At 69.0% G+C, this 56256-nt stretch carries 51 protein-coding genes (2 of these 51 running past the window's edge); 24 read left to right on the top strand and 27 right to left on the bottom strand.

The window, feature by feature from the left end:
• Positions 1-619, bottom strand: partial view of an ATP-binding protein gene (locus tag JJL56_RS11785; protein ID WP_247890530.1) — the 5' end (the start) only. 1040 nt of this gene lie to the left of the window's left edge; 619 of the gene's 1659 nt are visible here — the first part of the coding sequence; it begins with the start codon at positions 617-619; the stop codon falls past the left edge of the window.
• Between the two features lie 147 nt (positions 620-766).
• Positions 767-2026, bottom strand: coding sequence for a Glu/Leu/Phe/Val family dehydrogenase (locus JJL56_RS11780; RefSeq protein ID WP_200485220.1), 1260 nt, complete (start codon positions 2024-2026; stop codon positions 767-769).
• A gap of 295 nt (positions 2027-2321) precedes the next feature.
• Between JJL56_RS11780 and JJL56_RS11775 the strand changes: the two genes are divergently transcribed.
• Positions 2322-2714 carry a GreA/GreB family elongation factor gene (locus tag JJL56_RS11775; RefSeq protein WP_200485219.1) on the top strand — a complete coding sequence of 131 codons (393 nt, stop codon included), beginning with the start codon at positions 2322-2324 and terminating at the stop codon, positions 2712-2714.
• 174 nt (positions 2715-2888) lie between these two features.
• Entirely contained in the window at positions 2889-4064 is a 1176-nt protein-coding gene (locus JJL56_RS33915; protein WP_345772566.1) for a DUF2325 domain-containing protein, read from the top strand.
• A 102-nt stretch (positions 4065-4166) separates the two neighbouring features.
• Here JJL56_RS33915 and JJL56_RS11765 read toward each other — a convergent pair whose 3' ends face one another.
• Positions 4167-4793: a hypothetical protein gene (locus tag JJL56_RS11765; protein ID WP_145624461.1), complete on the bottom strand. Its 627-nt coding sequence runs from the start codon at positions 4791-4793 to the stop codon at positions 4167-4169.
• 149 nt (positions 4794-4942) lie between these two features.
• Positions 4943-6964, bottom strand: coding sequence for a methyl-accepting chemotaxis protein (locus tag JJL56_RS11760; protein WP_200485218.1), 2022 nt, complete (start codon positions 6962-6964; stop codon positions 4943-4945).
• 325 nt (positions 6965-7289) lie between these two features.
• Between JJL56_RS11760 and JJL56_RS11755 the strand changes: the two genes are divergently transcribed.
• Positions 7290-8375 carry a hypothetical protein gene (locus JJL56_RS11755; protein ID WP_247891037.1) on the top strand — a complete coding sequence of 362 codons (1086 nt, stop codon included), beginning with the start codon at positions 7290-7292 and terminating at the stop codon, positions 8373-8375.
• A 13-nt stretch (positions 8376-8388) separates the two neighbouring features.
• Here JJL56_RS11755 and JJL56_RS11750 read toward each other — a convergent pair whose 3' ends face one another.
• A complete protein-coding gene (locus JJL56_RS11750) occupies positions 8389-8790 on the bottom strand; it encodes a DUF1398 domain-containing protein (protein WP_200485217.1) in 402 nt (133 codons plus the stop codon).
• Positions 8791-9180: 390 nt separating this feature from the next.
• Here JJL56_RS11750 and JJL56_RS11745 point away from each other — a divergent pair, with 390 nt between their 5' ends.
• The 4 genes from JJL56_RS11745 to JJL56_RS11730 are packed head-to-tail and all read left to right on the top strand — an operon-like array spanning position 9181 to position 14280.
• On the top strand, positions 9181-9954 hold the full coding sequence (locus JJL56_RS11745) for a transporter substrate-binding domain-containing protein (protein ID WP_200485216.1): 774 nt from the start codon (positions 9181-9183) through the stop codon (positions 9952-9954).
• A 19-nt stretch (positions 9955-9973) separates the two neighbouring features.
• Positions 9974-10783, top strand: a complete 810-nt coding sequence (locus JJL56_RS11740; protein WP_200485215.1) for a substrate-binding periplasmic protein — start codon at positions 9974-9976, stop codon at positions 10781-10783.
• 13 nt (positions 10784-10796) lie between these two features.
• A complete protein-coding gene (locus JJL56_RS11735) occupies positions 10797-13829 on the top strand; it encodes a response regulator (RefSeq protein ID WP_200485214.1) in 3033 nt (1010 codons plus the stop codon).
• Between the two features lie 43 nt (positions 13830-13872).
• Positions 13873-14280, top strand: a complete 408-nt coding sequence (locus JJL56_RS11730) for a response regulator (RefSeq protein WP_145624473.1) — start codon at positions 13873-13875, stop codon at positions 14278-14280.
• A gap of 40 nt (positions 14281-14320) precedes the next feature.
• Here the strand turns inward: JJL56_RS11730 and JJL56_RS11725 are convergent, their stop codons facing one another.
• Complete coding sequence (locus JJL56_RS11725; protein WP_200485213.1) at positions 14321-15550, bottom strand: sensor histidine kinase; 1230 nt, start codon at positions 15548-15550, stop codon at positions 14321-14323.
• A gap of 423 nt (positions 15551-15973) precedes the next feature.
• On the opposite strand from JJL56_RS11725, the gene JJL56_RS11720 reads away from it, so the two are divergent.
• Both JJL56_RS11720 and JJL56_RS11715 read left to right on the top strand, forming a co-directional pair.
• The gene (locus tag JJL56_RS11720; protein ID WP_247890532.1) at positions 15974-16231 is read left to right on the top strand and encodes a hypothetical protein; all 258 of its coding nucleotides are present in this window, start codon (positions 15974-15976) and stop codon (positions 16229-16231) included.
• Entirely contained in the window at positions 16228-16665 is a 438-nt protein-coding gene (locus JJL56_RS11715; RefSeq protein WP_145624477.1) for a hypothetical protein, read from the top strand. The genes JJL56_RS11720 and JJL56_RS11715 overlap by 4 nt, the downstream gene beginning before the upstream one ends.
• A 46-nt stretch (positions 16666-16711) precedes the next feature.
• On the opposite strand, the gene JJL56_RS11710 is transcribed toward JJL56_RS11715, so the two are convergent.
• From JJL56_RS11710 to JJL56_RS11675, 8 genes are all read right to left on the bottom strand, one after another.
• Positions 16712-17488, bottom strand: coding sequence for an SDR family NAD(P)-dependent oxidoreductase (locus JJL56_RS11710; RefSeq protein WP_200485212.1), 777 nt, complete (start codon positions 17486-17488; stop codon positions 16712-16714).
• 38 nt (positions 17489-17526) lie between these two features.
• Entirely contained in the window at positions 17527-18441 is a 915-nt protein-coding gene (locus JJL56_RS11705; RefSeq protein ID WP_200485211.1) for an SMP-30/gluconolactonase/LRE family protein, read from the bottom strand.
• Positions 18438-19982: a tripartite tricarboxylate transporter permease gene (locus JJL56_RS11700; protein WP_145624484.1), complete on the bottom strand. Its 1545-nt coding sequence runs from the start codon at positions 19980-19982 to the stop codon at positions 18438-18440. Before JJL56_RS11700 ends, JJL56_RS11705 begins: the two co-directional genes overlap by 4 nt.
• 48 nt (positions 19983-20030) lie before the next feature.
• On the bottom strand, positions 20031-20543 hold the full coding sequence (locus JJL56_RS11695; RefSeq protein ID WP_145624486.1) for a tripartite tricarboxylate transporter TctB family protein: 513 nt from the start codon (positions 20541-20543) through the stop codon (positions 20031-20033).
• A gap of 81 nt (positions 20544-20624) precedes the next feature.
• The gene (locus JJL56_RS11690) at positions 20625-21590 is read right to left on the bottom strand and encodes a Bug family tripartite tricarboxylate transporter substrate binding protein (RefSeq protein WP_145624488.1); all 966 of its coding nucleotides are present in this window, start codon (positions 21588-21590) and stop codon (positions 20625-20627) included.
• Positions 21591-21693: 103 nt separating this feature from the next.
• Positions 21694-22344 carry a 2-dehydro-3-deoxy-6-phosphogalactonate aldolase gene (locus tag JJL56_RS11685; protein ID WP_200485210.1) on the bottom strand — a complete coding sequence of 217 codons (651 nt, stop codon included), beginning with the start codon at positions 22342-22344 and terminating at the stop codon, positions 21694-21696.
• 5 nt (positions 22345-22349) lie between these two features.
• Entirely contained in the window at positions 22350-23342 is a 993-nt protein-coding gene (locus JJL56_RS11680) for a 2-dehydro-3-deoxygalactonokinase (RefSeq protein WP_200485209.1), read from the bottom strand.
• Positions 23306-24145 (bottom strand): IclR family transcriptional regulator, encoded by an 840-nt coding sequence (locus JJL56_RS11675; protein WP_145624495.1) that lies wholly within the window; start codon positions 24143-24145, stop codon positions 23306-23308. Before JJL56_RS11675 ends, JJL56_RS11680 begins: the two co-directional genes overlap by 37 nt.
• A gap of 280 nt (positions 24146-24425) precedes the next feature.
• Here JJL56_RS11675 and clpB point away from each other — a divergent pair, with 280 nt between their 5' ends.
• The gene (clpB, locus tag JJL56_RS11670) at positions 24426-27092 is read left to right on the top strand and encodes an ATP-dependent chaperone ClpB (RefSeq protein WP_200485208.1); all 2667 of its coding nucleotides are present in this window, start codon (positions 24426-24428) and stop codon (positions 27090-27092) included.
• Between the two features lie 51 nt (positions 27093-27143).
• Here the strand turns inward: clpB and JJL56_RS11665 are convergent, their stop codons facing one another.
• The 7 genes from JJL56_RS11665 to JJL56_RS11635 form a co-directional block, all read right to left on the bottom strand.
• The gene (locus JJL56_RS11665; RefSeq protein ID WP_200485207.1) at positions 27144-28556 is read right to left on the bottom strand and encodes an amidase family protein; all 1413 of its coding nucleotides are present in this window, start codon (positions 28554-28556) and stop codon (positions 27144-27146) included.
• 46 nt (positions 28557-28602) lie between these two features.
• Positions 28603-30039 (bottom strand): dihydropyrimidinase, encoded by a 1437-nt coding sequence (gene hydA / locus JJL56_RS11660; protein ID WP_145624500.1) that lies wholly within the window; start codon positions 30037-30039, stop codon positions 28603-28605.
• A 122-nt stretch (positions 30040-30161) separates the two neighbouring features.
• On the bottom strand, positions 30162-30893 hold the full coding sequence (locus tag JJL56_RS11655; RefSeq protein WP_200485206.1) for a maleate cis-trans isomerase family protein: 732 nt from the start codon (positions 30891-30893) through the stop codon (positions 30162-30164).
• A gap of 17 nt (positions 30894-30910) precedes the next feature.
• Positions 30911-32242 carry an amidohydrolase family protein gene (locus JJL56_RS11650; protein WP_200485205.1) on the bottom strand — a complete coding sequence of 444 codons (1332 nt, stop codon included), beginning with the start codon at positions 32240-32242 and terminating at the stop codon, positions 30911-30913.
• Positions 32239-33021, bottom strand: a complete 783-nt coding sequence (locus tag JJL56_RS11645) for an ABC transporter ATP-binding protein (RefSeq protein ID WP_145624506.1) — start codon at positions 33019-33021, stop codon at positions 32239-32241. Before JJL56_RS11645 ends, JJL56_RS11650 begins: the two co-directional genes overlap by 4 nt.
• A 3-nt stretch (positions 33022-33024) precedes the next feature.
• On the bottom strand, positions 33025-33831 hold the full coding sequence (locus JJL56_RS11640; protein WP_014241809.1) for an ABC transporter permease: 807 nt from the start codon (positions 33829-33831) through the stop codon (positions 33025-33027).
• A 95-nt stretch (positions 33832-33926) separates the two neighbouring features.
• The gene (locus JJL56_RS11635) at positions 33927-34940 is read right to left on the bottom strand and encodes an ABC transporter substrate-binding protein (protein WP_200485204.1); all 1014 of its coding nucleotides are present in this window, start codon (positions 34938-34940) and stop codon (positions 33927-33929) included.
• Positions 34941-35182: 242 nt separating this feature from the next.
• Between JJL56_RS11635 and JJL56_RS11630 the strand changes: the two genes are divergently transcribed.
• From JJL56_RS11630 to JJL56_RS11600, 7 genes are all read left to right on the top strand, one after another.
• Positions 35183-35899, top strand: coding sequence for a GntR family transcriptional regulator (locus JJL56_RS11630; RefSeq protein ID WP_145624510.1), 717 nt, complete (start codon positions 35183-35185; stop codon positions 35897-35899).
• A 580-nt stretch (positions 35900-36479) separates the two neighbouring features.
• The gene (locus JJL56_RS11625; RefSeq protein WP_170295972.1) at positions 36480-36647 is read left to right on the top strand and encodes a hypothetical protein; all 168 of its coding nucleotides are present in this window, start codon (positions 36480-36482) and stop codon (positions 36645-36647) included.
• A 151-nt stretch (positions 36648-36798) separates the two neighbouring features.
• Positions 36799-37533, top strand: coding sequence for a proteasome-type protease (locus tag JJL56_RS11620; protein ID WP_145624512.1), 735 nt, complete (start codon positions 36799-36801; stop codon positions 37531-37533).
• A gap of 286 nt (positions 37534-37819) precedes the next feature.
• A complete protein-coding gene (locus JJL56_RS11615; protein WP_145624515.1) occupies positions 37820-38974 on the top strand; it encodes an ABC transporter ATP-binding protein in 1155 nt (384 codons plus the stop codon).
• A 42-nt stretch (positions 38975-39016) separates the two neighbouring features.
• Positions 39017-40063 (top strand): ABC transporter substrate-binding protein, encoded by a 1047-nt coding sequence (locus tag JJL56_RS11610; RefSeq protein ID WP_035679667.1) that lies wholly within the window; start codon positions 39017-39019, stop codon positions 40061-40063.
• A 202-nt stretch (positions 40064-40265) separates the two neighbouring features.
• Complete coding sequence (locus JJL56_RS11605) at positions 40266-41165, top strand: ABC transporter permease (RefSeq protein ID WP_200485203.1); 900 nt, start codon at positions 40266-40268, stop codon at positions 41163-41165.
• On the top strand, positions 41158-41973 hold the full coding sequence (locus JJL56_RS11600; protein WP_247891036.1) for an ABC transporter permease: 816 nt from the start codon (positions 41158-41160) through the stop codon (positions 41971-41973). The genes JJL56_RS11605 and JJL56_RS11600 overlap by 8 nt, the downstream gene beginning before the upstream one ends.
• A gap of 1 nt (position 41974) precedes the next feature.
• On the opposite strand, the gene JJL56_RS11595 is transcribed toward JJL56_RS11600, so the two are convergent.
• A complete protein-coding gene (locus JJL56_RS11595) occupies positions 41975-42331 on the bottom strand; it encodes a hydroxyisourate hydrolase (RefSeq protein WP_145624522.1) in 357 nt (118 codons plus the stop codon).
• Positions 42332-42361: 30 nt separating this feature from the next.
• Between JJL56_RS11595 and JJL56_RS11590 the strand changes: the two genes are divergently transcribed.
• Positions 42362-43594: an MFS transporter gene (locus JJL56_RS11590; RefSeq protein WP_145624525.1), complete on the top strand. Its 1233-nt coding sequence runs from the start codon at positions 42362-42364 to the stop codon at positions 43592-43594.
• Positions 43582-45081: an amidase gene (locus JJL56_RS11585; protein ID WP_247891035.1), complete on the top strand. Its 1500-nt coding sequence runs from the start codon at positions 43582-43584 to the stop codon at positions 45079-45081. Before JJL56_RS11590 ends, JJL56_RS11585 begins: the two co-directional genes overlap by 13 nt.
• An 89-nt stretch (positions 45082-45170) precedes the next feature.
• On the opposite strand, the gene JJL56_RS11580 is transcribed toward JJL56_RS11585, so the two are convergent.
• Complete coding sequence (locus JJL56_RS11580; protein WP_200485202.1) at positions 45171-45308, bottom strand: hypothetical protein; 138 nt, start codon at positions 45306-45308, stop codon at positions 45171-45173.
• A gap of 102 nt (positions 45309-45410) precedes the next feature.
• Between JJL56_RS11580 and JJL56_RS11575 the strand changes: the two genes are divergently transcribed.
• The 3 genes from JJL56_RS11575 (at position 45411) to JJL56_RS11565 (ending at position 49794) form a co-directional block, all read left to right on the top strand.
• Positions 45411-48311: a PAS domain-containing protein gene (locus tag JJL56_RS11575; RefSeq protein WP_200485201.1), complete on the top strand. Its 2901-nt coding sequence runs from the start codon at positions 45411-45413 to the stop codon at positions 48309-48311.
• Between the two features lie 172 nt (positions 48312-48483).
• Positions 48484-48672 carry a hypothetical protein gene (locus JJL56_RS11570; RefSeq protein ID WP_145624532.1) on the top strand — a complete coding sequence of 63 codons (189 nt, stop codon included), beginning with the start codon at positions 48484-48486 and terminating at the stop codon, positions 48670-48672.
• Between the two features lie 156 nt (positions 48673-48828).
• Positions 48829-49794: a hypothetical protein gene (locus tag JJL56_RS11565; RefSeq protein WP_145624534.1), complete on the top strand. Its 966-nt coding sequence runs from the start codon at positions 48829-48831 to the stop codon at positions 49792-49794.
• Positions 49795-49818: 24 nt separating this feature from the next.
• On the opposite strand, the gene JJL56_RS11560 is transcribed toward JJL56_RS11565, so the two are convergent.
• On the bottom strand, positions 49819-50433 hold the full coding sequence (locus JJL56_RS11560) for a class I SAM-dependent methyltransferase (RefSeq protein ID WP_200485200.1): 615 nt from the start codon (positions 50431-50433) through the stop codon (positions 49819-49821).
• 147 nt (positions 50434-50580) lie between these two features.
• Between JJL56_RS11560 and JJL56_RS11555 the strand changes: the two genes are divergently transcribed.
• Positions 50581-50910 carry a hypothetical protein gene (locus tag JJL56_RS11555; RefSeq protein ID WP_183178910.1) on the top strand — a complete coding sequence of 110 codons (330 nt, stop codon included), beginning with the start codon at positions 50581-50583 and terminating at the stop codon, positions 50908-50910.
• Positions 50911-50923: 13 nt separating this feature from the next.
• Here JJL56_RS11555 and JJL56_RS11550 read toward each other — a convergent pair whose 3' ends face one another.
• Together JJL56_RS11550 and JJL56_RS11545 are read right to left on the bottom strand one after the other, a co-directional pair.
• Positions 50924-51253, bottom strand: coding sequence for a hypothetical protein (locus JJL56_RS11550; RefSeq protein ID WP_145624538.1), 330 nt, complete (start codon positions 51251-51253; stop codon positions 50924-50926).
• 125 nt (positions 51254-51378) lie between these two features.
• The gene (locus tag JJL56_RS11545) at positions 51379-52989 is read right to left on the bottom strand and encodes a ribonuclease J (protein WP_247890516.1); all 1611 of its coding nucleotides are present in this window, start codon (positions 52987-52989) and stop codon (positions 51379-51381) included.
• Positions 52990-53545: 556 nt separating this feature from the next.
• On the opposite strand from JJL56_RS11545, the gene JJL56_RS11540 reads away from it, so the two are divergent.
• Positions 53546-54790: a BON domain-containing protein gene (locus JJL56_RS11540; protein ID WP_200485199.1), complete on the top strand. Its 1245-nt coding sequence runs from the start codon at positions 53546-53548 to the stop codon at positions 54788-54790.
• Positions 54791-54848: 58 nt separating this feature from the next.
• On the opposite strand, the gene JJL56_RS11535 is transcribed toward JJL56_RS11540, so the two are convergent.
• A protein-coding gene (locus JJL56_RS11535) for a glycoside hydrolase family 15 protein (RefSeq protein WP_145624543.1) crosses the window boundary here: on the bottom strand, positions 54849-56256 show its 3' portion. 389 nt of this gene lie beyond the right edge of the window; 1408 of the gene's 1797 nt are visible here — the last part of the coding sequence; its start codon lies off the right edge, out of view — the gene reads right to left on this strand; its stop codon occupies positions 54849-54851.

Raw genomic sequence — 56256 nt, 5'->3', positions numbered from 1 at the left:
TCTGGGCGGCGGTGGGGGTCTTCGGCACGCTCCAGGCGGGCGTCTTGTCCGGCCGGTGCAGAAGGAGGACGAAGGGCGTGACCACGGCGATTCCGATGGCGTCTCCCAGCCAGTATTGGAACGCCAGCGTCGGCAGGTCGGCCGCGGGCAAGGCCCCGTCCAGGACGAACACGCCGACGAAGACGGGCGCTACGACGGCGGCGCTCAGGAAGGTGACGCCGACCAGCCAGCCGACATCGCGCACCCGGTTCAACGCCAGACCGATCGCCACCCGGTGGCGCAGCACATGGGCGGCGACCCCGTACCCGGCGACGATGGCGAGGTTCGAGAGCAGCAGCGAGGAGACCGAGGCCGGATGCCCCCGCACCACCAGATCGGCCAGGATCAGCGTGGCGTAGACCATCGGCAGGCCGCGCGCGCCGGTCCACAGCAGAAGGGCCATGTAGAGCCCCGCCGGCGGGTTCCACGGCGTGATGTTGAGGCTCGGGCGCGGGTGGATGAAGGTCAGCCAGTCGATGGGCAGATAGGCCGCCAGGAAGGCGAGCGACAGCAGAACCATGTCCCGGCCGGTCAGGATGGTCGGCGCTCCCGTCGCACGGCTGGCGGGCGGAAAAGGCATCTCAAGGCGTTCTTTCGGCTGCACGGGCGGAACGGCACGGGTGGACGAGGCAGGGACTATACGTCCACCCGGCGCGTTCGCCTATGCGATGGGCGCCTATGCGATGGGCGGGAGCCCGGCGGACTCCCGTCCCCGCGACGCAAGGGATCAGCCGACGAAGAACGGCTGCGTTCCATGCGCGGCGATGGCCTTCGACAGCCGTTCCAGCGCGTGCGCATAGGCCGCCGTGCGCATCGGGATGTCCTTGGCCGTGCCCATGTCCCAGACCCGGCGACCCTCGGTCTCCATGATCACGCGAAGGCGCTCGTGAATCTCGTCGAGGCCCCAATAGTAGCCCTGGCGGTTCTGCACCCACTCGAAGTAGGACACCGTCACGCCGCCGGCGTTCGCCAGGATGTCGGGCAGGACGATGACGCCGGCCTCGTTCAGGATGCGGTCGGCGTCCGGCGTGATCGGGCCGTTGGCGAGTTCCAGGACGACCCGTGCCTTGATGAGCCCGGCGTTGCCCTTGTGGATCTGATCCTCCAGCGCCGCGGGGACCAGGATCTCGCACGCGGTGCCCAGCAGCTCGTCGCCGGTCACCGCGCGGGCGCCGTTTTCGGTGTAGGCGGTCACCGAGCCGCCCCGCTCCTTGGCGGCCTGCACGGCCTGCGGGTCCAGCCCGTCCGCGCAGACGATGGCGCCGCGGGAATCGGACAGGCCGACGATGCGGTAGCCGTCCGCGTGCAGCAGGCGGGCGATGTGGAAGCCGGCGTTGCCGTAGCCCTGGATCACCACCCGGCGGGCCGATCCGGACAGGCGCAGATCCTCTTCCAGATGCTTGATCAGGTAGTAGCCGCCGCGCGCGGTCGCGTCGTCGCGCCCGAGCGAACCGCCGAGCGGCAGCGGCTTGCCGGTGATGACCGCCGGGCTCGGCTGGCGGACGATGGAGCTGTACTCGTCAGCCATCCACCCCATGATCATGGAGTTGGTGTAGACGTCCGGCGCCGGGATGTCGCGGTCGGGTCCGATCATGCCGGCGAAGGCCTGGACATAGGCCCGCGACAGACGCTCCAGCTCCGACTTGGACAGGCTGTGCGGATCGACCTTCACCGCGCCCTTGCCGCCGCCGTAGGGCAGGTTCATCACCGCGCACTTGAAGGTCATCCAGAAGGCCAGCGTGGTCACCTCCTCCACGTTGGAACTCGGGTGGAAGCGGATGCCGCCCTTGGTCGGGCCGCGGGTGTCGTCGTAGCGGCACCGCCACGCCGGGAAGGAGCGCCGCGATCCGTCGTCCATGCGCACGGACAGGCGGACGCTCAGGGTCTCCTTGGCGTATTTCAGTTTCTCAAGAACCTCGGAATCCACCTCAACGTGCTTGGCGGCTTCATCCAGGCGGCTCAGCGCCCCCGAAAGCAGATCGTCCATTCCTTTTCCCCATGGTTTCGGTCAGGCGCACCGAAGGTTGGCCGCATCTCCCTCCTGGAAGGTTCTGCTCACTTCCCCTAAGGCATATGACGGCCTTTTCTACTGGGGAATAACCCGGATCAAAATATCCGTATTACTACGGAAATCTCATAACATACTGCAAAACAACAATAAATTTTTTACAGACCGAACTGCGGCTTGCGCTCCGTAATCATACGGATGGCCGCGGACAATGCCCGTGGGCGAGAGTTCATCCGGGATTGAACACAGTCGCCGCGCAGTCGAGGACGCACCGATGACCGAGGGAACCGACCGGCCGCTGATCTGGATCGGACGCATGGATTACGGCCGCCTGCTGCGGGCCATGGACCGGCTGGCCGTGCAGGCCCCGGAGGTCTCGGCGTTCCTGTCGCGGGAGTTGGAGCGTGCGATCGTCCGCCCGGAAAGCGACCTCCCCCGAACGATCGTGCGCATGGGCAGCCGGGTGCTGTTCCGCCGCGACGACGGCATGCCGCCCGAATGGGGTGAACTGGTCTACCCGGACCAATCGCCCAAGGACGACCAGATCACCGTCGCCTCGCCGCTCGGGGTGGCCTTGCTCGGCCTCCGGGAAGGGGCTCACATGCCGTACAGCGACGCGGACGGCGTCACGCGGCGGCTGATGATCGAGCGCATTCTCCCGGTCTGAGCCGCCTCCCCGAGAGCGGACCCGCTTCGCTCTCCATTTGCAAATGCGAATGAATCGCATTATTGTTGGGGCATGTTCCGCTCCACGGCCCCGCTTGGCTCCGGACGGAACCGGAGACCCAACAGCCGAAACCAATCGGGGGCGGAGACGATGTGTGAGCGTTGTCGGAAGACCGTGCCATCTTGCGTGCTGGGACAGGCCAAGCGCCGGAAGCTGTGGACGATTCCCACGGAGTATCATTGCTCGATCGTGGGCACCTGCCTGTCGTCGGAGGACGTGGCGTGGCTGTGCCGGCGGTTGAAGCTGGTGCCCACGACGGACGCCCGCCCCTACGACATCCACCGCTATTTCGTGGAAAAGGCCGCGGAGGACGGGCCGGAAGCCCGGCTGATGCACAAGCGCCTGGATGAGACCTTCGCCGTCGCGGTGAAACGCTTCGCCCGCGAGACGACCGAAGAGGGCTGGATGGCGCTGTGGACCGCCGCGGTGGCTTCGGGCGACGTGGCCGCCGCCTACTGGGGCGTGCTGAGCCACGGCGCCATGCCCGACGCGGTGCGGGTGCGCGCCTTCGCCGACGTGCACATGCTCTCGCACATCATGGGTGGCGAGAACCGGCGCCAGTTGCGGGAGAACCGTGATCTGGCCCGGCGCTGCGAGGAGCTGACGGCCCGGCTGACGAAGCAGGAGCGCGCCGCCGCCGAGCGCCTCGCTGAGAAGGACGCCCGCGTCCGGGAGCTGGAAACCCAGCTCGCCACCCAGCGTGCCACACCCGTGGTTGCCGAAGCGCCCAATGCCCCGAAAGCCCCGTCCGGACGCGCACCGGGCCAGGCGCGTCTGCTGCGCACCATGGACGCCCTGCACCGCCGCGTCGCCAGCGAGCGCATGCGCGCCCGCCACGCGGAGGCCGAGGTGGAGCGGCTGCGCCGCCTGCTCGACCCACCGACCATGCAAAACCACCGCCGCGCCGCCGCCTCCAACACCGCCCCCGACACCGCCAACACCGTGGCCCCCACCGACCTCGGAGGGCGGGCCATCCTCTATGTGGGGGGTCGGACCAAGAGTCTGCCCCACCTGCGGGCGGCGGTGGAGACGCGCAACGGCTGCCTGCTGCACCATGACGGCGGATTCGAGCAAACCACCCGCTGCCTGGAAGGGCTGGTGGAACGCGCCGACGTGGTGGTCTGTCCCATCGATTGCGTCAGCCACGATGCCTGTCTGCGGGTGAAGGGTCTGTGCCGCCGCATGGGCAAACCCTTCGTTCCGATGCGGAGCGCCGGGGCAACCAGTTTCGCCCGCATCCTGCACAGCTTCGGCCATGACGGCACCGGGGAGGAAGCCGCCCATCATTGAAAGCCCGATTTGGACGTGTGGCTTCCCTCAAGAGGGTGAAGAGGGAAAGCGCTCAGGCTGTTGGATTGGACCGTTGCGCCCCGGCGGCTCTCCACCCGCGCGTTATGCCACCAAGCGCCAATGGGCCATGCGGGCGGCATTGGTGGCGATGATCTGCTGGGGCAGGGCTTCCGGAGCCCCAGTGTAGGGCAGCGTGCCCTGGACGGCGTTGGGATTGGCGAACGCCTGGAGAAAGGTGTTCTGCCGCTGATTCAGTTCACTGATCAGGTCCTGGTCGTTCCCCGCGTTCTGCAGCTGCTGTTGGAAGTACGCGTTCGCCGTCGCCAGCACGGGAAACCCGACGGCATCGTAGAAGCCCGCTGCCGCCGGCGACATCGTCGCCACCTGGATGGTGGCCGCGGTGAGCAGAACGTTCGCGGCGAAGATGTACACCACCAAAGCGCCCAACCCGGGGACGCGGCCATCGATGTTGTCCGTCTGCAGATGTTCCAGCGACGCAAGAATAAGATTCTGCTGATTGCCCTGAAGCAGACGACCGGTGGCGACGCCCCGGTAGAGCGTGCCCGCGGGGTTGCGCACGTCGATGGCGACCGTGTTCGTCGGCGTGTTCCGAACGGTGATCTCGAACGTACGCCCTTCGTCGACGTTGGTGAGCCGGTACACTCCGGCCGGATAGTTCTGCCCGACCGGGTGAAATTGCGTGAGTTCGATCCCCTGAATACCTGCCATGTCGCTTCTCCATCGTTGCCGGGCGGGTGGCGCCGACCCCGGTGCTGTCCACCGCGGCAAGTCGCTTCTGAGATCCAGACGCCGGAGGCCGCGAATTGTGAACGGTTGTCCGACGGCTCCCGGTGATGGTCCGCCCCTCCCCGGCGCGGTCAGGCGCTGCGGATGCCGTCGAGGAAGTCGTCGACCTCGCCGGTCAGCCGTTCCGCCTGCTGCGACAACGCCTGCGCCGCGCTCAGCACATGGGTCGCCGCCGCCCCGGTGTCGTTGGCCGCCTGCCGCACACCGGCGATGTTGGACGCGACCTCCTGCGTGCCGACGGCCGCCTGCTGGACGTTGCGCGTGATCTCCTGGGTGGCGGCGCCCTGCTCCTCCACCGCGGCGGCGATGGCCGTGGCGATCCCGTTCACCTCGCCGATCACGGAGCCGATGGCCTGGATCGCCGAGACGGCGTCGCGCGTGACGGTCTGCACCTGAACGATCTGGACCGCGATGTCGTCGGTCGCCTGGGCGGTCTGGCTCGCCAGCATCTTCACCTCGTGCGCCACGACGGCGAATCCCTTGCCGGCCTCGCCCGCGCGGGCGGCTTCGATGGTGGCGTTCAACGCCAGCAGGTTGGTCTGGCTGGAGATCGCCTGGATCAGCCCGACCACCTCGCCGATGCGCTGGGCGCAGCCGGCCATCAGCCGCACCGTCTCGTCCGTCCGCCGGGCGTCCGCGACGGCCTGCGTCGTGATCGCCTGCGACTGGGCGGCGCGGCTGCCGATCTCCCGAATGGACGCGGTCAGTTGTTCGGTCGCCGCCGCCACGGTCTGCACGTTCGTGGAGGCCTGTTCCGACGCGGCGGCCACGGCGAAGGACTGGTGATTGGTCTGCTGAGCCGCCGCCGACATCGAGCCGGCGGTCGCCTCCATCTCCGTCGCGGCGGACGACAAGGTGCCGACCAGCCCGCTCACCTTGGCTTCGAAGCCGCGGGTCAGCCGGTCCAGCGTGGCCACCCGCCGCTCGCGCATCTCCTGTTCGCGCGCCCGCTCCGCCTCCAGCCGCTCACGCGCGACGGCATGGTCCTGGAAGACCTCCACGGCTTGCGCCATGGCGCCGATCTCGTCGCGGCGGCCGGTGCCGGGAATGGTGAGCGCCAGATCGCCGTCGGCCAGCTGCCGCATGGCCCCGGTCATCGCCGTCAGCGGGCGGACGATCCGGCGCACCACGAGCAGCGATCCCCCCACCCCCAGAATCAGGCTGAGCGTGAAAACGGCGAGGCTGACGAGCAGATCGGAGCGTGCCTCCTCCGCGGCCCCCGCGACCGCCGCGTCGATGGCGGTGCCCACCGTGCCGGCCAGCGTGAGGATGGAATCGATGCCCACGGTCGCCCGGCTCATCCATTCGTCCGCGGTCAAGGGATACCGGCCATCCGCGCCGCCCTTCAGCACCGCCTGCCGGGTCTCGGCGAAGCCTTGGAGGTACGCGGCCTCGACCCCGTCGATGGCCCGTGCCAGATCGGGCGTGATGTCCGGCCGGCTGCGCAGGGCGCGGATGCCTTCCCACGCCTGCTCCAGCCGCCCGCGGGATTTCGCCAGGGTGTCGGCCTGTCCGGAAGCGAGCGGCCGGCGGCCGGCGACGAGAGCGCTGAACAGCGCGCGCTCGCGCCCGGCATTTTCGGCCATGTCGGCCGCGTAGCCGCGCAGCTGGACGAGCTGGAGCGTCGCCGTGCTCGGCGGCGGAGCGACCGCTTCCAGCAGCAGGCGCAGGGAGCCGATCCGCTCGATGTGCGCCGTGACCGTACCGGCGAAGCCCGACACCACGCTCGGGGACCTTTCGCCGGCGTTGCGGGCCAGAGCCTCGTCCACCCCGCGCCGGACGTCCCGGAAGGCGGTCGACGAGGCCTCGACCTCACCCAGGCGCGAAGCGTGCGGGAGCATTTCGGGCACGGCGCGCAAACCCTCCAGCGCGGCGCGCAGCGCAGCGTCGGCGGCACCGCGGCGCTGCTGCAGCCGGGCGAGCCTTTCGGCGGAAAGCGGGTCCGCACCGTTCAGCGCACCGTTGGTGGCGCCCCGCTCAAGGGCGAATTCACCGGCGGCGGCGACCAAGCCGCTGGCCACGTGGTTGACCTTCCGATAGGCCGAAGCCGCTTCGACGCCGCGAAGCGCCGCGAACGCGGCATCGCCCGCCATGAAAATTCCCAGGAGGGCGAGCCCGCCGACAATCACCGGTAGAATGACTTTGATGGATAATAATCGCACGGGATTATCCTCGAGATGGGCCAGCATTCATCGACTCAAATTCAGAATCTGATGTCGTTCCTTGACTTTTATCAAAGGACCTTCAAGCGCCGGAGCGGGGGTGTGATCTGAAGAAAACTCAGAATTCGGTAACAGGTATTGCGGATTTTCTTTTGGAAAATTTCCGATTGGCTTTTCAGAATGGAAGGCGGACAAGAGGCTAAAGTTGCGAAGCACCGCTCCGCCTTGTGCTACTATATTCGTGGAAGGAGCCGTCATGCCGTCTGAACACCCGTCACCCGAAGCCTCGCAGGTCAGCCAGAATGCCCCCGAACCCCTGTTGAAACTGGGGGATACGTCACGCCCGGCCGCCATGCCCGATGGGCTCGCCGCGGAGGTCGCGGGCTGGCGCTTCGTTCTGCGCAGCCCGGTGGCTCCCAGCTTCTACTCAAAGCCCGGGACGCCGTGGCAGGCGCCGCCGGAGGGCTGCCTGCGGGCCAGTGACCGTTGGAATCTGGACGGCGCCTTCCCCACCGATCAACCCGTGGGGAACGGCGCGCACTGGGCTGTCGCGCGGTTCGAGGGCGGCGTGTGGCGCGTGGAACGCTGTCTGCCCTCCGCCCCCCGACCGGCGGTGCGTGACCTGCTGCGCCTGCGGGTGGAACGGCTGACCGCCGCCCGCCGCTGGACGCACGGCGACCTGGAGCTTCTGCAAAGCCTGCTCGACGGCGGTACGCTGTCGGAGGCCACCCTGCTGGCCGGCGATGACGGACGGGCGCGCTCGCTGCGGTCGTTGAAGGCGTTGCATCTTGCCAGCACGGCGTCCGCCGCCGATCCGGAGCTTCCCGACGAGGCGAAGGCGATGCTCGCGGATGGGACGGAGAGCGTCGTCTGGCTCGACGCCGACGCGCGCGAGATCGCGGACGGCATCCTGTCCTGGCACGCCAAGAAGCAGGCGCGCGCCGTCGCGCGGCTGAGCCGCGGCGCCGAGGCGAAGCAGCGCGGCGACGACATGAAGGACGCGCTGACCAAGGCGGTGCAGCGGGCCTTCCCCCGCATCCCCAAGGAGGCCGCCGCCGCCGCCGCCGCCCGGCTGGCCCCCGGCGTGAGGAAGCTGGGCCGCATGCCGGCGCTGCAACCCATCGTGGACGCGGTGGCGGAGGTGCGGCTGGAACGCTGGCGCCAAGCCGTGGCGGCGGAGCCGGAGGTGGCCAAGCGTTTGGCCGCCATGGAGGCGCGCGGCGACGCGAACCGCGCGCTCAAGCGCTACCGCGACCAGCGCGCGGTCGAGCGCGCGGAGGCCGAGTTGAAGGAGTGGCGCGGCGACCTCGGCCCCGTGCTGTCCCGCCGCCTGGGTTGGTGACGGCGGAGCGGCGTCAGCGCGCGCCGGGGAACCACTCGGTGTGGCTGTCGCCGCTGCGGCCGTAATAGACGACCCGCCGGCCCAGGATGCTGACCGTCCAGCCGGCGCAGCCGGCCCGCAGCACCCGCTCGCAGAAGCCGCCGTAGCGGATCGTTCCGGCCTGGATGGCGCGGACGGCGGACTCCACGCCTTCCGCGGAAAAGTCCATGGCCGGTGGCAGGGCGGCGGGCCGGACCTCCACCCGCTCCGTCGTCCCGTCCGGGAAATAGTAGGTCGTCTCCGCCCGCACGAGATCGGTGTGGTAGCGCTCAACCCCCGCAACGGCCAGCGCCGAGACGACCTCAGGGAAAGTGATGCGCTCCTCGTCCGAAGCCCGGCTGCACTCTTGCAGGATGGCTGTGATTTTGGCGTCCAAGACTTCCCTCCGTGCTGCGCAAGCGTCGCGGTCAATCAATGGGAATGGAGCGCAGCCCCATCCGACGAAGGATACCCTTCAGCGTGTCCTCGATCCATGCCCGCTCTGCGGGGTGGAGGCGACCGAAGACGTCGAGATCAAGGCGGGACAGCCCGGAAAACTGGAGGAATTTCAAAAGTCTTTCCCGATTTGGTGATCCATCGCACGCAGCAAACAACCCAGAGATTTGTTCAGCGTGTTGACCGGACTGATTATGATGGTATTGTCTCGCTGCAGCCGGAAACAGCCCCGGCGCGAGCGCTGAAGAACAACCGGAACGCGGCGTGATCCAGGGCGCCGCGGCGCCGGATGGCCGCTGCGCTCCATTCTTCCGCATTGCCGAGGCCGCCCGTGATCCCCCTGACGCCGTTTCGTCCTTTTGCGACCGTGGGGCTTGCCGTCCTGCTCAGCGTCTCGGCCCTGTCCGCCCGTGCGGACGAGGTCTACCGGGTGCTGACCTGGAAGATGGCGCCCTATGCGATGGTGGACGAACAGGGCAAGCTGACTGGCTTCGAGGTGGAGATCGCCCGCGCGCTCTGCGATACCATGGGCATCCGCTGCGACATCACCGCCCTGCAGTTTCCGGAAGTTCTGGACCTGCTGGACCGCAACGCCGCCGATTTCGCGGTCGCGAGCATCCTGAAGACGCCGGAGCGGATGAAGAAATACCTCTTCACCGACCGCCACAAGCGGTCCAGCTCCAGCTACATCGGGCGGGCCGGCGAATGGACGCTGGGCGTGGCGCCGGATCTGGCGGGAAAGCGCGTCTCCGTCACCCGCGGTTCCAAGCAGTACGACTATCTGACCGCGAAGAATGCCGGCTGCACGGTCGTGATCTACGACGACCAGGCGGAGGCGCTGCGCGCCGTTCTGGACGGGCGTGTCGATCTGGCGCTGGCCCCGACCGCCGTCACCGTCCATCTGCTGACCAGCGCCGAGGGAGAAGCGCTGGAGGTGGTGGGCGACCCGCTGACCGAAAGCGGGCTGGGTGGCGAATCCGCCATCGCCCTGCCGCTGGGGCGCGAGGAATTGCGCGACCGCGTCAACACGGCCCTGCGCGCGATCCTCGCGGATGGGCGGTACGACGCCATCAGTTCCCGCTTCCTGCCCTTCCGGATGTACTGAGGCAGCGAGGGGGTTCCACATGCGCTTCGCCACCAGAAACGCCCTATTGGCCGTCGCGGTCCTGCTGACCGGCCTTGCGCTGCCGCAGCCGCTCCGGGCGGACGCACCGCCCCCGACCGACCGGCCGTTCCTGCGCATCGTGGTCATCGACCATTCCCCGCCTTTCAGCGATCGCGACGCCGATGGCGTCCTGGTCGGCTTCAACATCGATTTCGGCCGCGAGCTGTGCCGCTCGTTGGGCGCGGTGTGCAGCTTCGACGCGGCGCCCTTCAAGCAGATCATCGACGATGTCGCCGCGGGCCGCTACGACATCGGCTTCGGCAATGTGCTGCGCACGCCGGACCGCGAGCAGCGCCTTCTGTTCTCGATCCCTTATTGGCGATCGAGCACCAGCCTGGTCGGGCAGCGGGGCGTGCCGGAGCTTAGCCTGGAGGAGGCGATTCGCAGCCGGCGCATCGCCGCCATCCGCGGCTCGCGTCAGCACGCGGCCCTGGTCGGTCTGGCCGACGCCGACCCGGCGCTGCAGGCGAACCTGATTCCCGTCTCCACGCTCGACGACTTGTGGGACGCCATGCGCAGCGGCCAAAGCGACATGGCCATCGGCCCGACGCTGAACGTGGTGCATTTCCTGCTGTCCGACGCCGGGGACGGATTCGAAACCATCGGCACCCCGATGTCCGAGGACGGATTGGGCGGGACCGTGCACATCGTCTTTCCGCCCGGCCAGCACGCGTTGAAGGCGTCGGTGGACCGGGCTCTGACGGCCCTGCGCAACGACGGCACCTATCAGCGGATCAACCGCAGTTATTTCCCCTTCGACATTTACTGAACCGGAACCGGCCATGGCGTCCGCCCGCGACCGCAGGCATCCCCGCGTACGGCTGCAGCCGGCGATTCTCACCTGCGGCGCGATCCTGCTCGCGCTGATCGGCCTGCTCTTCCTTGGAATCGTCGGGGAGCAGGGCAAGATGGAACGGCTGGCCGCCGACAGCCAGGACCGCATGGTGCCGCTGATCCTGGAACGCCAGCGCGCCGTCGTGAATCTGGAGCGGCTGAAGCAGTCGGGGGCGATCGTCCTCTTCACGGACGATCCCCGCCGCCGCCGCGAGTCCTTGCTGGCCGCCCAGGCGCTGGCCTTCCACCCGACCTTCCAGTTCGATCCCTCCCTGAAGCGGCAGGTGACGGACGCCTACTCGGTCATCCGGCAGATCTCGTCGGCGAAAGCCCGGCGAGCGGAGGGCACGGCGGCCGGCGACGCGCCTCCGAACGCCGAGGAGGATCGCCTCGCCGAAAAATGGACGCAGACGCTGGTGGAGCTGAACACGGTCGGCGACCGGCTGCTGGTGGACGTGACCGAACTGACGGCGGGACGCCTGGGCCAGATCCAGGAGCGCACCCGTCTGGTGTCGCAAGTGATCCAGTTCGCCTTCGTCGCGGTGCTGGCGATCTTCATCGCCGCGGGGCTGCTGATCCGCCGCCATGTGGTGCGGCCCCTGCTGTTCGCCGCCGACGGTCTGCGCCGCATTGGCGAGGGCGAACGCGACATCCGGCTTCCCCGTGCCCGCACGCAGGAGTTGGACAGCATCCTGAACGCCGTCGTCCGGCTGGGCACCCAGACCGAGGAACTGCGCCTGACCCGCGACCGGGCGGAGGCGGCGTCCCAGGCGAAGGCCAGCTTCCTCGCCAACATGAGCCATGAGATCCGCACCCCGATGAACGCGGTGATCGGCCTGTCGCATCTGGCGCTGAAGACCGACCTGACGCCGCGCCAGCGCGACTACGTCCTCAAGATCAGCCAGTCCGGTCAGCATCTTCTGGGCATCATCAACGACATTCTGGATTTCTCCAAGATCGAGGCCGGGAAGCTGAGCGTCGAGCGCACCGGCTTCCACCTCGACAAGGTGCTGGGCACGCTCGCCGACCTGATCGCGGAGAAGGCCGCGGCCAAGGGGCTGGAGCTGATCTTCGACGTCGCCCAGAACGTGCCGAGCGACCTGATCGGCGATCCGCTGCGCATCGGGCAGATCCTGGTGAACTACGCCAACAACGCGGTCAAGTTCACCGAGCGCGGCGAGATCGCCATCATCGTCCGGCTGGAGGAGGAAGCCGGAAGCGATCTTCTGGTCCGCTTCGAGGTGCGCGACACCGGAATCGGCCTGAGCGACGAGCAGAAGAATCAGCTTTTCCGAAGCTTCCAGCAGGCCGACGCCTCGACCACCCGCAAGTATGGCGGAACCGGCCTGGGTCTGGCGATTTCCAAGCGGCTGGCGGAACTGATGGGCGGCTCGGTCGGGGTGGACAGCGCGCCGGGCCGCGGTTCCTGCTTCTGGTTCACCGCCCGGCTGGGCCGCGACAAGCCGCGCCGCGTGCTGCTGCCGCGGCCCGACCTGCGCGGCCTGCGCTGCCTGGTGGTGGACGACAACGAGAACGCCCGCGTCGTGCTGACCGACATGCTCTCGGCCATGTCCTTCACCGCCGAAGCCGTGGATTCCGGCCCCGCGGCCATCCAGGCGGCGCGGTTCGCGGCGCGCGAGGGCCGGCCGTTCCGCGTCGTGCTGCTCGACTGGCAGATGCCGGGCATGGACGGGTTGGAAACCTCCGCCGGCCTCGCCGCGCTGGAGTTGCCCCAGGCCCCCCACCACATCATGGTCACTTCCTATGGGCGGGAGGAGGTGCTGAAGGGCGCCGAAAGCACGGCGATCGAGGAGGTGCTGTTCAAGCCTGTCAACCCGTCGGCGCTGTTCGACGGGATCATGCGGGTCCTGGGCGCCGACGAGGAAATCACGGACGCCCTTCCGGCGACCGTCGCCGCCGACCTGTCGCGCCTGCACGGCGCCCGCATCCTGCTGGCCGAGGACAACGACCTGAACCAGCAGGTGGCCTGCGAACTGCTGGGCGACGCCGGGCTGGTGGTGGAGGTCGCGGAGAACGGCGCCATCGCCGTGGACATGGTGCAGGCGGCCCACTACGACCTCGTGCTGATGGACATGCAGATGCCCGTCATGGACGGCGTCGCCGCGACCCTGGAAATCCGCCGTCTGGGATTCGCCGACCTGCCCATCGTCGCGATGACCGCCAACGCCATGCAGTCCGACCGCGAGCGTTGCCTGGACGCCGGCATGAACGACTATCTGGCCAAGCCCATCGACCCGGATGCGCTGTGGGCCACCCTGCTGACCTGGATCGCGGCCCGCCCGGGACTGGGCGCCGAGGCCACCGCATCCCGCCCGGCTCCGGTCGTGGAGGATGTGGGCGACCTGCCGGCCGGTGTTCCAGGGTTGGACACCGCCACCGGACTGTCGCGGGTGCTGGGCAAGAAGCGTCTCTACCTCGACCTGCTGCGCAAGTTCGCCGCCGGACAGCGCGGTGTGGCGACCGCCATCCGCGAGGCGCTGGACGAGGGCGACCTCGCCACGGCGGAGCGACACGCCCACACGCTGAAGGGAACCGCCGGCAACATCGGCGCCCATCCCGTCCAGGACGCCGCCACCGATCTGGAGACCGTCATCCGCGACGCCCGGCCACGCGCGGAGATCGACGCGCGGCTGGCCGCGTTGGAACCGCCACTGGGCGCCCTGCTCGCCCATCTCGAGGCGGCGTTGCCCCCGACGGGCGCCGCCGCTGCGTCCACCGACCGGCCCGCCGCGGTGGATGCCGACGCGCTTCTCGCCGTGTGCGGCCAACTTCGCCAGCTTCTGCTCGACAGCGACCCCGACGCCGAGGAGGCGCTGGCCGCGAACGCCGACCTTCTGCGCGCCGCCTTCCCCGACCGGTTCGAGGCCATCGCCGGCCAGATCCGAAATTTCGACTTCGACGAGGCCGCCTCCGCCCTGGACGCGGCCCTGACCGACCGCGGCATGACCGCCCAAGCCTGAACCGACGCCGGCCCTGCCGCCTCCCCCAAATCGGACTGATTCCATGGACATCGCATCGCCCGCACCGGCTCCCGCTGCGCCGAAGCCCACGATCCTCATCGTGGACGACACGCCGGACAACCTGAAGCTGCTGAGCGGTCTGCTGAAGGAAAGCTACAAGGTGAAGGTCGCCAACAATGGGCGCAAGGCGTTGGAGATCGCCGCGGCGATCCCGGCGCCCGACCTGATCCTGCTGGACGTGGTGATGCCGGAGATGGATGGCTATGAGGTCTGCGCCACCCTGAAGGAGGCGCCGGGGACCCGGAACATCCCGGTGATCTTCCTGACCGGCCGGGCCGACGAGGCCGACCGGGAGCGTGGCCTCGCCATGGGGGCGGTGGATTACATCGCCAAGCCGGTCGATCCTCCGGCGGTGCTGCAGCGGGTTGCCGCGCTCATTCCGGCGTCCTGATCGCGCTCATCCGCGCGAGCCGCGCCCTGGCGAGCCGGCCTCACGCCGACGCTTCGACCAGGGCGGAGACGCGCCGCGGCATGCGGACGACGAAGCTGGCGCCGCCACCGGACAGGCTTTCCACCTCGATGGTCCCCTGAAGAACCTGATGGACGAGGTTGTAGGCGATGTAGAGCCCCAGCCCGGGAAACTCGATGCCCCGGCGGGTGGTGAAGAAGGGATCGAAGAGCTTGGGCAGATGCTCCGGATCGATCCCCTTGCCATCGTCGGACAGGCGAAGTTCCACCCAATCCTCCTCCCGCGGCATGACCGACAGGGTCACGCGCCCGCTCTGCCCCGGCCGGAAGGCGTGGGCCACGGCGTTGCGGATCAGGATGGACAGCACCTCCGACAGCGGGCCGGGATGGCTGTCGATGGTCAGGCCGGCGGGGCAGGACACGGTAAGGCTGTGCCCGGCCTCGCGCAGATGCGGGTCCAGCCCGAACAGCGCGTCGGACAGATAGTCCTTGAGGTCGAACACCCGCCGCTCCGATCCGGCGCGGTCCACCACCACCTGCTTGAAGCTCTGGATCAGGTTCGCGGTGCGCACGATGTTGGTGGTGACCAGCAACGTTCCTTCCCGCGCGTTCTCCAGGAAGCGGGCAAGGTCGGACTTGCGGATCGCCCCGCTCTGGAATTGCGAGGCCAGCGAGTCGACCAGCCCGGAGAGATGGGACACCGCAGTCAGAGCCACGCCGATCGGCGTGTTGATCTCGTGCGCGACGCCGGACACCAGAAGCCCCAGCGCCGCCATCTTCTCCGTCTGGATCAGGTGCTGCTGCGTCTCCTCCAGCCGGCTGTGGGCGGCGCGCACCTCCTCGACGGTGGCCCGCAACGAATCGGCGGTGGCCTTCAACGACAGGTGGTTCTTCACCCGCGCCAGGACGATGGGGGGGCTGATCGGCTTGCTGATGTAATCGACGGCGCCCAGGTCCAGCCCGAACTTCTCGTCCTCGACGGAGGTGCGGGCGGTGAGGAAGATCACCGGAACGTCGCGGGTCCGCGGATCGGCCTTCAGGCGGCGGCACACCTCGTATCCGTCCATGCTCGGCATCATGACGTCGAGCAGGATCAGATCCGGCGGCTGGTCGGAAAAAGCGATGCGAAGCGCGGCATCGCCGTTGTTCACGGTCTTGACCGCGTAGATGGATTTCAGGTGGCTGCTCAGCAGCGACAGGTTGTCGGCGGTGTCATCCACAATGAGAATCGTCGCCTTCGTCGGTGCTCCCATTTCCGCCCCTTCCTCTTGCGGCGGAAAGGGACGATCCGGCACTGCCCCCGATCAGGGGCGCCGGCCACAACCAGCGCGTCACCGGTCTGCAGAAACACCCTTGTCCGCCCAAAGGGACATTACAACGCGATTTTTTATCGTCAAAGACAATTTATCGGCGGCATTCGCTCCAACAAAACTCTTTTCGACTCATTTTCTGTCAGAAAAACAACTGCATTTTACGCATCGCCAGAAAATACCAAACGCCCCGAAAATGCCAAACGTCATGTCACCCCAGGGGAACCGGTCGAAGCTCAAAGGCGTTTCCGTGTCCGCGAGCCACGGCCGGGGCGCGAAAAAGTGGTAGTCCGCCCCCACCCGTCAAACTGTCACAGACCACCCGTATAGTCCGTCCAACTTTGGAAACGCCTCGTGAATCCAGCCATGCCGATGCAGACACACGCCCGTATGCCCCAATCCCTTCCCACGCCCAAGCTGCATTGCGCCTGCTGCGGGCGGCCGTTCACCCGCCCCTCCGGGCGCGGCCCCGCCCCGCTCTACTGCTCGGCCGACTGCCGGACGCAGATCCGCATCCGCCAGCGGGTGTGGTCGAGCCGGCCCGGCTACGCCGCGAGCGGCCCGACAAACCACCGGACGGCCAACCACCGGGACACCCGGTTCGAGACGGCGTGCGCATCATGATGAAGCTGGTGATCCACGACCGCCACTCCGCCGCCGGGCTGATCCTGCCGGATGTCGGCCATATGCGCGACGTCGTGCGCGCCCTGCGCGGGCTGGAGACGGTGGACAGCGCGTCGGTGCTTCTGGAGGCCTTCGCCCGGCGCTGCCTGGAGGCCGGCGTGGCCTTCGATTCGACGGACCCGCTGACCGCCTGCTCCTTCTGCACCCATCTGGTGGAGGTGGAGGTCCATGCGGAGGACGGGGCGGCCCCCGTCCAGTTCGTCCGGCTGTACGACCGCGACGCCGACGGCATCCTCTGCCGCCGCCATCACGGCACTCTGCACGCTGTGGCCCGGCAGCTGCGGTGCGAGGACGGCGTGCCCTTCCCCACCCTGCCGGCCATCGCCGCCAAGACGGCGGCTTTCACCGCCGCGATCCCGCCGCGCCCGCTCTGACCGGACGGACGCGAACGGAACCACCAATCGTTACGGCATGTGCCCGTTACGGCATGTACTGGCCGCCGTTGACGTCGAGAACCTGCCCGGTGATGTAGCCGCTGCAAGCGTGCGACGCGAAGAACAGGAAGGTCGGGGCGCATTCCTCCGGACGGCCGAAGCGGCCCATCGGGAAGCCGGAGCCGATGCGGGCCTTGGTGTCCTCGTCCTTGTCGGCGTGGAAGGCCGTGTCGAAGGTGCCCGGCGACACCATGTTGAAGCGGATGCCGTCCTTGGTGTGGAAGGCCACCCAGTTCTTCTGGATGTTGTGCAGCCACGCCTTGGCCGCGCCGTACAGGCCGGCACCCGGACCGCCGCCGGTGTAGCCGGCGACCGAACCGACCGAGATCACCGAAGAGGTGGTGCCGTTCTGAGCCGCCGCGGCCTTCAGGTGCGGCAGGGCGTGCTTGGTCACCATCAGGGCGGAGCGGGAGTTCAGGTCGGTCACCGCGTCGAAGAATTCGTCGTCGATCTCCGGCAGCGGCTTGCGCGCGACCAGACCGCCCGCGTTGTTGATGAGCACGTCGATGCCGCCGAAGCGCTCCACGAAGGCCTCGACGAGCGTGCCGCACGCCGCGCTGTCCGACACGTCCGCCTGGAGGAAGACGACCTCGCCGCCCAGCCCGTTCAGACGGGCCAGCGTGGCCTCCAGGTCCGCCGGGATGCGGCGGCCGTTCATGGCGACCTTGGCGCCGGCGCGGGCGAACGCCTCCACCGCCGCCAGGCCGATGCCCTGCGTGGAGCCGGTGATGAGAACGCGCTTGCCCTTCAGATCGTCAAACATTCCTTGCCTCTCGTGTCTTGGTGTCGTTTCGGCCCGGCTCAATCGGCCAGGCGGGGTTCCGGCAGGCCCTGGGCGCCGGGGTCGAACATCAGGACGCGCCCGCCATGCGGGTCCTCGGCGAGGTCCGCCGGCCCGCGGCAGAGCGAGGTGACCAGCATCGTCCGCAGGTCCGGCCCGCCGAAGGCGCACATGGTCGGCTTGCGCATCGGCACCTCGATGCGGCGGTCGAGGTCACCGTTCGGGGTGAAGCGCTTGATGCAGCCCTCGTCCAGGCAGCAGATCCAATAGCAGCCGTCGACGTCCACCGCGGCGCCGTCGGGACGCCCGACCATCGACCGCATATCGACGAAGGGGCGGCGGTTGCCGGCGGTGCCGGTGTCCGTGTCATAATCCCAGGCCCAGACCATCCGCACGTCGCGGTGGCTGTCGGACGCATAGAGCGTGCGCCCGTCCGGGCTGAAGGCCGAGCCGTTGGGGATGATGTAGCCGCCGGTCCCCGTTTCGGTCAGCCCGTCGGCCCGCGTGAAGCGGTGCCACAGGCCGGAGGAGTCGCCCTTGCCGATGTCCATGACCATGCTGGACAGCCAGAACCGCCCCTGCCGGTCGCAGCGCCCGTCGTTGAAGCGCATGCCCTCCTTGGGGAAGCGGTGGGTGGCGAGGGTGGTGACCACCGCCTCTCCGCCCTCTCCCGGCAGATCCACATCGAAGACACCGGTTTCGCAGGCGCAGACCGCGCCGCCGTCCGGACGCAGGACGAGGCTGCCGATCATCTCCGGCAGGGTCCAGCGGCGGTGGGCGCCGCTGGAGGGGTCGAGCCGATGGATGGTCCGCGCCGGGATGTCGATCCAGGTCCACGAGCCCCGCTCGGCGTCCCAGACCGGGTTCTCGCCGGTGCCGTTGCGCAGCTCGGGATCGAAGACGGCCTCCAGGCCGATTTCGGTTACGGTCGTCATTCCGGCGTCCCCATGCGGCTGGTTCCGGCGGCCGGGTTGATCGTCGACGGACCGCCCGCCGACCGTTGTGCCCACAGGCGCCGCAGCAGCGGCAGCAACAGCGTCACGATCGCGATGCTCAGAAGGGCCGCGGTGATCGGGCGGGTGTAGAGGAAGTCGTAGCTGCCGTTGGACAGCGACAGCGCGCGGCGGAAGTTCGCCTCCGCCATCGGCCCCATGATGAGGGCGAGCACGACGGGCGAGGCCGGGAAGTCCCACTTCTGCATGAAGTAGCCGACGACGCCGGCGGCCAGCATGATCCAGATGTCGAACATGCTGTTGTTGATGGCGTAGGTGCCGACGATGCACAGCGCCAGGATGCACGGCGTCAGAACCGACTTCGGCATCTGCAGGATGCGCCCCATGAAGCGCAGCGAGCCGAGGCCGACCACCAGCATGAAGACGTAGCAGACCAGCATGCCGGCGAACAGCGTGAAGACCAGATCGGCGTGGTCCTTGAACAGCAGCGGGCCGGGCTGGAGCCCCTGGAGCGTCAGCGCGCCCAGCATCACCGCGGTCACCGCGTCGCCGGGGATGCCCAGCGTCAGCATGGTCAGCAGCGCGCCGCCCGTGCAGCCGTTGGCGCCGGATTCGCAGGCGGCGACGGCGCCCAGTTCGCCCTTGCCGTAGTTCTCCGGCGTCTTGCTGAAGCGCTTGGCCTCGTTGTAGGCGACAAAGGCGGCGATGTCGGCGCCGGCGCCGGGGATCATGCCGATGACGATGCCGAGGCCCGAGGAGCGCGCGATGTTGCCCAACTGGCGGCGGAAGATGTGCCAGGGCGGAATGATGCGGTCCAGCGCCGCGGCCATGCCGGCGCGGACCTGCGGGTCCTCCAGCGACTTGAAGGCTTCGGCGGCGGCGAACAGGCCGATCATCACCGGGATGAAGGGCACGTTGAACAGCTCGGTGTAGCCGCCGGTGTAGCGCGGGAAGCCGCCCATCGGGTCGAGCCCGACGGTCGCCAGCAGCAGGCCGAGGAAGCCGGAGATCAGGCCCTTGATGACCGACACGCCGGAGATGCTGGCGATGATCGACAGGCCGAAGACAGCGAGCGCGAAGGACTCCGACGCGCTGAACTCCAGGGCGAAGCGGGCCAGCACCGGGGCCAGGAAGATCAGCACGAAGACGCTGGCCGTGCCGCCCAGGAAGGACGAGAAGGTGGCGGTGCCGAGCGCGATGCCGGCCTGCCCCTTCTTGGTCAGCTCGTAGCCGTCGATGGCGGTGGCGGCGGCGGCGGGAGTGCCGGGGATCTTCAGCAGGATGGCCGTGACCGACCCGCCGTAGATGCCGCCGAAGAAGACGCCGGAAATCATCAGCAGACCCGACAGCGGGTCCATGCCGAAGGTGAAGGGCAGCAGAATGGCCACGCCCATCGTCGCCGTCAGGCCCGGCAGCGCGCCGATGATGATGCCCAGCGTCACGCCGAACAGGGCGAGCAGCAGCGCCATGGGCTGGTTGAGCAGCGCCTGCGCGCCGTGAAGAAGCATGTCGAGTTCGTACATCTCACCCCTCCGTCAGCGGAGCGTTGCGGCCGGTCGGATCGGTTCGGGTCATTCGAAAAGGCTCCCGACCGGCAGCGGCACGCTGAGCGCGTAGGCAAAGGCGGCGTAGATGAGTGCGGTCAGCACGGCGGCGATGGCGGCGTTCGCGATCAGGTTGCGCCGTCCCATCAGCCACATCAGGCCGAACAGGTAGATCGGAGTCGCGATGGCGTAGCCGACGAACTCCATGGCGTACAGGCAGACGGCGGTCGCGACGATGCCGATGGCCACGGTGCCGTAGCTGATCTTCGGCCCGACCTGCGCCGGATCGTCCGGGGGAGCGGCGGGCGCCCGCAGCGTGTTGAAGACCAGGATCGCGCACAGCACCAGCAGGGCCACGGCGAAGATGATCGGGAAACGGGCGGGGCCGACGTCGGTTTCCAGCATGGTCGGCGGGAAATCACCCGCGACGATGATGGCGGCGACCGCGACGGCCATGACCAGGGCGGCGATGACCAGCGTGGCAAGGCGGTCCTGCGGACGCAGGCCGACCTTGCCGCCCGGAGCGGGAGCGTTGCTCATAAATGAATCTCCTTCGGACGCCCGGCGGCCCGAAGGCCGCCGGGGACACGCCGGGGATGCGGCTTGCGTGAACGGCAAGCCTTACTTGGACAGGCCGATCTGCTTCATCAGCACCTTGAACATCTCGGCATCCTTCTCCATGGCCACCTTGTACTCCGGGCCGTCGAGATAGGCGTAGCTGAGGTTCATCTTGGCCAGCTGATCGCGGAAGCCCTGCTCCTCGACCGCCTTCTTGGAGGCCGTGCGCAGCGTCTCGACGATGTTCGCCGGGGTCTTCTTCGGAACGACGATGCCGCGCCAGGTGGCGACCGTCACGTCGATGCCCTTCTCCTTCAGCGTCGGGGCGTCCGGGAACGCCTTGGAGCGCTGGTCGTCCATCACGGCCAGGATGCGCAGCGTGCCGGCGGCGACGTGGCTGGACACCTCGGCCGGGCTGACGCTGACAGCCTCGATGTGGTTGCCGAGAAGTGCCGTGACCGCCGGGTTGGCGCCGTCATAGGGGATGTGGCTGAACTTCAGGCCGGACTTGGTCGCCAGGGCCTCGGCGGCGAGGTGCCAGATGGCGCCGGTGCCGGAGTTGCCGATGCGGACCTTGCCCGGATTCTCCTTGGCGTAGGCCAGGAACTCCTCGATGGTCTTCCACGGCGCGCCGGCGTTGACCGTGATGGCGCTCGGCTCCGCGTTCAGGCGGGCGATCGGCGTGAAATCATCGGCCGTGAAGCGGGCGACGCCGAGGTTCGGCAGGGTGGTGATCTCCACGGTGCCCATGCCGATGCGGTAGCCGTCCGGACGGGCGGCCATGATCTCCGACAGGCCGACGGCGCCGCCGCCGCCGGTCTTGTTCACCACGCCGACCGACTGCGGCAGGTGGCGGTTCACGGCGTCCGCATAGGCGCGGGCCACGAGATCGGTGCCGCCGCCGGCGGCGTACGGAACGATCAGCTCGATCGCCTTGGTCGGGTACTCGGCGGCCTGCACGGCGACCATCATGGTGGCGGAGGTCAGCGCGCCGACGACGGCGCCGGTGACGAAACGATAGCCCTTCATGAACGTTCTCCCTGGAAAATTGCTTGTGATGGTGAGGGGGGAGGAAGACCGCGGCGCGTTCTGCGACCGGCCGCGGCGTGATGCGCTGTTGCCGTGGGTTCTGTCAGCGCGGGTTCAGGCGCCGCCACGCGGCGACGAAGGCGTCCGCCCGGACGCCGACCTCGGCGGCGGACAGGCCCGGCGCGTAGAGCGCCGATCCGAGCCCGAAGCCGGCCACGCCGGCCTCCAGGAACGGCGCCATGGTGTCCGGGGCGATGCCGCCCACGGGCAGCAGGCGGGTGCCGGCGGGCAGGATCGCGCGCATCGCCTTGATGATGCGCGGGCCGACCAGCTCCGCCGGGAAGATCTTCAGGGCGTCGGCCCCGGCTGACAGCGCTGCGAAAGCTTCCGTCGGCGTGGCGATTCCGGGCAGGCTGACCAACCCCGCGGCCTTGGCGGCGCGGATCACCGCCGTGTCGGCGTGCGGCATGACGACCAGATCGGCCCCGATCTCCTTCAGCCGGGCCACCTGCTCCACCGCCAGGACCGTGCCGGCGCCGACCAGCGCGTCGCGCGGCAGCAGCCGGCGGACGGCGGCGATGCTGTCGAACGGATCGGGCGAGTTCAGCGGCACCTCGATCATGCGGAAGCCGCTGTCATAGAGCGTCTGCGCGACGCCTTCCGCCTCCGCGGGGGTCAGCCCGCGCAGGATGGCGACCAGCGGCAGGGCGGAAAAGGCGGCGTCGAAGCGGGCCTTCAGGGATTCATCGGACATGGTCGTCACTCCCCCGCCGGCGCGATCAGGCCGGCGGCAACGGCAAACTGGAAGAGCCCACGCGGGGCGGTGTTCTCAAGCCGGTCGGTGGGCTCGACGCCCAGCAGCTCCAGGCCGCGCACATAGCGGCGGCAGAGCGCGCCCTCGCCGATCAGCAGAAGCGGACGGCCCTCGTGCAGCTCGTTGCGCATGTGGCCGAGGCCGGAGACCAGCTCGTGCCCGATCAGCAGGCCGGACAGGTAATCCTTCAGAAGCTCCGCTGGCATGCGGCGGGTGATGCCGAGCGTGCGCGCGGCGAAGATCTGGTGCGTGAAGTCGCCCGGCCCGCTGGCCTGCGCCGCCCGCACGCCCTCGGCGAAGGCGGCGTCGGACTCGGCCTCCGTCGGGGCGGCGTCCGCCGGCATCAGCCGGCCGAGGATCGAATGCTTGCACAGCACGGCGAAGGTCTCGCCGGTCATGTAGGTGGAGAAGCGGATCATGCGCCCGCCGATGATCTCCACCCATTTGGAATGGGTGCCCGGCAGGACCATGCAGGCGTCGCGGCCCCAGTCGGAACGGTCGGCCAGCACGCCGGCGATCTGGATCTCCTCGCCGCGCAGGATGTCCGGCGGGCCGCTCGGCGGGTCGTAGAGGACACCCGGCGCGATCAGGATGCGGGACCCCGATGCGCTTTCCACCGGGATGGCCTGCGAGGCCAGGGTGGTCGTGTCGGCGGGGCAGCGGACATAGGGGGCCTCGCGCCAGCCCTGGGCGCTGCCGACCATGCCGCCGGCCACGACCGGCAAGCCCGGATATGCTGCCAGCCAATCGCCGCACAGGTCGGTGAAGGCCTGCTCGAAACCGGTGATGCCCGGCATCGGCAGGTTCTGGATGCCGTGCGCGTTGGCGCGCTGGTCCAGCACCCGCCCGTCGCGGTCCATCAGGAAGCCGCGCAGGCTCGACGTTCCCCAGTCGAGGGCGATCAGCGATGCCCCGACGCCCGTTCGTCCCGTTTCCATCCCAAATCCTTTGAAATCGCGTCGGCGACCGCCCGGACCATGGGTCCGAGCTCTGCCATCCGTTCGTCCGGCATGTAGGGCACGGCGCTCGCCACGCTGATGGCGGCGACGACCTGATTGCGGACGTCACGGATCGGCGCGCCGACGCAGCGGATGCCGATTTCGTTTTCTTCGAGGTCGAAGGACCAACCGCGGTCCACATAGGCGGCCAGCCGGGATTCGAACTCCGGCCAGGGCGCCAGCGGGGGCCGTTCCGGCGCCGCCGCGGTCAGGCGGAGCGCTTGGTCGTACAGCTCCGGCCAGCGCTCGCGCGGCAGGCCGAGGAGAAGCGCCTTGCCCAGCCCCGTGGAGGCCAGAGGCATGCGCAAACCGATGCGCGACCGCATCTCCAGCCCGCGCGTGTTCGGAATCTTGTCGAGGTAGAAGACCTCCGCCCCCTCGACGACGCCGAGATGGACGGTGTCGCCGGTCTGGCGGGCCAGCTCTTCGATGTGCGGGCGGGCGATGGCGACCAGCGGGCGCTGCTCCAGCGCGCGCATGCCGAGCGCGATCAGCTTCGGCCCCAGCAGATAGCCCTTGTAGGGCACGTGGTGCAGATAGCCGTCCTGGGTCAGGCTGTTGAGCATGCGGTGGGTGGTGCTGCGCGGCGTGCCCAGCCGGGCCGCGATGCCCTTCACGTCACCGATGCCCGCCGCCACGCATTCCAGGAGGGCGAGGCCGCGCATCAGCGTCTGGGTTCCGGACGCCTGCGGCTTCTCCGGCGACGCTTGTGCATCGAGCGGATTTGCTCCGATGCCGGCCATATCCTCCCTCCCGCGTTGTTGTCCGATATCTGGCATATCAGTTTCCACCACTTTATGAAGGTGTACGTAGTGTGTCAAATAAATAAATCATCGTCCATATAGTGGGACATTTTCGGTGCAGAACAGCCTTGCCCTGACGCCTGGGCAGCCGTCTTGATCGCGGCGTTACCCCTGCCCATCTGTTTCCTTGAGGCGACCGGGGCCGCGCATGGTGCGGGCCACACAGGCCGTCTTCCCGCGCCTTTGCAAAGGGCGGGAACCATAACGAACGGAGTGCCTGATGGACTTCGGTCTGTTCACCGACCGCGCGCGCGGCGTCATCCAGGCCGCGCAACTGGCGGCTCTCGCCGGACGCCACCAACAGCTCGTCCCCGAACATCTGATGAAGGCTTTGGTCGAGGATGCCGACGGCGTACCCGCCAAGCTGATCCGCGATGCCGGCGGCGACCCCGAGCTTTTGAAGACCGCCGCCGAGGAAACCCTGAACCGCCAGACCCGCGTGGATGGCGAAGGGCCGCACCCGATCTTCATGTCCCCGGCGCTCGCCGGCGTGCTTCAGAACGCCGTCGAAACGGCGCGTGGGGCCGGCGACAAGTTCGTCTCTCCCGAACGGCTTCTCGAATCGCTGGCCGCGCAGGGCGGCAGCACCCGCGCGCTGTTCCACCGCGCCGGTGTCGATCCCGCGGTGCTGGTCGAGGGTGTCGAGTCGTTGAGCAGGAACCGCCCCGCCGACCGGCAGGAGGATGCCCAGATGGGCGAGGCGCTCGCCAAATACGCCCGCGACCTGACGGAAGAGGCGCGGCAGGGCCGTCTCGACCCGGTGATCGGGCGCGACGACGAGATCCGGCGGACCATCCAGGTCCTGGCCCGGCGCACCAAGAACAACCCCGTCCTGATCGGCGAACCCGGCGTGGGCAAGACCGCCGTGGTGGAGGGTCTGGCCCAGCGGCTGGCCTCCGGCGACGTGCCGGAGGGGCTGAAGGACCGGCGCGTTCTCGCGCTCGACCTCACCGCCCTGCTGGCCGGAGCCAAGTTCCGCGGCGACTTCGAGGAGCGGCTGAAGGCCGTCCTGTCGGAGGTTCAGCAGGCGGCGGGCCGCATCATCCTGTTCATCGACGAGTTGCACTCGCTGATCGGCGCCGGCCGCACGGACGGCGCGATGGACGCCGCCAACATGCTGAAGCCCGCGCTGGCGCGCGGCGAGCTGCGCTGCGTCGGCGCCACCACGCCGGACGAGTACCGCAAATACATCGAGAAGGACGCGGCGCTCGCCCGCCGCTTCCAGCCGGTGAACGTCGATGAGCCGTCCGACGAGGACGCCGTGTCGATCCTGCGCGGCATCAAAGGCAAGTACGAGGTGCACCACGGCGTGCGCATCGCCGACGCGGCGGTGGTCGCGGCGGTGCAGCTCTCCGCCCGCTACATCGCGGACCGCCGCCTGCCCGACAAGGCCATCGACCTCGTGGACGAGGCGGCCAGCCGCCTGCGCATGGCCATCGACAGCAAGCCGGAGGCGCTGGACGCCGTCGGCCGCCGCGTCGCCCAGCTGAAGATCGAGCGCGAGGCCCTGAAGGCGGAGCCGGACGTCGCATCCCAGGAACGGCTGCACAAGCTGGAGGCCGAACTGGCGGTGGACGAGGCGAAGCTGACCGCCATGGAAGAGGAATGGCGCGTCGGCCAGTCCCGCCGCACCGAGGGACGCCGCCTGAAGGAGGAGCTGGACCAGGCCCGCACCAAGCTGGAGCACGCGCAGCGCGACGGCGACTGGGCGAAGGCCGGCGAGCTGGCCTACGGCGTCGTTCCCGATCTGGAGAAGCGTCTGGCCGAGGCCGAATCCCGCGCCAACGCGGAGCGGGAGGAGGTCACGGCGAAGGACATCGCCGCCGTGGTCACCCGCTGGACCGGCATCCCGGTGGACCGCATGCTGGACAGCGAGCGGCAGCGGCTGAAGGGCATGGAGGACCGGCTGGCCGAGCGCGTCGTCGGTCAGGCGGAGGCGGTGCGCGCCGTGTCAAAGGCGGTGCGCCGGGCGCGGGCCGGTCTGAAGGACCCGAACCGCCCGACCGGCTCCTTCCTGTTCCTCGGCCCGACCGGCGTCGGCAAGACGGAGCTGGCCAAGGCCCTGGCCGCCTTCCTGTTCGACGACGAGACCGCGGTCACCCGCGTCGACATGTCGGAGTATATGGAGAAGCACTCCGTCGCCCGCATGATCGGCTCGCCTCCGGGCTATGTCGGGTATGACGACGGCGGCACGCTGGCCGAGAAGATCCGGCGCCGGCCCTATCAGGTCGTCCTGCTGGACGAGGTGGAGAAGGCCCACCCGGACGTGCTGAACGTGCTGCTCCAGGCGCTCGACGACGGGCGGCTGACCGATGGGCAGGGCCGCACGGCGGACTTCCGCCACGCGATCCTGATCATGACGTCGAACCTGGGGGCGGACGCCCTGACGGCGCTCGGCGAGGACGACAGCCTGGAGGGCGCTCGGGTCGAGGTGATGGACGCGGTGCGCCGCGCCTTCCGGCCGGAGTTCCTGAACCGGCTGGACGACGTGCTGATCTTCCGCCGGCTGGGGCGCGAGCAGATGGCCCACATCGTGGACATCCAGCTTGCCCGCGTCGCCGACCGTCTGGCGGAGCGCGGCCTGTCCCTGACCGCCGACGACGCGGCCCGCGCCCGGCTCACCGACCTCGGCTGGGACCCGGCCTTCGGCGCCCGTCCGCTGAAGCGGGCGGTGCAGAATCTGGTGGAGGACCCCATCGCCGAGCGGTTGCTGGACGGCGAGGTGGACGAGCGCTCGACCCTGCACCTGTCGGCGCGGGACGGCCGCCTGACCCTGGACGGCGTTCCCGTCGAGGAGGACCGCGCCACCGGCTTCAAGGCTCCGGAACGTCCGCCGCTGGGCTTCGCCCTGACGGGCGGCGGCGGACGCAGCGCCGCGGTCCACTGACCGGCAGCGCCGGTCCCCTCCCCGGCCCTCCCCCGCGAACGCAGGGGAGGGTTAGGGAGAGGGCCAGCGGTGGCGGAACTCCAACTCCCGCTCCAGGAAGCGGGCGCAGCGCAGTAGCCGGTCCTCCTCATAGGGGCGGGCGATCAGTTGCAGGCCGATGGGCAGTCCGTCGGCCGTCCAGCCGCAGGGGATCGACAGGCAGGGGAAGCCGATCAGCGACACCGTGTAGGTGATCGCCAGATAGTCGATGATGGTGGACAGGCGGAAGCCGTTGATTTCCGTCACGTCGCCCTGGGCGTTGGGGAAGGGCGGCACGCTGGCGCTCAGCGTCATCAGGATGTCGTGGTCGCGGAAGAAGGCGGCGAAGCGGCGGTACAAAGCGCTGCGCTGGGCCTCCGCCCGCAGATAGTCGGCGGCGCTCAGCCCCTTGCCCCGCGCGATGTTCCAGGCGACCGACGGGCTCAGCCGGTCGCCGTCCTGCTCCAGCGTACGGCCGTAGGTGTGGAAGATGTGCGCGGCGCGCAGCGTGCCGAAGGCGGCGCCGGCCTCCCGGCAGTCGGGCGTGGCCTCCACGAAGTCCCCGAAGCGGCCCTCCAGCCCGCGCATCACCGCCTCGAACCGCTCGGCCAACCCAAGGTCGATCAGGGCGGAGCCGAGGTCCGTGCTCCAGGCCACCCGCAGCGACATCGGGTCGAGCGCATCGAGGTCCGGCACCGTCCATTCCGGCACGGGAAGGGAGGTCGGGTCGCGCGGGTCCGGCCCGCTGACCGCGGCCAGAGCCAGCGCGGCGTCGGCCACGTCGCGGGCGAGGAAGCCCTGCGTCGCCAGCCCGTCCCAGGCCAGCGCGCGGCCCGGGCTGGGGATGCGTCCCGGCGTCGGCCGCAGCCCCACCACCCCGCAGAAGCTGGCCGGCGTGCGCACCGAACCGCCGAAGTCGGTCCCCTGGGCCAGCGGCACCAGCCCGGCCGCCACCGCCGCGGCGCTCCCGCCGCTCGACCCGCCGCTGGTCTTGTCGAGGTCGTAGGGGTTGGCGGTCGGCCCGCACAGCTCGTTGCCGGTGATGGCGCCGAAGCCGAACTCCGGCGTGTTGGTCTTGCCCACGACGATGGCGCCGGCCGCCTTCAGCCGGGCGACGCTGAGGTCGTCGGTGTCGGGGATCAGATCGGCGTAGAGGGTGGAGCCGTAGGTGGTGCGCAGCCCCGCCGTCAACGTCAGGTCCTTGATGCCCACCGGCACGCCATGCAGCGGGCCGAGCGGCCCCCCGGCCTCGACCCGCCGGTCGGCCGCCTCGGCGGCGGCGAGCGCGACGTCGGGAGCGACGGTGATGAAGGACTTCAGCCGGCCGTCCAGCGCCGCGATGCGCTCCAGGCTCGCCGCCACGAGGTCGCGCGCCCGGAAGCGGCGGTTGCGCACGCCCGCCGCCATCTCGGCGGCGCTGAGGCGGAACAGGTCGGGTGTGCTCACGGGCAAGGTCTCCGGTTGCGGCGGGCGGAGTTTAGAACAGCAGGGTTTAGAACGGCAGGACCGGGGCGGGCGAGCCCTTGGGGCGCGCCGGGGCGGGCAGACCGCAGGGCAGGAACTCGCCGCGGCCCGGCTCGGCCAGCAAGGCGCCGTCGCGGCAGATCACGTCGCCGCGGGACAGCGTGACGACCGGCCAGCCGGTGACCTCGATCCCCTCATAGGGCGTGTAGTCCACATTGTGGTGCAGGATGCCGTTTGTGATGGTGACCTTGCGCGACGGGTCCCACAGGGCGATGTCGGCGTCCGCCCCCACGGCGATGGTGCCCTTGCGCGGGTGCAGGCCGTACATGCGGGCGGGGTTGGCGGCAGTCAGCTCGACGAACCTGGTCAGCTCCATCCGGCCCTTCATCACGCCCTCGGAGAACAGCAGCGGCAGCCGCGTCTCGACGCCGGGGATGCCGTTGGGGACGCAACGGAAGGGCGCCTGCTCGCCATGAACCTTCTTGCCGCTCGGCCCGTCGAAGCGGAAGGGCGCATGGTCGGAGGAGAAGATTTGGAAGGCGCCGCCGGTCAGCCCGTCCCAGATCACCTTCTGGTTCGCGGCGTCGCGCGGCGGCGGCGAGCAGACGCACTTGGCACCCTCGAACCCGTCTCCGCCCAGGTCGTCGGCGGTCAGGAACAGGTACTGCGGGCAGGTCTCGGCGTAGATGCGCAGGCCGCGTCCCTGCGCCCAGCGGATCTGCTCGACCGCGTCGGCGCCGGAGACGTGGACGATCAGGATGGGCACGTCCACCAGCTCCGCCAGGGAGATGGCGCGGTGGGTGGCCTCGCGCTCCGCCACGCGGGGGCGGGAGACGCCGTGGAAGTAAGGGGCGGTCTGGCCGGCGCGCTCCAGCTTCTCGGTCAGCCAGGCGATGCAGTCGGCGTTCTCCGCGTGCATCATGACCATGGCGCCCTCGGACCGGGCGATGTCCAGCACCTCCAGAATCTGGCGGTCGTTCAGCTTCAGCGCGTCGTAGGTCATGTAGATCTTGAAGGACGTGTAGCCCTCGCGGATCAGCGCCGGAAGCTCCTGGCCCAGCACCTGCTCGGTGGGGTCGGTGACGATGAGGTGGAAGGCGTAGTCGATCAGTGGCTTGCCGGCAGCACGGCGGTGATAGTCGTCCACCGCGGCGCGCAGCGTCTTCCCCTTCTCCTGGCAGGCGAAGGGCAGCACGGTCGTGGTGCCGCCGAAGGCCGCGGAGCGGGTGCCGGTCAGGAAATCGTCGGCCATGACCGACTCGTCGCCGGTCGGCTGGTCGAAATGGACATGCCCATCCACCCCGCCCGGCAGGACGAGCAGGCCGGCGGCGTCGATCTCCTCCCGCCCGGCGGCCAGCCCGTCGCCCAGCGCGGCGATCCGCCCGCCGCGCACGCCGACGTCGGCCTTGAACACGTCCGACGCGGTCGCGACCGTGCCGTTGCGGATGACCAGATCGAAGTTCATCGTCGTTTCTCCCATCGTGACGCACTTGCCCCCACCCCGGCCCTCCCCCGCTGGGCGGGAGAGGGAGTTTGGTCCCCTCCCCTGCGTTAGCGGGGGAGGGTTAGGGTGGGGGCAATCCCCCCTCAGCCATGCAGTTCGCGGAACAGGCTGCCCCAGCCCTCGACGCGGCGGGTGTCCACGCCGGTCATGCGCAGCGCCTTCCACACCACCGTGGACACCGTGTCATAGACGGGGATGCCCAACGCCTTCTCCATGCGCTCGGCCACCGGGGCGCCGCGCATGTTGGTGCAGATGATGGCGATGGCTTCCGGCTTCGCCTCCGCGACCTCCATACACATCCGCTCGATGGTCTCCTCACTCACCTCGGAGAAGGAGAAGTTGCCGCGGTCGTTGAGGTGCCGCTCCGCCACCACCTCGAAGCCGGCGGCGTTGTAATTGGCGACCATCTTCTCCTGGATCTCGTCCAGATAGGGGCTGACGATGGCAAAGCGCTTGCGCCCCGTCGTCTCCAGGATCTCGTTCAGCGCGAGCATGGAGGTGCAGGCGGGAATGCCCGTCTCCGCTTCGATGGAGGCGCAGAGCTTCTCGTCGGCCGCGAAGCCCAGCCAGCCGGCCGAGGTGCCGTTCCAGCCGATCACGTTCAGCCGGGCATCGGCCAGCAGCCGCGCGGCGTCCAGGAAGGGCGCGTCGGTGAACTGGTCCAGCGCGGCGGCGCGCAAGGAAATCTCCTTCACCGTGAAGCGCCCGAAATGGGCGGTCACCTCCGGCAGGCCGCTCAGCATCGCGGAGGTGACGGGCTCCAGCACCGTGTTGGAGGAGGGGGTCAGCATGCCCAGAAGGACGCGGTTGCTCATAGCCATGGTTCTTTCGGTCAGGCGCGCGCCCAGAGCGCGCGGGCGGCCTTGTCGGCCTCGGTGCAGATCTCGTTCAGGTCGGCGCGGACGGGGCGCCCGTCCTCGACCAGCGTTTCGCCGTCCACCAGCACCATTTCCACGTCGCGCCCCTGCGCGGTGTGGACGAGCGTGCCGAGCGGGTTCATCAGTGGGCGCAGATGCGGGCGGCGGGTGTCGAAGACGACGAGGTCGGCCTTCTTGCCCACGGCCAGCGTGCCGATCTCGTCGGCCATGCCGACCGCCCGCGCGCCGCCCAGCGTCGCCATGCGGAAGACGTCGGCGGGCTGCCACGCAGCGGTGACCCCGCCCTGTTGGATGCGCGCGGTGGCGAGCGCCCAGCGCATCGCCTCGACCATGTCGCCATGCTGGGTGTCGGTGCACAGCGCCAGATTGACGCCCGCCTCCTTCAGCTTCGGCGTCGGCGCCAGCCGGCCCGAGGCGGCGTTGCATTTCGGCACATGGACCGCGTGCGCCCCGGCGCGGGCGAGCCGCGCGATGTCGGCGTTCTCGACATAGAGGCAGTGGGTGGCGAGCAGCCGGTCGTTCATCAGCCCGCATTCGTCCAGCAGTTCCGCCGGGGTCAGGCCGGTGGACGCCTTCACCCGCTCCACCTCCACCCGGCTCTGCGCCAGATGGGTGTTGACGCGCATGGAGCGGGTCGCGGCCTCCTCGGCGAGGGTGCGCAGGAAGGCGGGGGAGCAGGTGTCCGGCGCATGGGCGGCCATCTGCACGCGGATGCGCCCGTCGTTGGCGCCGTTCCAGCGGTCGTGCAGGTCCAGCGTCCGCAGCAGCAGGTCGCTGCCGATGGCCGGGTCGAAGCGCCATTCGCCCTGGGCCACGCGGGCGAAATCCACGTCGTGGACGCGCCAGCTCGCATGGACGCGCAGGCCGAGGTCGGCGATGGCGTCGAGCGTCGCGTCGGCGTGGACGAAATGGTCGCAGATCAGCGTGGAGCCGGAGAGCAGGGCCTCCACCGCGCCCAGCCGGGCCAGCGCGCGGGCTTCCTCCGGCGTGGCGTCGGTGCCCTTGGGCACGCCCGGGGTGTAGGAGGGGGCGAAGCCGAGATCGGCGGCCACGCCGCGCACCATCACCAGGACGGCGTGCAGGTGGGCGTTGACGAAGCCCGGCGTCACCACCCTCCCCGGCAGATGCCGGACCTCGGCGGCGGCGGGCAGCCCCTCCGCTTCCGGGGCGAGATGGACGATGCGCCCGTCGCGGATGCCGATGGCGGCGTCCTCGACGACGCTGCCGACCGCCTCTCCGGTCAGGGCGGTGACGCCGGTCAGCAGCAGGTCGAGCCGGCCGGTCACGCGACGGCGGCCTGCCGTTGCTGCATGCCCTCCTCGCGGATCAGGTTGAGGATGTGGCGCTTGTGGTCGTTGAAGCGCGGGCCGGTGGTGTCGCGCGGGCGCGGCAGGTCGAGCGCGATCAGCTCACGGATGCGGCCCGGACGGCTGGTCATCACGGCGACGCGGGTGCCGAGCACCAGCGCCTCGTCCACGCTGTGGGTGACGAAGACGACGGTGCAGCGCTGCTTCTGCCAGATGGCGACCAGCTCCTCCTGCATGTCCATCTTGGTCTGGGCGTCGAGCGCCGCGAAGGGCTCGTCCATCAGGATGACCTGCGGGTTGAGCAGCAGGGCGCGGGCGATGCCGACGCGCTGGCTCATGCCGCCCGACAGCTCCGCCGGGAAGTGGTTCTCGAAGCCGCGCAGACCGACCATGTCGATGTATTCCTGGGCGGCGTCGCGCCGGTCGGCCTTGCGCCAGCCCTTCAGGCGCAGGTGGAAGGCGACGTTCTCCCACACCGGCAGCCAGGGCATCAGGTTGGCCTGCTGGAAGACCATGCCGCGGTCGGCGCCGGGGCCGTCCACCAGCTTGCCGCCCACCGTCACGGTGCCCTCGGTCGGCTTCTCGAAGCCGGCGATCATGTTCAGCAGCGTGGACTTGCCGCAGCCCGACGAGCCGAGCAGGCAGAGGAACTCGTTCTGCTCCACCGACAGGCTGACATCGTCGATGGCCAGCAGGTCGCGCTTGCGCTTGGCGTCGCGGAAGATCTTGGTGATGTTCTGAAGGTCGATGGAAGCCATCGCTCAGCCCTCCCGGCTCTGGAGCGTGGAGCCGTGCTGCCAGTGCAGCGCGGCGGACATCAGGACTTTGATGAGCGCGTCGGTCGCGTAGCCGAGCAGGCCGATGCTGGCCATGGCCGCGAGCACGAGGTCGTAGCGCAGGAAATAGTAGCTGTCCCACAGCACGTAGCCGAGGCCGCTCTTCACCGCGACCATCTCCGCCGTCACCGTCAGCATCCAGGCGGCGCCGATGCCGATGCGCAGGCCGGCGAAGATGCTGGGCAGCGCCGCCGGGAACACGACGTGGCGCAGAAGCTGCTGTTCCGTGGCGCCCATCATCGAGGCGGCGCGGATCAGGTTGCGGTCGGCGGTCTTCACCCCGTGGATGGTGTTCATCAGGATCGGGAAGAAGGCGCCGAGAAAGACCAGGAAGATGGCCGGCTTGTTGGCGATGCCGAACCAGATGATCGCCAGCGGAATCCACGACACCGGCGGCACCGGGCGGAGCATCTGGATGGTCGGCTCCACCGTCCGCTCGACCCAGCGCCACCAGCCGATGGCGATGCCCAGCAACACGCCGCTGACCACCGCGATGCCATAGCCGGCGGCGACGCGCGTGGCGCTGGACAGGGCGTCGGCGACCCAGCGGCCGGTGTTGCCCTGCGAGGTCTCGTCGAAGCCGAAGATCCAGTCGCCCCAGGTGTGCAGCACCACCGACGGGGCCGGCAGCAGGGCCGCCGGCAGGAAGCCGGACCGGGAGAACACCTCCCAGGCGGCAAGGATGAAGAGAGGAACGACGGCGCGCTCCCAGGATTTCGACAATGCCGTCATGGCCCGGTTTTCCTATCCCGTCGTGTTCGTAAGTTTCCCACTAGCCCTCTCCCCTCTGGGGAGAGGGAACTGGGCGGCGGCGTGGCAAAGTGCTCTTAGAAGCCCAGCTCGCTCTTCGGCTTCTTGGTCACGGCTTCGAGGAAGGTGTAATCCAGGTTCTTCTCCGCGGCCGCGGTGACGTCGTTGGAGATGTACTTCAGCTCGCGCATCATCGTGGCGATGGCCAGCGTGCTGTCCTTGTGGATGGCGTAATCCGGAGAGGCGTTCTTAAGCGCCTCGGCGGCGACGGCCTTGTCCATGCCGGTGTATTTGTTGATGACGTCCACCCACACGGTCTGGTCGGACTTCAGCTTGTCGACCAGGGCGACGACCGAGCCGACGGTGGCTTCGACCGCCTTCGGGTGGTCCTTGATGACGTCGGAGCGGGTGACGATCAGGTTGGTCAGGTTGCCGGCGGCCTGATCATAGGGCATGGCGAAATGCGTGCCGACGCCGGTCTGGCGGATCTGCGAGGCGAAGGGCTCCACCGTGCAGATCACGTCCACCTCGCCGCGCTGGAGGGCGGCGGCGTGGTCCGACGGGTTCGGGATGTTGATGAACTGCACGTCCTTGTTGACGTTGATGCCGTGCTTCTGGAGGGCGCCGCGCATGTGGATGTCCTGCGCGTTGCCGCGTGACGCCGCGACGCGCAGCGGCTCGCCCTTCTCCTTGCGTTCGGCGATCAGCTTTTTCAGACCGTCCCAATCGTCGGCCTTCAGGGTGATGCCCTTGCCGACGACGATCTCCGACCCGCCGTTCACCTGGCCGGACACGGCCACCACGTCGAAGCCCTTATCGAGCGCCGTGATGTAGTGCAGGTAGGTGACCTGGGCCATGTCGATGCTCTTCGACACCAGCGCGGTCAGCACGTCGTTGCCGGAGTTGAAGTTGATCGCCTCGATCTCCACGCCCTTGGCGAGTTCCGGGGTCAGCGCCATCGGCAGGCAATGGGCGCATTTGGCGAAGCCCAGCTTCAGCTTCTCAGCGTCGGCGGCCTGAACGGTCGCGGCTGCGGAGAGGGCGAGGAAGGCGGCGGTGACGGTCGTCAGGGTGAGGGACCGGAACGTCATGAAAGGAGTGCTCCCGATGCGGTTGCGTCCCTCTTCCTTTCGCAAGGCCCGTGCCAAATTGTATACAATATTACAATCGTCAATTTATTGGCTGTTTTCAGCCGTTTAGAGCATAATGCCGGAGGCTGGCCGCACGACAGCGCGATTGCCTGAATTTTGGGCAGGACGCATCATTTCGGCATGCATGCCCAAGTATGCAGCACTTTCGGGGGTGGTGGGTCAGGATGGACAGGATCAAGACCATGAAGGCACCGGCCCGGCCGATCCGCCGCGCGACGCTGCACCATTCCGCGGTGGAGGAACTGCGGGCGATGATCCTGGACGGAGAGCTGCCGCCGGGCGTCCGCGTGCCGGAGGTGCAACTGTGCGAGCAGTTGGGAATCTCCCGCACGCCGCTGCGCGAGGCCTTGCGGGTCCTGTCGTCGGAAGGGCTGGTGGAGCTTCGCCCGCACCGCGGCGCCATCGTCGCCCCGGTGGACCCCGGCGAGATCGGGGCGATCTTCGAGGTGATGGACGCGCTGGAACGGCTGGCCGGGACGCTCGCCTGCCGCAACGGCTCCGACGCGGAGTTCGCGAAGCTCGACCGGATGCACGACCAGCTGGTCACCCAGCACGAGGCGGGGGAACGTGCGGCCTACTTCCTGACCAACCGCCAGATCCACACCCAGATCGTCGCCATGGCCCGCAACCCGGCGCTGGAGGCGACCTACGCCGGCTTCGCCGCCAAGATCCTGCGCGCCCGCTCGCTCGCCAACTACGACACGGGCCGCTGGCAGGAGTCGGTGGACGAGCATGAGGGATTCATGAAGGCGTTCCGCCGCCGCGACGCCGAGGAGGCCGGCGCCCTGCTGGCCGACCACAGCCGCCGCACCGCTGTGGCGGTCATCCAGGCGCTGCGCCCTGCGGCGGCTCAGGGGGAAAAGACGGCGGCCGGAGCCGAACCGATGGACGCGGGATGATTCGTTCGATTAAGGCTTGAATTATGCTGCGGTGCGGAATATATTAGTTTCACTGACGCCTTTTTGGGCGTTTCCTCCCTAGACTCGGGCCGCCGGAGCAATCCTGGCGGCCTTTTTCTTTGCAAACGCACGCCATGGCATTGTGCATCGCAGCAAGAAAAACCTGCAATGTCCGGTGGGCAGCAAAGCCCTGAAAGTGAAACACGCTGCCGCCGTCAAAGCCCTGCGGGGGCGCAAGGGCTTGAGGCATGCAGCGTGTTGCATTGTGTGCGCGCCTTTGTTTTTGTGCGGCGCGCCCCTGCTTTCACGGACTACCGAGTCCTCCCTAGACTCCGGCCTGACGCTGTTCGCAGCGCTACGAAAGATAGACCATACGTACCCGCATGATGTCAATGGGCACGGCGTCCGGAGGAGTATGTTTTTTGGCCTATGACCTTGCGCTGGAGCCCGAAAGTTCCAAGCGAATCGGAACATGACCGCCTGCCATCGTAGGGCTGGGCCGATCACCGCGCGTACCATCGCCGTCTTGGTTCACGTCATGCCCGCGGGGCATCGGAACCGACAACGCGGAGGAAGCACCATGGCCGACGAACGGAACCCGAACCAGATGGGCAGCCAGGACGAGCGGAAGCAGGGGCAGCAGACCCAGGACAATCCGAAGAACCGGCAGCAGGGCCAGGACCAGGCGAACCGGCAGCAGCAGGACATGGACCGCGACCGGGACGAGAAGGGCGGGCAGCAGCGCTGACCGCGCATCGCGGCGAGGCGGGACATGATGTCCCGTCTCCCGGGATGGGTTTGCGGCGTGCTGGTTTTTTCGGCATACACTGGGGCGGCCGGCCGGCCGCCCCTTTTTGCGTGGGCGGTCCGGCTTCCGCTGGGAGGAGAGAGGACGGACCATGACCTACTGCGTCGCCCTGTATCTGAAGGACGGCTTGGTGATGCTGTCGGACACGCGCACCAACGCGGGGGTGGACCACATCTCCATCTTCAGCAAGATGCATGTCTTCGAGGAGCCGGGCGACCGCATGATCGCCCTGATGACCGCCGGCAACCTGTCGCTGACCCAGTCGGTGATCGCGCTGATCCAGGAAGGGGTGGAACTGGACGGCGAGATCCGGACCATCAGCAGCGTGAACGGCATGTTCCAGGCGGCCCAACTCGTCGGCGCCGCCGTCCGTCAGGTGTGGAAGCGGGACGGCCACGCGCTGAAGGAGCAGCGGGTCGATTTCGACCTGTCCATCCTCCTGGGCGGCCAGATCCGCGGGGACCGGGTGCGGCTGTTCCACGTCTACGCCGCCGGCAATTTCATCGAGGCGACCACCGACAACGCCTTCTTCCAGATCGGGGAGCACAAGTACGGCAAGCCGATCCTTGACCGGGCGTTGAATTTCGAAACCCCGCTTGAGGATGGAATGAAGCTGGTGCTGATTTCCATGGACAGCACGCTGCGCTCCAACCTGACGGTCGGGCTGCCGCTCGACCTGATCGCCTACCGCCGCGATTCCCTGAAGCTGGAGACGAAACGGCGGATCGGCGAGGACGATCCCTGCTTCAAGGAGATCAGCGACGGTTGGTCCCAGGCGCTCCGCGAGGCGTTCCGCTCACTGCCGCCGCCGCGCTGGGGCGACTGAGCGAAGCGGGCTCGACATCGGGTCTGCGATGCACGGGCGACTGCCCACCTGTCGGGCAGCATGGCCAAGGCCAAGGCACAGCTGAAATTTTAGGCATATTCAGCGGGCAGTCTGCCCAGCTTCGCGCCGCGCCTGAACGAGGCCCTTGGGGCGAACACCAGAGTATGCAGGGGTTCAGGGCCGGATCGTCCTTGAACCCATGGGAGTGGCACGCGGGTTGCTCTCCCTCTGTCCTGCGACGCGCCACCGGGGGTCCCCGCCGGTGCGCCCTACCAGGATACGCCCCATGGCCGCACTCCAGTCCGCCCGTTCGTTCCATCGCCCGGCCCCGCAGCCCGCCGCGGAGGCTCCCGCGGGAGTCGCGGTGACGCTGGACGGCATCACCCACCGCTTCGGCGCGTCCACCGCCGTGGACAACGTGACGCTGGAGATCAAGGCGGGCGAGCTGGTGGCCCTGCTGGGACCCTCCGGCTGCGGCAAGACCACGCTGCTGCGCATCCTCGCCGGCTTCCAGGCGCAGACGCTGGGCCGCGTCGTCATCGGCGACCGGGTGGTCGACAGCCTCCCGCCGGCCGGGCGCGGCGTCGGCATCGTGTTCCAGAACTACGCCCTGTTCCCGCACATGACCGTGGCGCAGAACGTCGCCTACGGGCTGGAGGCGCGGGGTGCGGCCCGCGAGGCGGTCCGCGCGCGGGTGGAGGCCATGCTGGGGCTGGTGAAGCTGGACGCCATGCGCGACCGCTTCCCCAAGCAGCTGTCCGGCGGGCAGCAGCAGCGCGTGGCGCTGGCCCGCGCCCTGGCGATCCAGCCGAGCATATTGCTGCTCGACGAGCCCTTCGCCGCGCTCGACAAGAATCTGCGGCTGGACATGCAGATCGAGATCAAGCAGCTCCAGCGCCGCTTCGGCATCACCACCATCATGGTCACGCACGACCAGGAGGAGGCGCTGAGCATGGCCGACCGCATCGCCGTGCTGAGCCGGGGCAAGCTGGAGCAGTTCGGCACGCCGGAAGACGTCTACGACCGCCCCGGAACCCTGTTCGTCAACGGCTTCGTCGGCAGCGCCAACCAGTTGCGGGGCCGCGTCGTCCGCGCCTCCGGCAGCGTCGCCGAGGTGGCGCTGGAGGCCGGCACCGTTCTGACCGCCGTCACCCCCGACGCCGCCCTGGCCGCCGGCGACCCCGCCATCCTCTGCGTGCGCCCGGAAAACCTGCGGCTCGCCACCGAGGCGGCGCCCCAGCAGATCGCCGGCACCGTGGAACTCGCCCTGCCGCTCGGCCCCGTGGTCGTCTACGAGGTGCGCACCGCCGACGGCGGGCAGGTGAAGGTGACCGAGCCGCGCGTCGCCGGCGCCGCTCTGCGCGCGCCCGGCACGCCGGTCCGGCTGCAACCCGTCTCCCCCCAGACCTGCCGCGCCTTCGCCGTTCCGGCGGGCGCCTGACCCCCTCCCCCTTCTCTCCTCCTCCCCCTGGAGTGCCTGCCGATGACCCTCGACCGCCGCCAGATCCTCGCCGCCGGCCTGACGCTCGGCGCCATGTCCCTGTTCCCCGGCATGAGCTGGGCGCAGGCGCGCAAGCTGGTGTTCGCCACCTTCACCGGAAGCTGGGAGGAAGCCCACCGCGACGTGATCGTCCCGCATTTCCGCAAGGCCACGGGCAACGCCGACATTGCGCTGGACCCGATGCTGTCGGTGGACATGATCGCCAAGGTGTCCGCCGCCAAGGCGAACCCGCCGATCGACGTGATGCTGATGGACCCCGGCCCGCGCCTGTCGGTGATCGGCCAGGATCTGGCCGCCCCCTTCCCCGTCGCGGACAGCAAGAACTACCAGGACCTGCTGCCGGTGGCCCAGCTTCCCGAAGGGCCGGGCATCTTCTTCCAGGCGGTCGGCATCACCTACAACCCGGAGAAGGTCAAGACCCCGCCGACGAGCTGGGACGACCTGTGGAAGCCGGAGTACAAGGGCCGCGTCGGCATCACCAACATGAACTCGACGCTCGGCACCGCCTTCATGGTCGAGCTGGCGAAGACCCGCGGCGGCGGCGAGAACGACATTGAGCCGGCCTTCGCCGCCCTGAAGGAGCTTCAGCCGAACCTCGGCGCCGTCGCCCCCAACCCCGGCGCGCTCGCCACCCTGTTCCAGCAGGGCCAGATCGACATTTCGCCGGGCAACTTCAACGCCATCCAGATCCTGCGCGCCCGCGGCGTGCCGGTCGAGTTCGCCAAGCCGAAGACCGGCACCATCGCCTTCCTGACCACCGCCCACATCACCAAGAACTCCCCCAACGCCAAGCTGGCGGCGGCGCTGATCGAATCCGCCATGGCGCCGGAGGTCCAGACCAAGCTGATGCAGGCGCCCTTCTACGTCATCCCGACGAATTCGAAGGTGCAGATGGACGGCGACATCGCCCGCATGATCGCCAAGGACCAGGAGGAACTGAAGGCATCCTTCGTGTTCCACGACTGGTCGGTGATCAACCAGAACCGCGCCGGCTGGATCGAGCGCTTCAACAAGGAGATCAAGGTGTAAGCGCGGGAAACGGGCCCCACCCAACCCTCTCCGGATTGGCCTTCTTAGCCCTCTCCCCTCCGGGGAGAGGGTGGCCCGCAGGGCCGGTGAGGGGGTTGCGCTTGTGCCGAACGCTCCGCCATGCGCAACCCCCTCACCCTAACCCTCTCCCCGGAGGGGAGAGGGGACTACGAATGCGATTGCCTCCACAGGACTCCCGCCCATGACCGCAGCCACCGCCATCACCGCCCCCGGCCTCGCCGGACCCGCGACCGCCGCACGGCCCCGCATCGGGCGGGAATGGACGCTGGCGCTGCCGCTGGCCACCTTCTTCGCGGTGTTCTTCGTGACGCCGCTGCTCCTGCTGGTCGCCGTCAGCCTCTACGCCGACGCGGAGATGACGCGGTTCGGTCTGGACCAGTACATCCGCTTCTTCGGCGATGCCTTCAATCTCGCCGTGCTCGGCAGCACGCTGCTGCTGGGGGTGAAGGTCACGGCGCTGACGCTGCTGTTCGGCTATCCGCTGGCCTGGCTCTACACCCGCAGCGGGCCGCGGATGCAGTCGGCGCTGATCCTGGTCATCATCCTGCCGCTGCTGACCTCCGTCGTGGTCCGAACCTTCGCCTGGATCGTCATCCTGGGGCGGGACGGCATCGTCAACAACCTGCTGCTGTCGCTGGGTCTGGCGGAGACGCCGCTGCGCCTGCTCTACACCGAGGGCGGTCTGGTCGCCGCCCTGGTGCAGGTGCAGATGCCGCTGATGGTGCTGCCGCTGATCACCACCCTGTTGCGGCTCGACCCCAACCTGCTCGATGCCTCGGCGGCGCTGGGCGCCGGGCCGTGGCGGGGCTTCCTCAAGGTGACGCTGCCGCTGAGCCTGCCGGGGATCGTCGCCGGGTGCCTGCTGACCTACGCCGCCTCGGTCACCGCCTTCATCACCCAGTCGCTGGTGGGCGGCGGGCAGATGCTGTTCATGCCGCAATACATCTATCAACAGACGATCACGCTCCACAATTGGCCCTTCGCCGCCGCCATCTCCATCGTCTTCATGGTGTCGGTGCTGGGTGTGGTGATGCTGTTCAACCTGCTGGGCCGCGCCAGCAAGGGGTACGTCCATGCCTGACATGCAGCGCCCGACCCTGGGAAGCGCCTCCTTCGGATTCGTCATGGGCACGCTTGCCGGTGCGGCGCTGCTGCTACTGGCGGCGCCGACGCTGGTGGTGCTCGTCACCTCCTTCACCGACGGCTATTCGCTGAAGTTTCCGCCGCCCGCCTACAGCCTGCGCTGGTACGCCTCGCTGATCGACGCGTGGCAGCTCCAGGACGCCGCGCTGGTCAGCCTGAAGCTGGGCGCCGTGGTCACCGCCGTGTCGGTGGTGCTGGGCACCGCCGCCGCGCTGGCCATCGGGCGCAGCCGGCGGGCGTGGGCACGCGGGCTGGACGCGCTGTTCATGTCGCCGCTGGTGCTGCCGGCGCTGGCCTTCGGCCTCGCCTCGCTGGTGTTCTTCAGCACGGCGGGGGTGGAGCTGTCCTTCCTGACGCTGGCCATCGGCCATATCGTGGTCAGCGTCCCCTACGTCCTGCGCACCACGCTGGCGAGCCTCGCCCAGCTCGACCCAGCCCTCCTGGAAAGCTCCGAGAGCCTGGGGGCCGGGCGCTTCTACACCTTCCGCCGGGTGACGCTGCCGACCATCCGCAACGGCATCGGCGCCGGCGCCTTCATCGCCTTCATGTCGAGCTTCGACAACATCCCGGTGTCGCTGTTCATGGCCGACGCCCGCAACGAGGTGCTGCCGATCCGCATGTGGCAGATCCTGGAGAACAGCCTGGACGTCCGCGCCGCGGCGGTGTCCGGCGTGCTGATCGCCGTCACCGTCCTGGCGATGGTGGTGATGGAGCGGGTCGCCGGCCTGTCGCGCCAGCTCCGCTAACTTACGCTCCCCGGAACAGGGAATAGCCCCAGGGGGTGAACTTCAGCGGCAGATGGTAGTGCTGCGCCACGTCGGTGACGGTGAAGCGGAACGGCGCCTCCTCCAGGAAGGCCGGTTCCGCCCCTCCCGCCCCTTGCGCGCGCAGCCAGGGGCCGATGTGGAACACCGCCTCGTAGACGCCCGCCGTCACGCCCGCGCCGCCGACCACCGGATGGTCGAGCGCGCCATTGGCACACAAACGGCTTTCCGCTAGCCTGTCCCGCTGTCCGTCTCGCAAAGCATAGAGTTCCACCCGCATCCCCTCGGCGGGCACCCCGCGCGCCACATCCACCGCATGCAACGAAATCCCGCCGGCCATCGGCCCGTCCCTTTCCTTTGTGGAGTCCCCATGAACGTCTGGTTGCTGCCTCTGATCGCCATGGCGGCGGTTCAGGCGTTCGTCGGGCTGTGTCTGTTCGCCATCCCGGTGATCGCGCCGCAGGCGGCGCCCGACCTGGGGGTCGATCCGGGGCTTCTCGGCCTTTATACCGCGGTCGTCTTCACCGCCGCCATCCCCGCGTCGCTGGGGGCGGGCGGGCTGATCGCGCGCTGGGGAGCGATCCGCACCTGCCAGGCCTGCCTGCTCGCCGCCGCCGGGGCCGCGTTGCTGTCGGCCAGCGCCCTTCCCATCGCCTTCCTGCTGGGGGCGCTGGCGCTGGGCTTCGCCTTCGGGCCGGAGACGCCGGCCAGCACGCAGTTGCTGTCCCGGCTGACCCCGCCGGAGAAGCGGCCGCTGGTCTTCTCGCTGCGCCAGACCGGCAACCAGTTCGGCGGCATGGCCGCGGGGTTCGCCGTGCCGCTGCTGGTCCTGTCCGTAGGCTGGCAGACCAGCCTGATGATCGTGGCGGGCGCCACCGCCATCCTGGCCCTCGTTCTGGAGCCGCTGGCCCGCCGCCACGACGGCGACGACCGCGCCGCCCCCCGCCCCGCCGGCCGCGGCACGCTGAAGCGGGCACTCGATCTGGTCGCCGGGGAACCGGCGCTGCGCCGGCTGGCCATGGCGGTCTGCGCCTTCTCCGCCATGCAGCTTTGCCTGAACGGCTTCCTGGTCAGCTTCGCGGTGACCGGCCTGGGCTGGAGCCTGCCGCTGGCCGGGACGGCACTGGCGGTGGCGCAGGGGGCCGGGCTGGTCGGGCGCGTCGGCTGGGGCCTCGTGGCGACGCGCTGGGCGCCGCCCCGCATCATCCTCGCCGGGTTGGGCGTCGCCATGAGCGTGGCCGCCGCCCTCGTCGCCATCGCCTCCCCCGGCTGGCCGGTGCCTGCCTTCCTGGCCGTCTGTGCCGCCTTCGGCCTGTCGGCGAGCGGCTGGAACGGCCTGTTCGTCTCGGAGGTCGCCCGTCTCGCCCCGCCGGGCCGGGCGGGCGAGGCGACGGGCGGCATGCTCGCCATCGCCTACGCCGGGCTGGTCGCCGGACCGGCGCTGTTCAGCCTTCTGGTCGCGGGGGGCTTCGGCTATTCCGCCGGCTATCTGGCCGCCGCCGCCGCCGCGCTGGCCGGCGCCGCCGCACTGGTCATTCCCCTGCCGCCGGCCCCCACCCCGGACCTTTCCACCGCTGCCGAGGACACCCCATGCGCACGATGAGCGCCCGCCGGATCGCCGAACAGGTCGCCGCCCGCGAGGTCAGCGCCGTCGCCCTCTATGACGACCTGCTGGAGCGGATCGCGGCGGAGAATCCCAGGCTGAACGCCATCGTCCATCTCGACCCGGAAACCGGGCGGGCGGAGGCGCGGGCCGCCGACGCGCGCGCCGCGCGGGGCGAGGCGCTGCCGTTGCTGGGCGTGCCCTTCACGGTAAAGGACAACATCTGGGTGCGCGGTCAGCCGGTCCGCCAGGGATCACGGCTGTTCGAGGACTTCGTGGCGCCGGAGGACGCGGTGGCGGTGGCCCGGCTGCGCGCCGCGGGCGCCGTCTTCGCGGGAATCACCAACTGCTCGGAATTCGCCTGCAAGGGGGTGACGACAAATCGCCTGCACGGCCCGACCCGGAACCCCTGGGATGTGGCGCTGACGCCCGGCGGTTCCTCCGGCGGGGCGGCCAGCGCCGTGGCGGCGGGCTTGGCGCCTTTGGCGCTCTGCACCGACGGCGGCGGTTCCACCCGCCGGCCCGCCGCCCATGTCGGGGTGGTCGGCATGAAGCCGTCGGCCGGAGTCGTCCCCCACCCCATCGGCTTCGCAGAGCCGGTGTTCGGCAATTCGGTGATCGGCCAGATGGCCCGCTCCGTCGCCGACGTGGCGCTGATGCTCGACGCGCTGGCCGGGCCGGACCCGCGCGACCCGCAATCGGTAACCATGGCCGGTTCCTTCGTCCGTGCCGCCGCCACCGCCGACCCGGCGGGCCTGCGCGTCGCTTACAGCCGGCGGCTGGGGCTGGACGCCCCGGTCGATCCGGAGGTCGCGGCCTGCGTGGAGCGCGCCGTTCACCGCCTCGCCGCCGCCGGGGCCATCGTGGAGGAGGCCGACCCGGTCTGGCCCGAAGGGTCTGGAGAAAGCGGCCTGATGCCCCTCCAGTTCGCCGGCCTCGCCGCGCTCTACGGGGAGCGCTACCGCGCGACGCCGGACCTGTTCGACCCCGACATCGGGCAGCAGATCGAGGCTGGCCTGCGCACCAGCGGCGCGGAGGTCGCCCGCGCCCTGCATCTGCGGGAGGAGGCGTACCGCGCGCTGGCCGCCCTCTTCGCGCGTTACGACCTTCTGGTCTGCCCGACGGTTCCCGCCACGGCATGGCCGTTCGACCGGCTCGGCCCCGCCACCATCGACGGGCGCCCGGTGACGCCGCGCGGCCACGCGGTCTTCACGCCGCTGTTCAATCACTGCTACGCGCCGGCCTGCTCCGTGCCCTGCGGGCTGACGGAGAGCGGCGGGCTTCCGGTGGGGTTGCAGATCGCCGGTCCGCGCCTGTCCGACGCGACGGTGCTGCGGCTGGCCGCCCTGGTGGAGGCCACCTGCGGTTACACGTCGCCCATGCCGCAACAGTTTTTCAAGAAAAGGAGAGTCGGCGACCGGGATAGAACGGACAGCCTGTTTCAATTACCATCGTGTTCTGGCAATCTTCACCCGAAGAGGGGTTGAGTAGGGAGATAGGGGTGAAGACCAACGAGCCGGACCAGCGGCCTGGATGGTCGGCGCGTCGGTTGTCGATTCTTTTCCTTTTGGTTGCATTACCGCTGATCGCCTTCGAAGTGTACAACATCCTGGAATTGCGCAAGTCCCGGGAAACGGAAATCCGCCTGGAGTCGATGCAGCTCTTGGATCAGGTCGAATCCGAACAGCAGCGCATCGCCGACGACATCGAACACGTTTTGGTTGCTCTTACAGAGATGGGCATAGGGCGGCTGTCCCCGGCGTCCTGCCAGGATACACTTCTTCGGATCAAGGCAAAGTTTCCCCCATATCTGGCGGTGAGCATCAGCAACCGGTCCGGAACCATCTGGTGCTCCACCGAACCTCGGGCACGTGGCCTGTCGGTCGCCGACCGCAGCTATTGGCAGGAGGCGCTGACCACCGGAGAACAGACCAACGGGGCCACCCTGACATCCCGCACCACGGGACGCCCTTCCATCCCCTTCGCTCTCGCCTACAAGGACGAAAACGGAGTTCCGGCCGGGGTGGCGACGGTGCTGCTCGACACCACATGGCTGAACCTGTTCCTTCGCGAGAAGAGCCTGCCGGACGACGCGGAGGTGGTGATCGCCGACCGTTCCGGCACCGTCCTGGCGCACCAGCCCGAAATGCCGGACACCGTCGGCCAGGCGCTTCACACTCCCTATCAGACTCTGCTGAAGCGGGGCGAGCGGCGTGTGGTCGAAGCGCCTGGGCCGGATGGCCGGATGCGGATCATCGCGGTGTCGCCGCTGGCCGCCGGCGTCCCCAACCTCTACGTCCATGTCAGCCTGGACAAGGACGAATCCATGCTGTCGGTCAACGCGGCGGCACGGCGCACGCTCGCCATCTTCGCCGGACTTCTCCTGTTCGCCGGGTTGACCGCGGGCTGGAGCCTGTGGCGCTTCCTGCGCGCCCATGAGCAGGCGCGCAGCAACGCGCTGCGCATGGCCGCGGTGCTTGGCAGCACGGTGGACGGCGTGATCGAGTTGGACCGTGACTGGCGCTTCACCTACCTGAACGACAAGGCGATCGCTCTGATCGCCCAGGGACGCGATCTGCGCGGACGGTCGCTGTGGGACGCCTTTCCGGAACTGGTCGACACGCCGCTGTGGCGAAAGGCCCATCAGGCAATGGCCGGGCAGACGCCGATCGACGACGAATTCCAAGGCGTGCGCACCGGGCGCTGGTTCTGGATGCGGGCCTTTCCCAACGCGAACGGAATGTCGGTCTATCTTCTCGACATCACCCGGCGGCGCCAAGCCGAGGACGATCTGCGCAAGAGCAAGGACCGGCTGAGCTTCGCCCTTGAATCCGCCCTGGCCGGCACCTTCGACTGGGATCTCACCTCCGGCCAGGGGCACTGGTCGGAAGAAACCCACCGCATCTTCGGCCTCGATCCCGCCGTGCACGAGGCGACCAGCGCCATGTGGCGGTCGGTGGTCCATCCCGACGATTTCGACATCGCGACGCTGAAGGCCCAGACGGAAATGCTCGCCGAGCGGCGTTCCTACGTCCGGCTGGAGTACCGAATCGTCCAGCCCGGCGGCGCCATCCGCTGGGTTTCGTCGATCGGGCGGGTCAGCTACGGCCCCGACGGCACGCCGCTGCACTTCAGCGGCCTGAATCTGGACATCACCGAACGCAAGGCCCTGGAGGAGGCGCTGCGCCGCAGCGAGGAGCGGCTGACCATCGCGCTGGCCGCGTCGGAAGCCGGCATCTGGGATTTCGACCAGCGCGACCGGACACTGGCCTGGTCGGATGGCATGTACCGGCTGTACGGCGTCACTCCGGACAACTTCACGCCCAGCGAGAACAGCTTTTTCGAACTGGTCCACCCGGCGGACCGGGACTCGGTGCGCCGGTTCACGAAGGAGGTGCTGGAAGCCCGGCGTTCCGATTACCGCGGGGAGTTCCGCATCCTTCATCCGCGCGATGGGGTGCGCTGGATCATGGCGATCGGGCGCCCCGTCTATGACAACGGGCGCCTGGTCCGGCTCAGCGGATTGAACATCGACATCACCGGACGCAAGGCGATGGAGGAGGCCCTGCGCGACGCCAAGGCAAAGGCCGACGAGGCCAACGTCTCCAAGTCGAAGTTCCTGGCCGCGGCCAGCCACGACCTGCGCCAGCCGCTGCAATCCGCCCTGCTGTTCGCCGGCGTCCTGCAACACCACGTCGATCCCAGCAAGGGGCGCGGCCCGCTGACCTCGCTGGAACGCGCGCTGGAGACGCTGAAGAACCTTCTCGACAGCCTGCTCGACGTGTCGCGCCTCGATGCCGGCGTCATCACCCCGCAGATCGACACGGTGCCCCTGCGCCCGATGCTGGATGAGATCGAGGCGGCCTATGTCCCGATCGCCTCCAGCAAGGGGCTGGAGTTCACCGTCGTCCAACCCGCACCGGATCTCGCGGTGCGCAGCGACCGGCTGCTGCTCGGCCGGATGCTCCGCAATCTGGTGGAGAACGCCATCCGCTACACAGAGGCGGGCTATGTCCGCGTGTCCTGCGAGGCGGCGAACGGCACCGTCCGCATCACCGTGCAGGACAGCGGCATCGGCATTTCGGTGGAACAGCAGACCAAGGTCTTCGAGGAATTCCATCAGGTCGGCAACCCGGAACGCGACCGCAGCCAGGGCCTCGGCCTGGGGCTGGCCATCGTGAAGCGGCTGTCCCGGCTGCTGAACCATCCGGTGTCGGTTCGCTCCGAACCGGCCCATGGATCGATCTTTTCCATCGAGGCGCCGCGCGCCGCCCCGGCCGTCCCCCTTCCCGCCCCCGAAGCCGACACCACCCCATCCGGCGACGGCCGGCTGGCCGTTCTGGTCGAGGACGACGTCATCGTCCTGATGGGACTGCGGACCATCTTCCAGGAATGGGGGTACGAGGTCGCCGTCGCGGGCTCCACGGAGCAGGCGCTGGAGCGGCTGCGCGGACTGGACCGCCGCCCGGATCTGATCATCGCCGACTACCGGCTGCGCAACGGCCGGATCGGAACGGAAGCCATCGTGCAAATCCGTGGGCTGGTCGGATCGCCGGTTCCGGCGATCATCCTGACCGGCGAGATCGGCACCGACTGCGACCGCGACGCGGCGGCGCTCGGGCTGGCCGTGGTGCGCAAGCCGGTCACCCCGCGGCAGCTGCAAAGCGCCATCCAGGATCTTCTGAACCACGATCCGTTGAGCCGGACCGGGGATTGAGCCCCCGCCCCAGCCGGAGAGCCCAGCCGGAGAGCCGAAGCGGGGTGCGGCGGACAAAAAGCGGACCAGCCTTGACGGGGCAGTGGCACTGCCCTATATTGTGCACTGCAACATAACGATAAGCCCTTTCCCGAGGGGGAGACGCCTTCTCAATCCTTTGAGGAGGTCCCTTATGAACACGCCTTCGCACTTCGCTTCCGCCCTTCCCTCCGAACGCGACATGCGGCTCATCCGCCGCAAGGCCGCGCGGATGCGCGCCGATCATCTCCGGTCCCTGCTGGGCCGGCTGACCGCGTTTCTGAAAGGGCGAACGGCTGACCTGAATCCCCACCGCCTGGAAGGCGGCCGGGCCGCCGGCTGACGGCCGACGAACCTCATTCTTCCCTGATACGTCGGCAGTGATGCCGCGCTGCGTCCCGGCAGACCCGTCTGACGGGCGCGGCTGTGGGTTTTGGCCGGCGGCGGCCGCGACAGCGGCGCTGCGCGGGCCCGTTGTTCTTTGGTTGGAGTTTTTGACATGCAGAAACGAGCGGTCGCCCTGGGCGGCTTCGGTGGGTTCAACCTGCACGGCGCGGGCGTGCTGACGGCGCTCGACCGCCTGGAGCGGATGCCCGACCTGTTCACGGTGACCTCCGGGCAGATCGTCGTGCTGGCCGCCTGGCTGCGCGGCGAGGACGTGCGCCGCCTGCTTCTCGAACACAGAGGGGCATCCGGCGGGCTGCTCCGGGCCTGGCAAACCGCCCTGTTCGGGCACAAGGGCGTGTTCCGCCCGGTGCTGGGCGAGAACGCGCGGCGCTGGCTGGATGTGCCGCTGTCGCCATCGGCGGTGCTGGAGCGGCTGATGCCGGCCCGCCAGTACGCCCCGGTGCGCGACCGTGACACCGTGGCCGAGATCGCCCGCACCCTGAACGAGGCCGAGGTCGGCGTCGTCTTCAACACCTACGATTTCCGCTCCGGCAACGGGCTGCTTCACGGCAACGCCGCCGCCCGGCGCCTGATGGCCGGGGAGGTCGGGCTGGAGGACATCACCGCGGACGCGGTGGAAAGCGCCCTCTGGCTCTATCTCTACGGTTTCGAGGAGGCCCCCGGCGGGCTCATCGACGGCGCCTATCACCGCAGCATCATCCTGTCGGAGCTGCACGGCTTCGACGAGGTAACGGTGGCCGCTCCCTTCCCCGTGTCCTGGATCGGGCCGGTGCCGCGCAACCAGCTGGAAGTGGAAAACTGGAAGATCCGCCAGTGGTTCGCCAACTCCTACAAGGCGGAGGTCGCGCGGCTGCGCCGGGTGATCGAGCTGATGGAGCGCGGCACGCTGAACGACCCGGCCTACCGCATCCGCTCACTGACCGAGCTGGCGCTGCGCCGCCATTACGGCTACTTCGACTATTTCACCGAGAAGGCCGAGGTGTTCGACGACGCGCTCGCCCAGGCTCTCGACCATTTCGGCGGCGGCCCGGTGCACGAGCAACGGCGCGCCGGCTGATCGGCAGAGGGAAGGCCCGGCGGCTCAGGCCGCGCGGGCCTCCACCAGCTTGACGTAGTCGCCCATCACAAAGCGGCTGTCCACCGCCCCCATGCCGGCCCGCGGCAGATGGGCCTCGTAGCCGGCGGTGTAGCGGGCGCCGAAGGCGAAGCTCAGCCAGGGCGACACCACGCGCATCCACAGCCGGGCCGCCGAGCGCTCCGACTGGGTGTAGTCGAGGATTCGCAGCGTCCCCTCCGGCTTCAGGATGCGCCGCATCTCGCGCAGAACCGGCACCTGAAGCTCCTCCGGCAGGACGCAGAAGACGAAGGTCGCCACCACATGGTCGAAGTGGCCGTCCGGGAAGCCGGTGGCGGCCAGATCCAGCACCTGGAATTCCACCGCCCGCCCCTGCTTGTCCGCCCGCTTGGCGGCGCGGGCCAGCATGGCCGGGCTGGCGTCCACCGCGGTCACGCGGGCGTCGGCGGGGTAGAAGGGGATGTTGCGGCCGGTGCCCGCCCCGGCGTCGAGGATGCGCCCGGACAGGCCGCGAAAGGTGCCCCGCCGCAGGCGCCGCTTCCACATCATCTCGTAACCGAGGTCCAGCGCGTCGTAGAGCGGGGCGATGCGTTCGTAGGTGCGCACATAACCGGTCTGCATGGGTCGAGACTCCCCCGAAGCGGCCCATTCACACCGTGAGCGTCGAGGGCCGGAAGCGCGTTTCGCCTGTTCTTCCTTTCATAGCAGGCGAATGTGACGGATCATCGCGACTGGGGTCCAAAGCCCGAAAAACGGAATGGAGATGGCATGGATGCGCTGAACCCGGCGGCGGAGGCCCGCCGTCAGGCCGGACTGGAAATCCAGGCGCTGGCCGAGGATTTCGAACAGAGCGACGAGGCCGCCTTCCTGCGGATGCGCATCATCGGCGGGGTGGTGGCGGGGGTGGTGACGCTGGTCCTGCTGGTTCTGCTGACCGCGGGGGCGGACTGGCGCTACCTGTTCGGCTTCTGGGTGGTGATCGTCGGCTTCATCGGGATCGGCTACGCCGTGTCCGTCTACCGCCAGCGGCAGCAGACCGCGCGGCTGCGCGCCCTGGCGACCCGCTGGCTGACCGGCGGAACGGTCCCACCGGCCTGAGAGAAGGGTGGCGTCAGGAGGCGCGCGAGCCGCGGCGCTTGCGGCGGCGCTGGAAACGCTGGATGCGCTCGATCACTTCGCCCATGTCCGCCGCCTCCTCCACCTCGCCGAGATGCAGGAGGACGCGGATGTAGGTGTCGATCAGGCCGAGAACGGCATCCTCGTCGGTCACGCCGTAGGCCGCCTGGCCCAGGGCATCGACGATCAGGGTCCCGCTGTCGGCCAGCGCCTCGGCCACCTCATTGATGGCGCGGTCGAGGGCCGTGTCGTCCCCGTCCGGCACTTCCAGCACCGGGTCGAGGATGTCGGGAAAGGAAAGCCGGTCGGCGGGATAGCCAGCCATTGGCAACTCTCCAAGAAGAAACAGGGCCGTGAACCGGCCCCCGGTGCGCGCGAACGGAGGGCGGGTGTCCCCCTTCTGGTGATTCGTGGCCCTTTGAAACGTGGCGGTGAGGGAGGATGACCGCCTCAGGCGGCCATCGACTCCATGGCTTCGGCCAGAGCGTCCGCATCCTCCGCGACGGGCAGGCCCGTCCAGGGGATCAGTTCGCGCCCGGTGTTGGCGAGGCGCTTGGCCTCCATATGGCCGATCACCGCGGTGCCTTCCCGCGCGATCCGCAGGATGTCGCCATCCTCCGGAACCAGCGCCCGCTCCACGCCGCAGGCGCGGGCCAGGCGGGCGTGGGCCTCCAGATGCTCGATGGTGCCGTGCACCGGCACGGAGAAGCGCGGGCGGATCAGGTCGTACATGCGGATCAGGTCGTCCCGCTTCGGGTGGCCCGACACATGCACCGGCGCGTCGGCGGGGGTCACCACCGTCACGCCCTTGGCCTTCAGGTGATCCTGCACATCGGCCAGCACCACCTCGTTGCCGGGAATGGCGCGGGCCGAGAAGATCACCGTGTCGCCGCTCTCCAGCCACAGCTCGCGGTGGCCGTCGCGGGCCAGACGGCTGAGCGCCGCCCGCTCCTCGCCCTGGCTGCCGGTGCACAGGAACACGAGGTTCCGGCGCGGCGTCCAGGAGGCCTCCATGATGGAGATGAACTCCGGCGCCTTCTCCAGATAGCCGCTGGCGCGGGCCGCCTTCTCCATGCGCAGCATCGACCGGCCGACCAGCACCACCTTGCGGTCGTGGGCCGCCGCGGCCTCGGCCACCGCCTGCATGCGGGCGACGTTGGACGCGAAGCCGGTCACCGCGATGGCGCCCTTGCGCCCGGCGAAAGCTTCGATCAGGCCGGCGCGGGCGTCCGCCTCCGAACCGGTGGTGCCGTCGACGTTGGCGTTGGTGCTGTCGCACATCATCGCCAGCACGCCGCGGTCGCCCAGCCGCTTCAGCGCGTCCAGGTCCATGGTCGGGCCGACCAGCGGGTGCGGGTCGAACTTCCAGTCGCCGGTGTGCAGGACGGTGCCGGCCTTGGTGTGGATCGCCACCGAGACCGGCTCGGGGATCGAGTGGGTGACGGTGATGGTCTCGATGCCGAAGGGGCCGATCTCGAAGGAGGCGCCCGGCTCGAACACGCGGATGCGGGCGTGGCGCAGGCCGCCGGACTCCTTCAGCCGTTCACGGATCACGTGGGCGGCGAAGGGGGTCGCGTAGATCGGGCATTCCAGCGCCGGCCACAGATGGTGGATGGCGCCGATGTGGTCTTCGTGGGCGTGGGTGACGACCAGCCCGACCACCTCGTCCATCCGCTCCTCGATGAAGGAAGGATCGGCCATCAGGCTGTCGACGCCCGGCGCCTCGTCGCCCATGAAGGCGACGCCGGCGTCCACGATCAGCCATTTTCCGGCATGGCCGTAGAGGGCCATGTTCATGCCGATGCGCGAGCAGCCGCCGAGCGGGATGAACAGGATTTCGTCGTGGCCCGGCACCGGGCCGGGAACCGGGGCGCCCGGCGGGCGGGTCGCCCGCTGACGCTCGTAGGGCTTGGGGTTCTGGTTCTTCTGGAAACGCGGGCCGCCGGACTTGCCGTTGCGCACATCGCCAACAATCGTGTTCGGGCGGTTGCCGCCAAAATTCGAGTTCGGGCGGTTGCCGCCCTTGGGCGCCGCGCGGCGGCGCTTGTTTTCAAACGTCATACGTCCTTCTGCTTCACAACATCTCAGCCGGCATTCAACGCTGCCGGACGGGCGTGCATCGCGTGTCGATGCGGATCTCGGGGGTCTCCCCGGCCATCGGCGGCGCCAGGACCGTGGGGATGGGTCGAGGCAGCCGGCCGAATCGGCCAGGGAGAGCGGTGTTCGAGCCAGTAATCCAGATGATGACGCCGGTCAACCGCTGAATCACGACCCGGAAAGAAGTTTGCCGGTTGGTCACCCGAAGGTTACGGCCATCCGCCGGCGATGTTGCACATATGTTTCCTTCGCCGCTGCGTTCAAGGGGGCGTCTTCGCCTGATTCCCCGCGGCCTCCACGCGACGCGCCGACGGAGCGCAGGGATGCTGGAGTTGTGGGCGTTTGCGGGCTTTTGATGCCGCTTCGGTTGGCTGGTCTGTGCAAATCGCATGGCGGAGGGCTTGGCCGAAGACGTTGCCGAAGACATGGCAAAGCCGCCGCCGCTCCGCGATTCTTCGCCGCTTCCCCTGTTGTTTGCGGACGCCCGGCGAACGGGCACCGTCCAAATGGGGAGTATCCCATGTCCGACTATGAATCCAGGTGGAGGAACGACCAGGGCGCCCGCCGCGACGACGACCGGTGGGAGCGCGACCGCGAGCGCGGCGAAAGTCGTGAGTGGAGCGCCGGTTCATACCAGAACCGTGGCCAGAACCGTGGCCGTGACGAGTTCGGTCAATCGAGTTGGGGTCAATCCGGATCAGGCCAGTCCGGCCGCTCCGGCATGATGGGTGGCGGCGGCCGCCAGCCCGGCTATGGTTACGAGGGCCAGGGCCGCGAAGGCTTCGACTATGGCCGGGATTATTGGCGCCAGCAGGAAGGCCGGGGCGATTACGGTCAAGGTTCCTATGGCCAGGGCTCCTACGGCCAGGGCTCCGGCAGTCGCGACTATGGCCGCGACTACGGCTCCCGCAGTTCCTACGGCCAGGGACAACGCGACTGGCGGTCCCGCGACGATCGTCAGGGCTATGACGACCGTGGCGACTATGGCCAGGACTTCGGCTATCGCGGCGGCTTCGGGCGTTCCGATTACGGCAGCGGAGCCTATGGCGGCCGCGACTACGGCAGCCGCGACTACGGCGGCATGGAGTACGGGTCCCGCGGCACCGGGAACCGGGACTACAGCAGCCGGGACTATGGCAACCGCGACTACGGCCGGATGGGCTATGGCGGCGGCAGCGGCTACGGCCGCAACGAGGAGCGCGGTTTCTTCGAACGGGCGGGCGACGAGATGGCCTCCTGGTTCGGCGACGAGGACGCGGAACGCCGTCGCCGCATGGACGCTCGCAACGACGATCCCGGCGCCCTGCACCACCGGGGCCGCGGGCCGCGCGGCTACACCCGCTCCGACGACCGCATCCGCGAGGATGTGAACGACCGCCTGACCGACGATCCCTACATCGACGCGTCGGAGATCGACGTAACCGTCAGCAATTGCGAGGTCACGCTGAGCGGCTCGGTGAGCGACCGCCGGACCAAGCGGCGCGCCGAGGACATGGCCGAAACCATTTCCGGTGTCCGCCACGTGCAGAACAATCTGCGCGTCCGCGAGCAGACCTTCGGCGGCACCGGCACCACCGCCGGGGCGTCGGCCATGGCCGGGCTCGGCACCACCGGGTCTTCCAACACTGGAATGAGCAACACCGGGACGAGCGGGTCCGGGACGGGCATGTCCGGAACCTCCAGCACGTCCGGGACCGGCATGAGCGGGAGTTCCAGTAGCACGGACACCAGCCGCACCAGCACCACGGGCAGCACCAGCCGCTGACCGTTTCCAACCACGCCCCTCCCGCCCTCACCGGCGGGAGGGGCCTTCCTTTATCCCGTCAGTCCCCGTCCTGGCGCTGCTCCGCCGGCTTCTCCGCGCGGGTCAGGTTGAAGGCGGTGTTGATCAGCGCGATGTGCGAGAAGGCCTGCGGGAAGTTGCCGACCAGCCGTTTCGCCGTCGTGTCGTACTCCTCCGACAGCAACCCCAGATCGTTGCGCAGAGCGAGCAGCCTGTTGAACAGCGCCTCGGCCTCCGCTTGGCGCCCTTGCAGCACATAGACGTCGGCGAGCCAGAAGGAGCAGGCGAGGAACACTCCCTCCCCATCGGGAAGCCCGTCGTCGGTCCGTTCCGTCCGGTAGCGCATGACGAGGCCGTCCTGCATCAGCTCCTGTTCGATGGCGGCGACGGTGCCCTGGATGCGGGGATCGTCCACCGGCAGGAAACCGACCATCGGCAGCATCAGCAGCGCCGCATCGACGTGGCCGGCGCCGTAATACTGAACGAAGCTGTTCCGCGCCGTCGAATAGCCGTTGGCGCAGACATCCTCGAAAATGGCCCGCCGCAGCGCCTTCCAGCGGTCCAGCGGCGCGTCCAGGCCGAACCTCTCCGCGCTCTTCACCATGCGGTCCACGGCGACCCAGGCCATCACCTTGGAGTGGGTGAAATGCCGCGTCCCGCCCCGCACCTCCCAGATGCCCTCGTCCGGCTGGTCCCACACCGATTCCATGTGATCGAGCAAGGCGCACTGGACGCGCCAGCCTTCCGGCCTGATCTCGATGCCGCGCATCCGTGCCTGATGCGCCGCGTCCATCATCTCGCCATAAACGTCGAGCTGGAGTTGGGGGGCCGCGGCGTTGCCGACGCGGACCGGGCTGGCGCCCTCGTAGCCGGGCAGCCAGGGCACCTCCCATTCCAGCAGGCGGCGTTCCCCGGCGATGCCGTACATGATCTGGATCTGCTCCGGACTGCCGGCGATGGCGCGCAGGCCCCAGTCGCGCCAGTCCCGCGCCTCCTGCAGATAGCCGGCGTTCATCAGCGCCAGCAGGGTCAGCGTGGCGTCGCGCAGCCAGCAGTAGCGGTAGTCCCAGTTCCGCACCCCGCCGAGCTGTTCGGGAAGGGAGGTCGTCGGCGCCGCGACGATGCCGCCGGTCGGGCGGTAGGTCAGCGCCTTCAGCGTGACCAGCGAGCGCAGCACCGCGTCCCGCCAGGGGCCGCCGTAGGTGCAGCGCCCGCTCCATTCCGCCCAGAAGCGTTCGGTTTCCGCCAGCGCCTGTTCGGCATCGACCGGCTGCGGCAGCGGCAGATGCGAGGGGGAATGGATCATCACGAAGGCGATGCTCTCGCCCTCCGCCACGGTGAAGTCGGCGACGGTGCTCAGGTCCTCGCCGTGGATCGGGGCGCTGGTGTGCAGGACGACCATGTCCGGCCCGGCGATGGCGCGCAGGGTGTGCGGGCCGATCCGCGTC

This window comes from Azospirillum aestuarii (genome assembly GCF_016632405.1).
GTDB classification, from domain to species: Bacteria; Pseudomonadota; Alphaproteobacteria; order Azospirillales; family Azospirillaceae; genus Azospirillum; species Azospirillum aestuarii.
Note: the sequence above shows the minus strand (reverse complement) of the source record. Positions and strands in the feature narration are given on the sequence as shown.

Excerpts from the sequence above, each read along its gene's own strand:
- JJL56_RS11635 (WP_200485204.1), bottom strand. The coding sequence starts at position 34,940 with ATGACGTTCCGGTCCCTCACCCTGACGACCGTCACCGCCGCCTTCCTC.
- JJL56_RS11600 (WP_247891036.1), top strand. The coding sequence starts at position 41,158 with ATGCCTGACATGCAGCGCCCGACCCTGGGAAGCGCCTCCTTCGGATTC.
- JJL56_RS11550 (WP_145624538.1), bottom strand. The coding sequence starts at position 51,253 with ATGGCTGGCTATCCCGCCGACCGGCTTTCCTTTCCCGACATCCTCGAC.
- JJL56_RS11565 (WP_145624534.1), top strand. The coding sequence starts at position 48,829 with ATGCAGAAACGAGCGGTCGCCCTGGGCGGCTTCGGTGGGTTCAACCTG.
- JJL56_RS11540 (WP_200485199.1), top strand. The coding sequence starts at position 53,546 with ATGTCCGACTATGAATCCAGGTGGAGGAACGACCAGGGCGCCCGCCGC.
- JJL56_RS11615 (WP_145624515.1), top strand. The coding sequence starts at position 37,820 with ATGGCCGCACTCCAGTCCGCCCGTTCGTTCCATCGCCCGGCCCCGCAG.
- JJL56_RS11640 (WP_014241809.1), bottom strand. The coding sequence starts at position 33,831 with ATGACGGCATTGTCGAAATCCTGGGAGCGCGCCGTCGTTCCTCTCTTC.
- JJL56_RS11680 (WP_200485209.1), bottom strand. The coding sequence starts at position 23,342 with ATGGAAACGGGACGAACGGGCGTCGGGGCATCGCTGATCGCCCTCGAC.
- JJL56_RS11735 (WP_200485214.1), top strand. The coding sequence starts at position 10,797 with ATGGCGTCCGCCCGCGACCGCAGGCATCCCCGCGTACGGCTGCAGCCG.
- JJL56_RS11560 (WP_200485200.1), bottom strand. The coding sequence starts at position 50,433 with ATGCAGACCGGTTATGTGCGCACCTACGAACGCATCGCCCCGCTCTAC.
- JJL56_RS11780 (WP_200485220.1), bottom strand. The coding sequence starts at position 2,026 with ATGGACGATCTGCTTTCGGGGGCGCTGAGCCGCCTGGATGAAGCCGCC.
- clpB (WP_200485208.1), top strand. The coding sequence starts at position 24,426 with ATGGACTTCGGTCTGTTCACCGACCGCGCGCGCGGCGTCATCCAGGCC.
- JJL56_RS11705 (WP_200485211.1), bottom strand. The coding sequence starts at position 18,441 with ATGACGACCGTAACCGAAATCGGCCTGGAGGCCGTCTTCGATCCCGAG.
- JJL56_RS11775 (WP_200485219.1), top strand. The coding sequence starts at position 2,322 with ATGACCGAGGGAACCGACCGGCCGCTGATCTGGATCGGACGCATGGAT.
- JJL56_RS11630 (WP_145624510.1), top strand. The coding sequence starts at position 35,183 with ATGAAGGCACCGGCCCGGCCGATCCGCCGCGCGACGCTGCACCATTCC.
- JJL56_RS11545 (WP_247890516.1), bottom strand. The coding sequence starts at position 52,989 with ATGACGTTTGAAAACAAGCGCCGCCGCGCGGCGCCCAAGGGCGGCAAC.
- JJL56_RS11725 (WP_200485213.1), bottom strand. The coding sequence starts at position 15,550 with ATGGGAGCACCGACGAAGGCGACGATTCTCATTGTGGATGACACCGCC.
- JJL56_RS11685 (WP_200485210.1), bottom strand. The coding sequence starts at position 22,344 with ATGTCCGATGAATCCCTGAAGGCCCGCTTCGACGCCGCCTTTTCCGCC.
- JJL56_RS11695 (WP_145624486.1), bottom strand. The coding sequence starts at position 20,543 with ATGAGCAACGCTCCCGCTCCGGGCGGCAAGGTCGGCCTGCGTCCGCAG.
- JJL56_RS11555 (WP_183178910.1), top strand. The coding sequence starts at position 50,581 with ATGGATGCGCTGAACCCGGCGGCGGAGGCCCGCCGTCAGGCCGGACTG.
- JJL56_RS11620 (WP_145624512.1), top strand. The coding sequence starts at position 36,799 with ATGACCTACTGCGTCGCCCTGTATCTGAAGGACGGCTTGGTGATGCTG.
- JJL56_RS11765 (WP_145624461.1), bottom strand. The coding sequence starts at position 4,793 with ATGGCAGGTATTCAGGGGATCGAACTCACGCAATTTCACCCGGTCGGG.
- hydA (WP_145624500.1), bottom strand. The coding sequence starts at position 30,039 with ATGAACTTCGATCTGGTCATCCGCAACGGCACGGTCGCGACCGCGTCG.
- JJL56_RS11570 (WP_145624532.1), top strand. The coding sequence starts at position 48,484 with ATGAACACGCCTTCGCACTTCGCTTCCGCCCTTCCCTCCGAACGCGAC.
- JJL56_RS11625 (WP_170295972.1), top strand. The coding sequence starts at position 36,480 with ATGGCCGACGAACGGAACCCGAACCAGATGGGCAGCCAGGACGAGCGG.
- JJL56_RS11715 (WP_145624477.1), top strand. The coding sequence starts at position 16,228 with ATGATGAAGCTGGTGATCCACGACCGCCACTCCGCCGCCGGGCTGATC.
- JJL56_RS11730 (WP_145624473.1), top strand. The coding sequence starts at position 13,873 with ATGGACATCGCATCGCCCGCACCGGCTCCCGCTGCGCCGAAGCCCACG.
- JJL56_RS11760 (WP_200485218.1), bottom strand. The coding sequence starts at position 6,964 with ATGGCGGGCGATGCCGCGTTCGCGGCGCTTCGCGGCGTCGAAGCGGCT.
- JJL56_RS11645 (WP_145624506.1), bottom strand. The coding sequence starts at position 33,021 with ATGGCTTCCATCGACCTTCAGAACATCACCAAGATCTTCCGCGACGCC.
- JJL56_RS11595 (WP_145624522.1), bottom strand. The coding sequence starts at position 42,331 with ATGGCCGGCGGGATTTCGTTGCATGCGGTGGATGTGGCGCGCGGGGTG.
- JJL56_RS11585 (WP_247891035.1), top strand. The coding sequence starts at position 43,582 with ATGCGCACGATGAGCGCCCGCCGGATCGCCGAACAGGTCGCCGCCCGC.
- JJL56_RS11710 (WP_200485212.1), bottom strand. The coding sequence starts at position 17,488 with ATGTTTGACGATCTGAAGGGCAAGCGCGTTCTCATCACCGGCTCCACG.
- JJL56_RS11690 (WP_145624488.1), bottom strand. The coding sequence starts at position 21,590 with ATGAAGGGCTATCGTTTCGTCACCGGCGCCGTCGTCGGCGCGCTGACC.
- JJL56_RS11700 (WP_145624484.1), bottom strand. The coding sequence starts at position 19,982 with ATGTACGAACTCGACATGCTTCTTCACGGCGCGCAGGCGCTGCTCAAC.
- JJL56_RS11605 (WP_200485203.1), top strand. The coding sequence starts at position 40,266 with ATGACCGCAGCCACCGCCATCACCGCCCCCGGCCTCGCCGGACCCGCG.
- JJL56_RS11610 (WP_035679667.1), top strand. The coding sequence starts at position 39,017 with ATGACCCTCGACCGCCGCCAGATCCTCGCCGCCGGCCTGACGCTCGGC.
- JJL56_RS11720 (WP_247890532.1), top strand. The coding sequence starts at position 15,974 with ATGCCGATGCAGACACACGCCCGTATGCCCCAATCCCTTCCCACGCCC.
- JJL56_RS11755 (WP_247891037.1), top strand. The coding sequence starts at position 7,290 with ATGCCGTCTGAACACCCGTCACCCGAAGCCTCGCAGGTCAGCCAGAAT.
- JJL56_RS11590 (WP_145624525.1), top strand. The coding sequence starts at position 42,362 with ATGAACGTCTGGTTGCTGCCTCTGATCGCCATGGCGGCGGTTCAGGCG.
- JJL56_RS11740 (WP_200485215.1), top strand. The coding sequence starts at position 9,974 with ATGCGCTTCGCCACCAGAAACGCCCTATTGGCCGTCGCGGTCCTGCTG.
- JJL56_RS11675 (WP_145624495.1), bottom strand. The coding sequence starts at position 24,145 with ATGGCCGGCATCGGAGCAAATCCGCTCGATGCACAAGCGTCGCCGGAG.
- JJL56_RS11655 (WP_200485206.1), bottom strand. The coding sequence starts at position 30,893 with ATGAGCAACCGCGTCCTTCTGGGCATGCTGACCCCCTCCTCCAACACG.